The following is a 57,671-nucleotide window of genomic DNA, read 5'->3' as shown; positions in this document are numbered from 1 at the left end:
GGGCGGCGAGCACGGCCAACTGCTGATCCACAAGTGCAACGGCTGCACGCGGTTCTTCCACCCGCCCAGCCCGATCTGTCCGCGCTGCGCGAGCCTCGATGTGGCGCCGTGCGCGGTCTCCGGAAAGGGCAAAGTGCTGAGCTATACCCTCAACTACCAGCAGTGGAGCAGCGACCTGGAAGTGCCCTACGTGGTCGCCATCATCGAGCTGGCCGAGCAGGAGGGCCTGCGCTTCGTCAGCAACGTCGTCGGCATGGATCCACAGCGGGTGTATATCGACATGCCGGTGCGGGTCAGCTTCCTGAACGTCGAGGACGTCTGGCTGCCCTTATTCGAGAAGGATCAATGATGATTGAGCAGCGCTACGAGAAAGATGTCGCCATCACCGGCATCGGCCAGTCCGAGGTGGCCCGGCCATCCAGCAAATCAGCCATGCGCCTGACCCTCGATGCCTGCTTGGAGGCCATCGCCGACGCCGGCCTGGAGCGCCACGACATCGATGGCGTGGCCTGCTGGCCGGGGGACAACAACAACGGCGACCCCTTCTCCCCGGTCGGCCCCAGCGCCCTGAAAAGCGCCCTAGGCCTGAACCTCAACTGGTTCGGCGCCGGTTACGAGGGTCCCGGCCCACTGGCCGGCATGATCAATGGCGCAATGGCCATCGCCGCCGGCCTGTGCCGGCACGTCCTGGTTTTCCGCACCATTACCGAGGCTTCGGCGCGCCTGCACAACAAGCAGGCCGGCGCCCTGAGCAACAAGACCCAGGGTCGCGACAGCAGCTACGCCTGGCAGTGGTTCACACCCTTCAATGTGCTGTCCGGGATCAACCTGATGGCGCTGTACGCGCAACGCCATTTCCACGAATACGGCACCCGACCCGAGCAGCTTGCGCAGATTGCGCTGACCTGCCGGCAGAACGCCATGCGCAATCCCAAGGCAATCTACCGCACCCCCATGTCGCTGGACGACTACATGCAGTCGCGGATGATTTCCACGCCGCTGCGCATGCTCGACTGCGACGTGCATTGCGACGCCTCCACCGCTATCGTCCTGTCGCGCCGCGATGCCGCGCGCGATGGCCGCCACGCACCGATCCGCATAGAGGCGATAGGCGCCGCGTTGAACCAGCCGTGGTCCTGGGATCAGATATCCCTGACCGGGATGGCGGCCTTCGACGTTGGCCGGATGATGTGGCAGCGGACCGACTACACCCCGGACGACGTCGACTCGGCACAACTCTACGACGGCTTCTCCATCCTCACCATGATCTGGCTCGAGGCGCTGGGCCTTTGCCCGGTAGGCGAGAGCGGCGCCTTTGTCGAAGGTGGCCAGCGCATCGCCTTGGACGGCAAACTGCCGATCAACACCAACGGCGGCCAGTTGTCCGGTGGCCGCACCCACGGCCTGGGCTACGTCCACGAGGCGTGCTTGCAGCTATGGGGACGCGCGCAAGGGCGTCAGACCACGGAGAATCGTGTATCCGTGGTTGCCGCTGGCGGTGGACCGCTGGGCGGCAGCCTACTGCTGGTCCGCGAGTGACCCATACACGGCCGGTGTCAGAACAAGACGTCGGCCAACTCGGAGCAGAACTCGGTGATCGCGCCAGCCAGCTCCCTGATGCCTTCGTCATCGCGCTGGCCACGAAACATCACAGCTGAAACGGTGTAGTCGATCGCCCCCTCAGGGGAATAGACAGGTGCAGCAACGGCCAGGATGCCGACCGAGAAATAACCATCGTCAATCGCCCAGCCCCGCTCGGCGGCCAGTCGTACCTCCTCGCGGTAGGTTTCTATGGGGAGTGGGCGCGCCCAGCGAATCCGCTCGTAGATGGCTTCGAACTCCGGGGTATCCAGGTCCAGCTGCGTCGAAAACAAGCGCCCGCTGGCCCCCATCAGCATGGGAAAACGCTGCCCCTCGGCCATGTCGATGCGGACATCGGTAGGACTGGCCGCCGAACTGACGATGACGATGCGGTCCGCTCCCATGCGCCGCCACAGAGTGATGGTCACCCTCATACGCGCCGCGAACTCCTGCAGCAGGGGTTTGACCAGCTGCACACGCTGCCCCTGGGTGACCAACTGCCCCACCAAGCGGGCCAATCCCAGCCCCGCCGAATAGCGCTTCGACATCGGATTGAAATCGACGACATCCTCCATCACCAGGGTGCGCAGGATGTTGAAACAGGTGCTGGGGTTGATCGACAGCAGCCGGGCGATGTCCACCGAACGCTCCGGCGCCCCGGCCTGGCTCAAGTGACGAAGGATGCGGATCGCATTGACGACCGGTTTTACAGTGACCGCCCCCATTGCCTTGCGGTCGCCGTCGGCTTCCACGGTCTCTGGAGTATCCATGCGCTTTTTCTCGGTTGGCTTGACGCTGCAATTCTATACCGAGAACACATAGGGCCTGCAAATTTAATATAGAGATTAATTGACCTCAGATCTGCTCTATCGGTGCCTGGTAGATGTAACGCTTGACCTCCCGCCGCGCATCTCGGAATCGCATCAGGGCCAACTCCTGAATTTCGTCATTCTGAGTCAGCCGCCCGCACTGACGCAGGTAGTCCAGCCACGACTCGACAATAAAGCGCTCAACATAGTGGTCGGTCTCGGCCAGGTCGCGATACAACCGCCAGTTCTGCGCACCGTTGCGCCGCCGCGCCAGGCCTACGGCGTAGACGGTACGTAGAAAAACCTCACACTCGGCAACCTCCACCCGGTAACTGACTTCGATGCAGACGGGCCCGTCGTCGTGGGCGACCTCTCCGGCCAGCACCAGCTTGTCGGTCTGCTGCGCGTCGGCGAAATCCGCCTCCCGGCCCATGGCGATCTCACCGCGGCGCGTTAAGAACAACCCGAGCAGGATACTCGACGCCGACAGCAGCAGGCTGTTGCCCAGTCCCAGGTACTGCGCCAGAACGCCCCACAGCGCGCCACCCAGGGCCATCGAGCCCATCAGCACCAACAGGTATACCGAGGCGACGCGAGCGCGCACCCAGTTCGCGGCGTAGGTCTGCACCACCGTGGAGATGGTTGCGTTCACCGCCATCCAGCCCATGCCGGCCAGCATCAGCATGACGCAGACCACCGCCTGGCTGTGCGATAGCGCCGCCGCCAGGGTTGCCGCGGCGAAGGCAATGGCGCCGACGACAATCAGCCGGCGCAGAGGGAAACGGCTATAGACGCTGGTTAGGCCGAGCGCGGCCAGTACCGCGCCAGCCCCCAAGAAGGCCATCAGCAAGCCGTAGCCACCAGCGTCCATGCCGAGCTCTTCCTTGGCCACCAGCGGCAACAGCGCCCACAGCGCACTGGCGCAACTGGTGAAGACGAATACCTGCTTGAGCGCGCTGGACAGCACAGCAGAATGGCGGATGTAGCGCAGGCCGCTGCGCATGCCGCCAGCCAGGGTTTCCGGTGGAAGAGCGTCGGCGCGGGCACGGGCCGGCAGGCGGAAGATGAAGACCAGTACCGCAGCCATGCACAGGGCGATAGCCAGGAACACCGCGGCGCTGCTCCACCATACGATCAACGCCCCGGCCAGAGCCGGCCCCAAGGCACGAGTGGCGTTGATCGAAATGCCGCTGAGGGATATCGCCGCCGGCACTTGCTCACGCGGCAGGACACCGACCACCGTCACCATCCAGGCCGCCATCCCCAAGGCGCTACCGGTGCCCAGGACGAAGGTGCACAGCAGCAGTGACCAGGCTTCCAGTCCTCCACCCCAGTCCAGCAGGCACAGCACTGTGGCCGCCCCCAGGATGATCGACTGAGTAAACAGCAGCAGGCGGCGAGGGTCCATTCGGTCGGCGAGCACCCCGCCCGGTAGACCGAACAGGAAGACTGGCAGGGTGATCGCCGTCTGTACCAGGGAGACCATCAGCGGCGACGCCGACAGCAGTGTCATGATCCAGGCGGCCCCGACCGTCTGCATCCAGATTGCCAGGTTGGCGACGGCGCAGGCGAGCCACAGGCCGACGAACAGCCCATGACGCAGCGGCGCCCAGAACACAGAGTGCTCCGAATCTGCCAGCGGCCCACCCGGGGCGGAGGAGGTCTGCCTGTCCATGCTCATTCGCCGTCGGGCCGTCCCAACCGCCCGACGCTGCGCGCAGCATTCAGAGCGCGCCGGTGACCGATCCAGTTGCGCAGCGTGCCGAGCCCCTCGATGCAAGCCTCAACCAAGTCCCCCGGTGCCAGGAAGCGGCCGTCCTCCAGACCCACGCCATGAGTCGAGCCGGTGAACACCAGATCCCCTGGACGCAGGCTGATGCGTGCATCGAGATAATCGAGAAGTTCGTCTACCGGGAAGATCATCTGCCGAGTGTTGTCCTGCTGACGCCTCTCACCGTTGACGCTCAGGCTCATCTCCAGCTCCGGCTGCCCGGCGCCACCAAGCTCGTCGAGTGTAACGATCCAGGGCCCGACCGGCGTGGTACGGTCCATGGCCTTCTGGGTCAGCAAATCGAGGCGGCCTATGCGCCGCCCCGCGTCCCGCGCACTGATATCATTGCCGACCGTGTAGCCGAGCAGGCAAGCGCTGGCGCGGGGCTCGTCACATAGCGGTCGGGCGACCACGGCGACCAGTTCGACCTCGTAGTCGAGCTGCCCGGTAAGGGGCGGATAGGCGATCTCATCGTGCGCACCGACCAAGGCAGAATCCGGCTTCAGGTAAGCGAGCGGATGGGCTGGCGGTGAACTGCCCAGGCGCTCCAGGTGGCTGCGATAGTTCAGCCCCACGCCGAAGGCCCGCCCGCCCGGCTGCAGGGGCGGCAGCAGACGGCAGTCCGATAGCGCAAGGGGCGCCTTGTCGAGACCAAGGTCGGCAGCCAGCCCCAGCCCCACGGCCGGCGCCCAGGCCTCGAACGGCGCGCGAATACGACGCAATCGACAGAGGTCGGAATCGAGCAACGCCCAGAACGCCTCGCCGCCCGACTCGACCCTCGCCAGGCGCATTCTCAGCGCTTCTTGCCTGCCAGATATTCGGCGTCCAGCACCTCCACGGGCGTGCGCACACTCGGCCCGAGGATCGGCCCAACGATCTCGTGCCCCCACAGACTCAGAGTCTCAGGGTTGAGCTCATAGGGGTCGCCCTGCCACGGCTCGATCTCGGCGATGGTCTCGAAGGCGAAGCCGGAGGGATTGAAGTGGTAGAAGGACAGGTGCGGATCCTGGCTGTGCTGGCCGAGGGTCATCATCATCGGCAGCTCACGCTTGCGCACGATGTCATAGGTCTCGCCGACGTCGCGCACGCTGCGCACAAACAGGCCGACGTGCTGAACCCCCATGCGCCCCGGCCCATGCCCATAAGCGATGTCGTGGCTGGTATGGTTGTTCAGCTTGGCCCGAAAGAAGCCGGTGCGCCCCTTGCCCGCTCCCGCGCCATACCAATGGAACCCCATCACATTGAGGAGGAAATGTTCCAGTTCTGGAGTGTACTCCGGAGTGATCACCACCACATGCCCGGCCCCGCGCTCGTCGGCCAGGAAGCCAGTATGCGGACGACCAGGGATGAACGAGCGCGGCGTCCATTTCTGCGCGTAGAACAGCTCGTACTGGTAGCCCACTGGGTCGCGGAAGCGCACCACCTCACGTACCCCACGCAACTCGCAGAAGGCAGCATCGCCACGAGTGAACTCGACGCCTGCGGCTTCGAGCCGCCTCAGGCCATCCTCGAACGCCATGCGTCCGAGCGCCTCCCAGCCGATGTAGGCCAGGCGGTCGACCTTGCCGGGATGGAAGGCGAAACGGTGGCGGCGGTCGTCGATGCGGAAATACAGCGATTGCGGATCACTCTCCGGCGACTTGCCGATGCCGAAGCCCATGACCTGCGGGCCATATTCGCGCCAGGCGTCGAGGTTCGCAGTCTCGAACCCCATATAACCGATGCCGATGATATCCATGACTTCACCTTATTGTTCGAATGCCGTAGGAGTGGCGGCCACAGAGGCTAGATGGCCAGCAGACCGCCATCGATGACGAAATCGGAGCCGGTAACAAAAGAAGCCTCGCTGGACGCCAGGAACAGCGCCAGAGCGACCACTTCCTCGGGCTCCCCCGGGCGATCCATCAGTACGCCGTCGAGCAGAGCGGCCCGCGCCACCGGGTTTTCCAGGAACTCCGCGGTGCCAGGAGTAGCGATGAAACCAGGGCTGAGACTGACAGCACGGATACCGAGTGGAGCCCCTTCCACCGCTAGTTGGCGGGTGAAAGAAACCACCGCCCCCTTGGCAGCGGCATGCGCAGAGATGCCGGCCACCTTGGAACCGCCCCAGGCCGCCGTGGACGAGACGTTGATGATCACTCCGCGTCGCTCGGCCAGATGATCCCAGGCGTACTTGGTCGTGTAGAAGAGCAAATCGACTTCGTTACGAATGGTGTAATGCCAGTCCTCGATGGAAAACTCGCTGACTTTGCCAAAACGTGCAGCCGAAGCATTGTTGTAGAGGATGTCGATAGCGCCATGTTCGGTCACTGCCGCTTCAACCCAGGCCCTGGCCTGCTCGTGGTCGCCGAGATCGACGGGCGCCTGGCCGTACAAACGCAGTCCTTCTGCGTGCAACAGGGCAGAGGTTTCCCGATGCGCGACGGCATTCACGTCGCAGCCCACCACAATCGCCCCTTCACGGGCGAAGCGCAATGCTGCTGCCCTGCCCTGCCCACCGCCGGTCCCGGTAATCAGAGCAACCTTACCGTCAAGACGCCCAGTCATTGCACCCTCCACTTCTTGTTCTTATTCATCCAGGCCTCACGATTACGACCCTGCTATTCACCCTCTGACTTGATCTCCTCGAGCCAGATTGCCTCGGCCGGACAAGCCTCAGCCCCCTCGCGCGCTTCCTCTTCGAGCTCCGGGGGAACGGCCTTGCTATCCACATAAACCAAGCCATCGGCATCCAGCTTGTAGACGCTTGGGCAGATCGCGGCACAAAGCCCATAGCCGCAGCAGCGACTGCGATCGACCACAACTTCGAATCGAGCCTTGTCAGAATTCATCTTATTCTCCTCATCTAGGCAGGCAGAAAAATAATGAACACTTTTTGCGCGTTTGTAAATAAACCACTATGCATAGCTCAAATAAAATCAACAAAATGCTCACAAATCATATATTTAGACAACAAAATGACGCCCTTCACCCAATGCTACCGCTCGCACGAAAGGACAAACCTAGCTAGAAAAGCAAAAGGATATGGGCATTAGTTAATTTTTTGTATAAGTATTTCGAGACATGAGCAATGAGACCGACTGGATCTACGCTGAGGGGGGCAGATCAACCCCGGAAACGAAAGCGGCTCACCGCCAGATTCAATTCCTCGGATAACTCACGTAAAGAAATCACTGCGCTAGAGACCCGGTGAGCGATCGCATCCCCCTCCCCCGCCATTCGTGCAATACGCTCGATGTTTGAGGCGATATCTCGTCCACCTTCGCTCTGCACCCGCACCGCATCAGCGATCTGGTCCACTCCACGGGTTGAGTCTCCCACCAACTCTGCCGCCTGCTGCAGAGTACTCTCCAACTCGACCAGCAACCTGCCACTGTCTTCCAGCGCCACGGTTCCAGCTTGCAAGGCTTCGTCCACGATCTCTGATTGCCCCTCCAACTTTGCAGTCAACTCGTTGATGGAGTTGGCGGCCAGCGCCGAGCGCTGAGCCAGGTCGCGCACTTCGTCGGCAACCACGCTGAAGCCCCGCCCGCTCTCGCCAGCCCTCGCCGCCTCAATCGCGGCATTGAGTGCCAGCAGGTTAGTCTGCGCGGAGAGGTCCTTGACCTGAGTGATACTGGCTGTGATCGCCGTGGTGCTTTCGACGAAGTCGCCCACCGAGCCACGTATGGCAGAGAACGCGTAGCGCACACTGTCGATCTTTTCGAGCAGGCGCGACAGGGCCAGGTGGCCGTCCTCCGCCCCATGCAGGCTGGCCTCAGCGGAACTACGCAGGCTCTCGGCATGGCTGGAAATCGCAGCGATGCCGTCACTCATCTGATCGATAGTCATCGACACCGCTCCCACAGCGCCGGCCTGCGCCGTGGAACTCTCGGCGACCCGTGCCGAGGCCCCCACCAACTCCTCAGCCGAGGCGCCGACGGAAGCCGCCACACTTGCGACCTGGCGCATGGCCTGCTGAAAGCTGTCGATCAGTTCGTTGAAGGCCTGCGCCGTGTGAGCGATCTCGTCGCGACCGATAACCCGCACGCGCCGGGTAAGGTCGCCGTCGCGCAACCTGATCGACGCCTGCTCGATCTCCCGGATGGAGCGAACGATCTGGCCGCGTAGCAACAGACTGACAAGCAGCGCCAAGGTGCTGGCAGCCAGCAGCACACCAATCAGCATCTTCGACACTTGCCGCTGCATGGTGCCAGCCTTGGCGAAAGCGCCGGAGGTCAGCTCCGCCTGCAGGCCCAGCAGGCGGTTGAACTGGCCTTGCAGGCCGTTGTATTCGGCGCGTACCCGACCGAGCAGCGAGGCCGCCTGCAACTGGTCGTCCAACGCAGTGCGCTTGAAATCGGAAAGCCCCTCGCCGACCACGCCAGCCTGCTCCTCCACCGCGCGGTAGAGAGCCTTCTCCTCCTTGCCCAGGCCTGTTTCGCGGGCCAACCTGTCCAACCCGGCACGCATGTCGTCGACACTGGCCTGCGTGTCTTCGAGGTAAGACTCCAGTTCCTCGGAGGAGGCCGATCCATTCGATTCGAGGATGCGCGCAACCGTGGCGTAGGCGCCGACCATCGCAGCCTGAGAGGCGGCGGAGGTTTCAAGTACCTGACGGTACTGCTGGAAACGCAACTGGTCGATCTCCTCGATCACCGCCTGCTGCCTGGCTAATCCCCGGTAGGCCATACCCGAGACGATCAGCAGCGCGAGCACGAACAGCCCTGGCAGCACAAGGAGCTTGGCGCCAATGGAGAGTCTTTTCAGGAATAGCATGATGCTCACCTTTCTTGTTGTTATGGGACATGACTAGACAGGCCACCCGCCTAGCCATATTATTTATACATTATTCAATTTTATGTTCAGATCAACAATCGACAAAATCCGCGCCTCTACCCACAGCTTGGCCCCACAAAACCAATAAAGGACGCCAGACCATGCCTTCCTCCCAGAATGAAGCGGCAATCGACTTCAGTGAGTTCCGCCGCGGATGGCGAATCCTCTTGCTCTCCGTAGTCGGCGTTGCCATTAGTATCAATGCGGCCCTGCTCTACGGCTTTGGCACCCTGGTTGTGCCACTGGAACAGGCGTTCGGCTGGAACAAGAGCGAATTGCAGGCGGCAATCACATTCCTGTTCGGCGGCGCGGTGGTTTCTCTGCAACTGGTCGGATGGTTCAACCTGCGCTATGGCATGAAGCGCATGACAGTCATTTCGCTGGTCCTGCTCTCGCTGGGTTACCTGGGTACCACCCAGCTTAGTGGCTCCGTCTGGTCGCTCTACCTGGCCTTTGCCATCCTGCCATTGATCGGCATGGGCGCATTGGCGGTGACCTGGACCCAGTTGCTCAGCCTCTGGTACGACCGCAATCGCGGGCTAGCCCTTGCCATCGGCCTGTCCGGTACCGGCCTGACCGCCGCGATCATCCCGAGGCTGATGTCCTGGGGCATCGAGCAGTGGGACTGGCGCGCCACCTTCATCATCCTCGCCCTGCTCAACCTCCTGGTACTGCTACCGGTGACCCTGCTGTGGTTCAAGATCTCCGACGGCGCCGGCAAGCGTGGCCAGGACGACACCAGCGCGCTGCTGGAACTACCCGGTCTGAGCTTTCGCGAAGGGATGAGCTCGACCAAATTCTGGACATGCAACCTGGCCCTGGCGCTGGTGATTTCTTCGATAGTCGGCATGGTCACCAGTACCGTGCCCATGCTGCAGGCCAGGGGGCTTTCGGCCGCCGAGGCCAACCTGATCTTCAGCGGATTCGGCATCGCGCTGATCTTCGGTCGCATGCTCATCGGCTACCTACTCGACCGTCTCTGGCCACCAGCAGTGGCTGCCTTCAGCCTGGCCCTGCCGGCCATCGGCTGCCTTATCTATCTCGGCAGCACTATCGAGTTCGGCCCATTGCTGCTGGCAGCTGTTTTGGTCGGCTTCGGCGCCGGCGCCGAGTTCGACATCGCCGCCTTCCTGGTCGCCCGCTATTTCGGCCTGCGCGAGTACGGCCGTCTGTTCGGTGTGCACCAGGGTCTGAACACCGTGGCTTCAGCCCTCGCACCGCTGCTGTTCGCCCTCCTGCTCAGTCGTACCGGCACCTACTCGGCAATGCTGGTGTACTGCCTCGCCTGCAGTCTTGTCGGCCCCCTACTGTTGCTTACCCTGGGTCGCGTCCCTCGCTTCGCCTCCACACCGCTCGCTGCCCATTCCTGACCTGACTCCCTAGGAGAAGACCATGCCCACATTGACCTTCATTGAGCACAACGGTACCGAGCACAAGGTGTCCGCAGACATTGGCCAATCGGTGATGCAGGCCGCCACCTTCGCCTCCGTTCCCGGCATCCCTGCGGACTGCGGCGGAGCCTGTGCCTGCGCCACCTGCCACGCCTACGTCGACGAGGGGTGGCTGGCGCGCCTCCCGGCTCCGGACAGCACCGAAAACGACATGCTCGACTGCGCCTTCGAGCGCCGCGATACCAGCCGCCTGACCTGCCAGGTGTTCATTACCGAAGAACTCGACGGCCTGGTGCTGCACCTGCCCGCGTCGCAATTCTGAAGAAGAGGTTCCCATGTCACTCGCCTCAGTAGTCATCGTCGGTGCTGGCCAAGCCGGCTTCCAGGTTGCAGCCTCACTGCGTCTGGAGGGATACGACGGAAGCATCACCCTGATCGGCGACGAGCCTGGCCTTCCCTACCAGCGCCCACCGCTGTCCAAGGCCTACCTGCTCGGTAAGATCAACGAGAACGCCCTGCTGTTTCGTCCAACCGAGTTCTTCACCACCCAGCGCATCGAGTTGATCCACGACCAGGCGACGGCCATCGACCGGCAGAACCGCCGAGTTCTGCTCGCCTCCGGCGAGGCGGCCGCCTACGATCACCTGGTACTGGCCACCGGCGCGCACAACCGTCCGCTGCCAGTACCCGGTGCCGAGTTGCAAGGCGTATTCGGCGTCAAGACCAAGCAGGATGCCGATGCACTCGCCCCACTGGTGAAAGAGGTACGCAACGTGGTGGTGGTCGGCGCCGGCTTCATCGGCCTGGAATTCGCTGCGGTGGCCGCCGAACTGGGCGCCAGCGTGCACGTGCTGGAACTCGGCGATCGGCCGATGGCGCGTGCCGTGTCGACGGAGATGTCCCAACTGTTCCGCCAGGCGCACGAGGCCTGGGGGGTGAAGTTCGACTTCCGCCAGGGCCTGACCCGCATCGAAGGTGACAATGGCAAGGTAAGCGCGGTGGAAACCTCGGACGGTCGCAAACTACCGGCCGACCTGGTGGTCTTTGGCATCGGCGTGATCCCCAACACCCAACTGGCCAACGAAGCGGGCCTAGCCATCGAGAACGGCATCCGCGTGGACGCCAACCTGCTGAGCTCCGACCCGCACATCTCCGCTATCGGCGACGTCGCCTGCTTCCCCTGCCTGCAGAACGGCGAGCGTCCGACCCGCCTCGAATCCGTGCAGAACGCCGTCGACCAGGCCCGCAACGTGGCCGCCCGCCTGCTCGGCAAACCGGCCCCGTACAGTGCGCTGCCCTGGTTCTGGACCGACCAGGGCAACCTCAAGCTGCAGATCGCCGGGCTTTCCACCGGCTACGACAGCACCGTCACCCTCGGCTCACCGGAAACCCACCAGCTCTCTGTGCTGTGCTTCCGCAACGACCAGTTGATCGCGGTGGAATCCTGCAACCGCCCAGGGGACCACATGGCCGCGCGCAAGATCCTCTCTCGCCCACCCATGCTGACCGCTGCCGAGGCCGCCGCCGAGGGCTTCGAGCTCAAGGCTTGGGAAGCCGCCAACCGCGACTGACCACCCGGCGCCGCGCCCACTCCCGGGCGCGGCCTCGGCCCGGGCGCCGGGTGCCCAGCCCCACGTCGTTACCCGCCTCGCCAACCCCGGCCCCCTGGGCGCCGGGTCTTCGCCGACTCCGCGTCCGCACAAGGCGACATGCCATGAACGCCCGAAGCCAATCGCTCCCCACCGGCCTATCGATCATCTCGATCGTCTGCTTCAATTTCATCTCCTTCATCAGCAACGGACTGCCGCTGGCCGTGCTGCCTGGCCATGTGCTGAACACCCTGGGTTTCGGCAGCGCGGTGGCCGGCCTGGTGATCGGCACGCAATACCTGACGACCCTGCTGTCGCGTCCACTGGCTGGCCAGCTTGCCGACCGCTTTGGCGCCAAATGCACGGTGATAGCGGGGCTGGCCGTGCTGACGAGCAGCGGCCTGTTAACGGCGCTGGCGTTCGTCCTGCCGGCTTCCCCCTGGATCAGCCTGGCGCTGCTGATGGCCGGGCGCATCCCCCAGGGCCTCTCTTCGGCCCTGATCTCCACGCCCTGCTGTACCTGGGCCATCGGCCTGTACGGCACGGCACGCACCGCGCAGGTCATGTCCTGGAACGGCATCGCCGCCTATGGCGGCACCGCCATCGGCGCCCCGCTCGGCGTACTGATGCGGGATCACCTGGGGCTCGCCGGCATCGGTATGGGAATCACCCTGCTCGGCTTCCCGACCCTGCTGTTCGCCCAGACCCGTCGCCCCGCGCCCTTGCTGTCGGGCGTGCGGCTGCCGTTCCGCAGCGTTTTCCTCGCCGCGCTGCCCAACGGCCTGGCCGTCGCCTGCAGTTCGGTGGGCTTCGGCAGCCTGACCGCCTTCATCGCCCTGTACTTCGACAACCAGGGCTGGGCCAACGCGGCCTATTGCCTGAGCGCCTTCGGCGTCGCCTTCATCTTCGCCAGGCTGGCCTCGCCCAATGCGCTGTCACGCTTCGGCGGCTACCCAGTGGTCGCGGCCTGCATGGCGGTGCAGACACTCGGCCTGCTGCTCGTCTGGCTGGCGCCTTCGCCCCTGGTGGCCATCCTCGGCTCGGCACTGACCGGCCTGGGCGTTTCCTGGGTCTATCCGGGGCTGGCGGTGGAAACCCTGGCGCACACGCCGGAGGCCAACCGCAACTCGGCCCTGAGCACGCTTTCGCTGTTCTTCGACCTGGCGGTGGGGCTGGCTGGCCCGCTGATGGGGCTGGTGGCTGCCACCCTCGGCCTGCCGTGGATCTTCTTCTGCTCGGCCCTGCTGTCGTCCATCGGTTTCTCCCTCGTGCTACACCTCCGGCGGCGCCTTTCCCGCTAAACCGGCCACGGCGGCGGCCAGAGGGAAAATTGGACAATTTCACCGACATTGTCCACTACATCCGCACGCGTCCCTCCTAGGCACGCCGACAAGGGCTCCCGCCAACGTGCCGCGCCTCCCACTAAAAGCTCCATTCCAAAGGCCATAAAGCCCATCTATCGGCATTTTTAACGCATGCAATCAGCGGTCTCCGGACACCGAGTATTCGTTGATCTAGATCAATTCACAGCATCTTTCCTGGGCAGATAATCGGTCGCAAATGAACACAACTGCGCTTTTTGTTCATATAAAAGAAAACAAGAACGGAGATCGAGCATGACCAGTTACACGAATCCGGCATTAAGCGACGGCACGAGAATCTCGGACCTTATAGACTTGGAAAACCGTGAAGTGAAGATGCGGACGCTGTCCGACCCCGAACTCTACAACCTGGAAATGAAGAAGATCTTCGCCAGGACGTGGGTGTTCCTAGGCCACGAAACCGAAATCCCAAACAAGGGCGATTACGTCGTCCGCGACATGGGCTCGGACTCGGTGATCGTCGCCCGCTCCGGCGACAACCAGATCTATGTCTCCCTGAACGTCTGCCCGCACCGCGGCATGAAAATATCCACCCTCGACGGCGGAAACGCGTCCACCCACCTGTGCATCTACCATGGCTGGGCCTTCAAGCCCAATGGCGACTTCATCGGCGCGCCGGTGGAGAAGGAGTGCATGCACGGTAAGACCCGCACGAAAGAAGAGCTAGGCCTGAAGAAAGCGCGCGTGACGATCTACGGCGGCCTGATATTCGCCACCTGGAACATCGATGGCCCGTCCTTCGAGGACTTCCTCGGCGAGGCCAAGTGGTACTTCGACACTCTCTGGTGTCGCACCACCGCCGGCATGGAAGTGCTCGGCCCGCCCCAGCGCTTCGTCATCCGCGCCAATTGGAAGACCGCCTGCGAGCAGTCGGCCTCCGACGGCTTCCACACCCTGACCCTGCACCGCTGGCTGGGCGAGGTCGGCCCCTACGCCAAGAAGCCGGACGCCGAGGGCAAGGGTGGCGACCTGACCCCCGAGATGTACGGCGCCGAAGTGTGGACCGAGCACGGCCACACCATGCGCTGCATTGAACTGGACCGCAAGATCCGCCGCCTCACCGGCAAGGACCCAGCCACCCTGAGCGCTGCGGAGAAACTCACCCTGCTGCCGCCGTCCGGCATCACCAAGGAGATGGTGCCGGAATTGCTCAAGCGCTTCAGCGACGAGCAATTGCACCTGATGAGTTCCCACCCGCCACAGGTCGGCAACTTCTTCCCCAACGGCCTATTCGAATTCATCTACCTGCCCCAGCCAGACGGCACCGTGCTCGGCGCCATGGCGCTGCACGCCTATGTGCCCAAGGGCCCGGACAAGCTGGAGTTCATCAACTGGATCCTCGCCGAGAAGGACACCCCGCCGGAAATCAAGGCGCGCATGCTGCGCCAGTCGATCCAGCTGCTCGGCACCTCCGGGATGGTCGAGCAGGACGACTCCGACACCTGGCCGCATCAGACCATCGTCGCCAAAGGCGCGATGAGCCAGGACATCACCCTCAAGTACCAGGCGCTCTATGAGACCGGCAAGCCCGCCGGTTGGCCGGGACCGGGCAACGTTGGCGAAGGCTTCACCAAGGACGATACCCAGTGGCAATGGTGGCTGTACTGGCACGACCTGATGACCGCCGCCTGAACCGCCGACCGTCCCGTCGTCCGTGCATTTGTGCCGGACGCCATGCACAGCATTCTGGAGAAACGCCATGAACGAATTGCAGCGCCTGCTCGAACCCACCCCACTGCCGCCGACCGACCGCGCCAAGCGCGTTTCTAGCGGTAACCCGCTGCACCACGAGATCCTCGACTTCCTCCACGACGAGGCCGAGTTGCTCGACACCCTGCAGCTGCGCCAATGGGGCGAGTCCCTGGCCCAGGACATCGAGTACAACCTGCCGATCCGCCTAACCCGTCCGGTGCGCCAGCAGGCGCAGACCGTGGTGCGCACCGTGCAGCACATGCACGATAACTACGGCTCGCTGATGGTGAGGATAATGCGCATCACCGACACCAAGAGCGCCTGGGGCGAGGACCCGCCCTCGCGCACCAAGCGCCTAGTCAGCAACGTCCGTGTGTTCGGCACCGACAAAGCTGACGAATACAAGGTGCTGAGCTACATGCTGGTGACCCGCAGCCGCTTCGACTTCGACTACTTCGACCTGATCCCCTGCGAGCGCCACGACCTCCTACGCCGTGAGGGCGGGCAGCTGAAGCTGGCGCGCCGCGAGGTGATCGTCGACCAGACGGTGATCGGCACACCGAACCTCGGCATCTTCTTCTGACCACAGCGGTGTTCGAACTACATCAAGGGAGAACGACAATGAAACTCGAAGACATGATCCTCGTCAGCGTGGACGACCACGCCATCGAACCGGCCGGCGCCTTCGACCGCCACATGCCGGAACGCTTCAAGGGCCGACAGCCGCGCGTCGAGCAGCACAACGGACGCGACGTCTGGGTGTTCGAAGGCCAGGCCACCGGCTACATGGGCCTCAACTCGGTGGTCGGCCGACCCAAGGAGGAGTACGGCATGGAGCCGCTGGGCTACGAACACATGCGCCGCGGCACCTGGGACATCAAGGCGCGCGTCGACGACATGAGCGCCAACGGCGTGCTCGGCTCGATCTGCTTCCCGACCTTCCCCGGCTTCGCCGGCCAGCGCTTCCAGAACCACCCGAACCGCGACGTCTCCCTGGCCGCCATTCAGGCCTACAACGACTGGCACCTGCACGATTGGTGCAACGCCGCACCGGGGCGCTTCATCCCGCTGATGCTGGTGCCGTGGTGGGACATGCAGGCCGCCGCCGCGGAAGTCGCGCGCCTGGCGAAACTCGGCGTGCATGCCGTGTCGTTCTCCGACAACCCGGCGCTCCACGGCTTCCCGTCAATCCACAGCGACTACTGGGACCCACTGTGGAAGGCCTGCGCCGACAACAACGTGGTGATCTGCTGCCACATCGGTACCGGCATCAAGGCCAACCACGCCTCAGACCTGTCGCCGATCGATGCCTGGATCACCTCCATGCCGATTTCCATCGCCAACTCGGCGGCCGACTGGATCTGGGCGCCGATGTGGAAGAAATTCCCCAACCTGCGCATGGCCCTGTCCGAAGGCGGCATCGGGTGGATCCCCTACCTGCTGGAGCGTGCCGACTTCACCCACCGCCACCACCACGCCTGGACCAACGCCAACTTTGGCGGCAAGAAGCCCAGCGACATTTTCCGCAAGCACTTCATCACCTGCTTTATCGAGGATGATTTCGGCCTGCGCAACCTGCCGGACGTGGGCGAGGACATGGTCACCTGGGAATGCGACTACCCGCACTCCGACTGCACCTGGCCGCACTCGCCGGAAGTCGCCTGGGAAAGCCTCAAGCGCCTGCCCAAGGAGACCATCGACAAGGTCACCCACCTCAACGCCATGCGCGAGTTCTCCTACGATCCGTTCGCCCTCCTCGGCCGCGAGAACTGCACAGTCGGCGCCCTGCGCGCCCAAGCCGCGCACGTCAGCACCGAGCCGGCGCTGGGCATGGGCGGCGCCGTGCCCAGGCGCGAGAAAGGCAAGCCGGTGACCTCCGGTGACATCAATGCGATGTTCGCACAAGCGGACGCCCAGACCGCGTTGTAAGCAAGGCCATGACAACCCTTCCGGCGGACGGCCGGGAGGTCCGGCTCAAGACAACAACAAGAGGCCATCATGGATATCATCGGCATCGGCTACATGGGCTTCGAAAGCCCGAACTTGGAAGCCTGGCGCGAGTACGCGCCGCAGGTGCTCGGCCTGGGACAGGGCAACGCCCCGCTGGGCGACCCCGACTCCCTGTACCTGCGCAGCGACGACCGCCGCCACCGCATCACCTTCCACCCCGGCCCCGTCGACCGCATCGCCTACATCGGCTGGGAAGCGCGCGGGCGGCAAGCCTTCGACGCTGCGGTGGCGCGCTTCCGCGACGCAGGCGTCGTTCTGGAGGTTGGCGACGCCGCCCGCTGCGAGATACGCGGCGTGCGCGAACTGGTGAGCTTCCGCTGTCCGGCGGGCTACCGGCACGAACTGTTCTACGCGCAAAAATGGACGCCACGCTCGTTCGTCCCCGGCCGTCCGCACGGCGGCTTCGTCACCGACGAGCGCGGCGTCGGCCACATCGTCCTGATTACGCCGGATTACGGCCCAGAACTGGAAGCCTTCTTTATCGACCTGATGGGCTTCCACTGGTACGGCGCCGGCAAGGGCCGCACCGGCTTCTTCCGCGCCAAGCTCAACGACAAGACCAGCCACGACATTGCCTTCGGCCACGCTCCCGGCATGAAAGGCGTGCAGCACATCGGACTGTTCGTCAAGAGCCTGTGCGACCTCGGCGAAACATACGACATCGTACGCAAGCGCGAGCTGCCGATGCAGATGACCCTCGGCCAGCACAGCCAGGACCCGCACGTCTCCTTCTACCATTTCAGCCCGTCCGGCTTCGCTGTGGAGTGCATCCACGAACTGGAGCCCTGGCACCACGACGGCTTCGAGCTGAACCCCGAGCAACTGAGCATCTGGGGCCACGAGCGGGTCGGGCCGATTCTCGGGCCGAGCGTCATGCCCCTGGAGCAATACCCCAACAACTAAACCGCCGCGCCGCCATGGGCGGCGTGGCAACCCGACTAACATCGACAGAAAAAGGATAAGAAGATGAGCAAGACTTATGACATCGTCATCGCCGGCGGCGGCCACAACGGTCTGGTCGCCGCCTGCTACCTGGCCAAGGCCGGGTGGAGTGTGTGCGTGGTAGAGAAGAACGACAAGGTCGGCGGCGGCGTGATGACCCGCGAGCTGACCGTGCCCGGCTTCAAGCACGACGTCTGCTCGGTCGCGCACACCCTGCTGCAGGCCAACCCGCTGCTGCGCAACGACGAACTGGAGCTGAAAGCGAAGTTCGGCCTGAAGTACATCAACCCCGACAAGATGACCGCGATCTTCTACGACGACGGCAGCACCCTGGAGTTCTACACCGACCTGGAGCGCACCTGCGAGGCCATTGCCAAGTTCTCCGAGCGTGACGCCGACGCCTACCGCCGCTTCAACCATCAGGTGTTCCAGAACCTCGACATGCTGGTCATGGGCATGTTCAACACGCCGCCGAGCGCCTCGCACCAGGCGCTGATGATGGAGCAGAGCCAGGTCGGCCAGGAACTGATGCGCACCCAGGCGATGAGCGCCTGGGACTACATCAGCGAATGGTTCGAGAACGACAAGGTCAAGATCGCCCTGGCCCGCTACGCCTCCGAGGCGATGATGAACCCGTTCGACAACGGCACCGGCTTCGGCTTCTACATCATCCTGCCGCTCATGCACCGCTACGGCGTGGGCATCCCGGTCGGCGGCTCCGGCGCCTTCGCCGACGCCCTGCGCGCCTGCCTGGAACACCACGGTGGCGAGGTGCGCACCGAGGCGCCGGTCAAACAGTTCAAGATCGAAGGCGGCAAGGCGACCGGCGTGATCCTCGAAAGCGGCGAAGAGATACTGGCCCGCAAAGGCGTGATCTCCACCCTGCACGCCAAGCAGGTATTCCCCGCCATGGTCCCCGGCCGCGAACTGCCCGAGGGCTTCGAGCAGCGCATCCGCACCCTCAAGCACAGCAGCTTCCAGCCGTTCAACATGCACGTCGCGCTGCACGAGGCGCCGCGCTACAAGGTCGGCCCGGCGGTGGACGACTTCTTCTGGGTGGAGCGCTCGCACTCCGATCCAGAGGAGTTCGCCCGCGCCTTCCGCGACCTAGAGTACGGCATCCCACGCCGCGACTTCATCGCCTACGTGACCCAGGACACCTACGACAAGACCCGCGCGCCGGAAGGCAAGCGTGTGCTCAACATGTACGCCTTCTGCCCCTACAACCTCAAGGGTGGCGCCCAGCGCTGGGACGAGATCGGCGAAGAGGTGGCCCACGCCTTCCTCGACGACCTGCGCAAGCTCACCACCAACATGGACGACGGCAACATCATCGGCTTCTCGTGGATGACCCCGCTGGACATCGAGCGCCACAACAACGCCATGATCGGCGCCGACATCCTGCACTTCGGGTCCTACTCCTGGCAGATCGCCGGCAACCGTCCCGCCCCCGGCTACGCCCAGTACAAGTCGCCGGTGGAGGGCCTGTACCTGGCCGGCGCCAGCACCCACCCCGGCGGCGGCGTCACCGCAGCCTCCGGACGCAACGTGGCCCGCGTGCTGTTGGAGGAATCCGGCCTGGACTTCGACGAACTGGTCGGCGCTTGACCCCCCTTGCAGGAGCGATCGCAGCATGAAGATGTTCAGCAAGGAAGGCGTGGAGATGGTGGACGTCAAGTCCATCACGCGGGATGGCGAGCAACTGGTCATCAAGGGCAAGGTCATGGGCGCCATGAGCACCACCATCCTGGTCAACCCGGAAGACTGCTGGCAGGCCGCCCGGCTGCTCGGTATCAGCGTGATCCTGCGCCTGCCGCAGATTCTGCTCAAGGGATGGCTAGCCGCGCGCAGGAAGGCCCGGGGTAACGGCTGACCGCAGTGCAGGTGGGGCGCGACCACCGTCGCGCCCCACGTTGCCCCTCCCGGGGGCGTGTACGCGGCGCTCAACCCCGGAAAGCGCAGTGCACGGGCTGTACGTAAGCATTCCGAGGCTGATATCCATGTAGCGGCGACTTCAGCCGAGCTGCCGGGGGAGCGCTATGCACTCCTTTGCGGCTGAAGCCGCACCTACTCCCTCACGCCTTGATGAAGTAGCGCACCCACAACCTACCGCTCTGGAAACGGTACAGCTCGATGGTCTCGATACCGCCGCTGCCGTCGCGCAGCGCGTTGCGATGGTGGCAGGCGGCTTCCTCGCCGTTGATAATGGTTTCCTTGACCTCCACGCGGAAGCGCGGCTGCTGGTTTTCCCACATTCCTTCAAGGATCTGCCAGGGATCGGTCGGCAGCGGCCGGCCGACGTACTCGATACTCAGACCGGCAGGCGACACCCGACGGTAATGCTCGAAGAATCCCTCCTTGTCGCCGTTGTTCCAGCATTCGATCTGGCCATGCAGGAAATGCTCGATGGCTTCTTGCGCATTCATTGATTTCTCCTCGTTTTCCATGGGCGAGTCAGTCCCGCCGGATTTGTGCACACTCGCTCAGGTGAGCTGTTGCTGGACCGCGACTGCCGCAGCCGGCCGTAACCAGAGCAGAATCGACGGGCCGATGACGGAGCAGACCAGGCAACACAGCAGCACCGCCGAATAGCCGTCGTAGGCCTCGTAGAGGTAGCCGAAGAACACCGGCATCATCCCCGAGACGATGGTGATCAGCGCCAGGTGCAGGCCGAAGATCCGCGCGTATTCGCGCAGCCCGAAATAACGCGCCATGAGAAACGCCGCCAAGTCGAACTCAGCGCCGGCGCTGGCGCCGATGCATAGCGTGGCAAGCACCAGCAGCGCCGTACCCTGCATACCGCCGAACAGGAAGATCGCACAACCGATGGCCGGCAACGCCAGGCTGATCACCGTGACCAGGATCGGCGGGTAGCGGTCCAGCAGATAGCCCACCAGCAAGCGCCCGGCGATGATGGAAATGCCGAAACTACTGAAAATCTGGCTCGCGGCCTGGGCGGAAAGCCCCTTGCCCTGCAGCATCGGCACGATGTTGGTGACCATGCCGACGGTCAGGCACACCGAGAGGATCAGCGCGACGTTGAAACTCCAGTAGACCGGCGAGCGCAGCGCCTGATGGAAACTGAAACCGTCCCCTTGCGCCAGCGCCTCGCTCCCCGTCAGCGACGCCGGCCCGACCTCGGTCGGCAAGCGCATCCACAACAACGCCATTGGCAAGGTGAACAGCAGCGGCATCGTCGCCAGGGTGAAGAAGCCTGCCTGCCAGCCGAACAGAACGATCATCCTGGCCAGCAGTGGCGGCAACACCACCGCCATCATTCCGGTGCCGCAGAGAATGACCGCCAGGGCCAGGCCACGGTTGCGCTCGAACCACAGGTTGATCAGTTGCGTCCAGGTGATGGCGATGGTTCCGGCGCAAACCAGCGGCATGGCAAAGAACGCCAGGTATAACCAGCCGATGGAATGCTCAATCCGGGTGATCGCCGTATATCCGATCACCTGCAGCACGATCGAGACGATTGCCACCCGGCGCAAACCGAAGCGGCGATACAACGGACCGACCAGCTGAGTGGAGATCGCCACACCGGCGAACAGGAAGGTGATTGACGCCTGCAGTTCGCCCCGGCTCCAACCAAAGGCCTGCTCGAGGGGAATGACCAGGGTGCCGAAACCGTAGAGCAGGCCCGCGCTGATGCTAGTGCAGATGCCGACGAGGCCGAGTAGCAGGATGCGCCAGCCGCGCTTGAACTCGGCGAGGTCAATGGCGGCCCGCTCGCGCGAAGTGGATGTATCGGACATGCGAGGACTCCTATTTCGGCCCGCCGTGCCAGTCGGGCCGTACTTTTCGGGCTCAATGTCCCTTGAGGATTTCTTCGACCTTCGGCATGGCCACCATGGTGGCGCCCCCGTCAACCAGCAGCGAGGTGCCGGTAATGTAGGAGGCCTCGTTGGAGGTCAGGAACATCGCGGCGGCGGCGATATCGGCCGACTGCCCCAGACGTGGCACGGGGAAGTGTCCGGCCAGACGGTGCGGCACTTCCTCGCCCAGAGACTCGAACATATGGTCCGTGCCGATCAGCCCCGGCTCGATCACGTTGACCAGGATGCTCAACGCGCCGAACTCTACGGCCAGCCCACGGGCAAAGGCGTTCATGAACGCCTTGCTGGAACTGTAGGGGATCAGCGTTGGCGTGTACTTGCGATTGGCCTCACCGGAGGAGATGAATATGACCCGGCCCTTGTCGCTCGCTCTGGACAGGTAGGGGGCGCAATCCTTGGCGAGCCAGAACAGCGACTGGATGTTACTGCGCACCAGATGATCGAAAGTGTCGTCTGTCATCTCGCTAATCAACCCGCGCGCCGTATCGGCGGCGCAATGCACCAGGATGTCCAGCGCGCCAAAGCGTTCCATGCCACCCTCGACCATCGCCTTGACCGCCGCTCGGTCGGCGATGTCGCCGCCGACTAGATGGGCCTCGCCGCCCAGCGCCGTGATCTGCGCGACGGTTTCCTCGCCATAACGTGGCGTGCGTGCGGACACGACCACTCTGGCCCCCTCCTGCGCATAGGCCAGGGCAATGGCGCGCCCCATGCCACGCCCGGCGCCGGTGACCAGCACCACTTTATCTTTGAACCTCATCGCCTGCTTCCTCTGGTCTTGTTCTTGTTCTTGTTCGGAAAAACTCCCTCGGCAAACAAGCCGCGGGAAGCTCGTCAGGTTGGGTCAGAGATCCCGGCCCGGCACGTTACGCGCCGAACCGTTGCGCCGGTCGGACTCGCCCCAGCCCAGCCAATGCGACGGCTCGCGGGTATCACCGACCCGGCGCCAGCGCCCCTCCTGTTGCGCGGTGATCGGGAAGCCGCCGACGAAGTCGATCATTTCGCCCTTGGGGTCGGGGAGGAACTCCCACTCTTCCTTGCCGTCGAGCACGATCCGCGCCGACTCCAGGAAATAGCTGCCGTCCTTGTGCCGGGCCTGCCCCTCGATATCGGTGGTGACGCGCACCTCGCCCTTGTCGTTGCTGAAGATCGCGTAGCCCAGGTGGTCGTGACCAACCATGAAGGAGCCGGCATCCCAACTTCCGTCCTTGTACACGGTGCAGAACGACCACCACAGGACATGCTTGTTGTTGTTGACCACCAGGTCCTTCTTGAAGTGGATCGCGCCGCCCTCAGCCATGTAGAACTGGTCGAGCGCCATCGCCCCCTTCACTGGTCTGCCTTCGCAGACGCCGGCCAGCTCCCAGAGCTGCGACACATAGAAGGTGCCCCATTCCACCCCCGGCAGATACCACTGCAGGCCAGGGCCGAGCAGGCGACCCTCCAGCTGGAACAAGCCATCCTCCCGCCAGGTCAAGCGTTCGCTGTTGGCGGTGATCTCCCAGCCGTTGCCGGCCTCGCCGGGCTGGTTAGTCCAGCGCACGGTGTCGCCGTCTAGAGTCTGCACCGGCATCGGCGTCAACGCCTGGAGGGCCATCTTCTCGTGGTCCATGCGTAGGTTGACGCCGTCGACATGGTTATTCAGGTAGAAGAACTTGGTCGGGTTCGGCGTGCCGCCCGGGGCCAGCAGAGAACGCACGAACGAATAGATGTTGCCGTCCTCGTCACGCACTGAGCCGAACGGCGCGGACTTGCTCAGTTGCAGCCCAAAGAAGCCGCGGCTGCCGCCCATCGCAGCGCCGGTGACCTGGTGCGGGCCAACCAGCTGCTGGAAGCCGAAATCGCCGCGCTCTGGAATCGTTTTGAACGCTCTCATGAAAATCGCCTCTTGTCGTTATTGTCGAAATGCACGTAAGGCAAGGGGGATATCGATGCTCAGTCCCAGATCACCGGGAGCGACGCGGTGCCACGCAACTGCGCGCCCTCGATGACAGGAGCAGGTTGTGTTGGGTCGAGGCGGATATTGGGGAGCAGATCGAGGATGGCGTTGATCGAGCAATTAATCTCGACCTTGGCGATGAACTGGCCGATGCACATGTGCGGGCCGAAACCGAAGCCGAAGGAAGGCTTGAGCTTGCGGTCGATGTCGAACACATCGGGATTCTCGAAGGCGTCCTCGTCACGATTGGCGGACACCACCATGCACTGAACGAAGGAGCCCTTGGGAATCTTCACGCCATGGAACTCCACGTCCTTTGCCGTCTCACGCACCTTGAAGGTGGCCACCGGTTCGTAGCGCGCAGTTTCGTCCATCAACTTGGGAATCAGCGAGCGGTCTGCCTTCACTCGCTCCAGCAGACCCGGCGTGGTGAGCAGCAGAGCCATCACCGAACCGAACATCCGCGTGGTGGTTTCACCAGCAGCGGGTAGCAACGAACGGGTGAATGTGATCACCTCGTGATCGTCCAGGGTGCGACCTTCGAATTCGGCACGCAGCAGACGACCAACCACGTCGTCGCCTTGACTGCCCTCGGCGCGGCGGCGCACCACAACCTCCTGGATAGCGTCATACAGCCCCTTGACCGCGATACCGGCCTGTTTACGGGCCTCCTCCATCTTAGCCGGGTCGATCTGGTTGCCGCCGACCATGGCCAGAGCCCAGGCAGCGTACTGCTTATATTTCGAAGGGTCGTCCGAGGGGAATCCCATCAGGGCGTACATGATGCGGATCGGCAACTCCAGACCGAACTCCATCAGGTCGGCCTTCTTCTGCGGCACCAGAGGCTTGAGGAATTCCTCACGGATCAACTCGTCGATCTGCCCACGCCACTTGTTCACGCTCTCAGGCATGAAGGCCGGCTGCAGCAAGGCGCGGACCTTGCGGTGCGGCTCACCGTCCATGGCCAGGATCACGAGGCCGTCGAAGAAGGCCCCCAGGCCCTCGGCGATGAAACCACTGGTGAAGGTATTGCCGTCGCGCAGCACGGCCATTACGTCCTGGTACTTGAACAGAGCGAAAGTCGGTCGGGTACCCTGCTGAACACCGGCATTGGTCGGGACACCAAACTGGGCGATGAAGTCTCCTTCATAGATTGGTGACTTCAGCCGCTGTTCGCGACATACGGCATGAATGTCCAGATCGGTGCCGCGATATGTTTCGGAGACTGCGGAGTAGTTTTTCTTAAGATCTACGGCAGAAGCGCTATTGGTGCTCATGAGATTCAACACTCTGTGGAATTGTTGTTGTCGAAGTCGACCGACGCCGGCACGACGACAGGCCATCAGCATCGCGGGGCGAGGGTCTCGCTGCGATACTTCATTTGGAAACACGCCGGCTTGCTCGCCTGGCCGCAAGTAGCGGTATCCTTTCGGAATCACCGACTTGGGATACTAACGGGCTGCTTTTTTTCCGCGACTCGATTCGTTTTACCCAAGGTCAAACGAAGTACGTCGGCACATCGCTGCCATAAGGGGACCAGAGTGAAAACTCCTGCGCAGAACGAACCCGGAAAACGCAATACGATCCGACGCCTGATCGAGGCGGCTCGCCTAGAGTTCGCGGAGAAGGGACTTGCAGGCGTGCGTATGGAGGAGCTTGCCCGCGAGGCGGGGATCACCAAGCAGTTGATCTATCACTACTACGGCTCCAAGGAAGGGTTGTTCGTCGCTGTGCTGGACGAGTGCTCCGAGCGTGTCATGTCCGAGTTGGTGGAGCTGGATATCGATTCGTTACCTCCGACGCAAGCCATGCGCAGGATGCTCAACCACTTCTTCGACCAGTATCGTCATGACCCGCTTCTCGGCGCCCTGGCCTTGGAGGGCATCCACTACCACGACACCCATCAGACCCCACGCAATCGTTTCCTGGAGCTGACACCGACGCTTATCGACAAGCTCGACTGCATTCTCCGCCGCGGTGCCGAGGCTGGGGACTTTAAGGCTGGGATCAACCCCCGACTGTTTCTCGCCACCGCCGCGCTGGTCACCACCGGTTGGTTCACCAACCGCTATTCGATGTCGGCGCTGGCAGGGCTGGACACCGCCTCCGAGGAAGGCATGACTACCTGGCGCCAGCATTCCGCGGATTTCATACTCGCCAGCATTGCGCAGAGGTAAACGACCGCGCCGGCTGATGCCGGCACGCCCGCCGTCTATTTTCCTCCGGTTTTCGCCAGGTAGCGCTTCACTCGGCTGGCCGCGAGCCGCCCGGCCATACCGTTGACGCCGCCGCCCGGGTGGATGCCGGCGCTACCGAGGTACAGCCCCTCGACCGGCAACGTGTCGCCGCCGAGCCCATAGGCTGGACGCATGGCGCTGGAACGCATGGATGTGGTGTCGATATGCACCACACAGCCGTTCACCGTATTCAGGCGGGCAGTGAAGTCCGGCGCCGCCTCGATCCAGCGGCCAATCACATGCCCCTGGATACCCTCGACGTATTCGGACAGCTGCTCGACCACCAGGTCGGCCACCCGCTCCCTGAGCGCGTCCCAGCCCTCGCGCGGGGCGACCGGCATCACCGGCGGATAGATGTAGAGCACGTCCTGTCCCGGCGGCGCCTGCGAAGGGTCCACCGAATTGGGTGCAACCATGGTGATATACGGCAAGCGCGGCACTTCGCCACGGGCGCTGGCGGCGAAGTTCTCCAACACCGCCTCCTCCGTGCCGATCATCAGACAGGCCTTGCGCAGATCGACACCGTCGCCCCTGGCGGCCTCGAAACGGGGCACGGAAATCTGCCCGTCGAGCGCTAAGTCGACCTTCAACGGCCCCGAGCCCCTGGCGTTGGCCGGCGCCAGGGCGATGCGGGTCAGCAGGTTCCTCGGCATTTCCCCGGTGCTAACCATCTCTAGCGCCACCTTTGGGTGGCAGCCGGCGATGACCGCACGTGCTGTGAACTCACGCCCGTCGGCCAGCCTGACGCCCCGGACCTTGCCTTGGCTGGCGAGGATTTCGCCGACGCGGGCAGAGGTCATGACGTGGCCACCCAGCTCTTCCAGACGCGCGCGCATGGCATTGCTTAGCTGCTGCATGCCGCCAATCACTCGGCCAACACCGAAGCGGTGGAGGAAACCAAGCAGGGCGTAATAGATGCCGCCACCGTCAGCGCTGATGTCGCCGGCCAGGCCGGTCAGCGCGCACATAGCGGAAATGGTCACCGGGTGCTCAAAGCGCTCACGCGCGGCCTGGTGGGCGGAACCAGTCATAAGCGCCATCAGCTCAGGCTTCAGTTTGCGATGCTTGAGCGCGGTGCCCACCACCTTCAGCTTGGTCATAAGGTTGGTACGCGCCGGGTCGACTCGCATCATCGGTAGGGCAATGTCGAGGAACAGGTCGACGACCTTCATGAAGTCGAGGAACGCCTCGGCGTCCTTCGCGCTGTAGCGACGGATTTCCGCAGCCGTCCGTTGCCTATCGCGCCAAAACACCAGCGAGGTACCGTCGGGATGCAGGTAGACGTAGCCCGGCGACAGCTCGATCGACTTGAAGCCATGCCGCTCGAGCTCCAACTCACGGGGCACATGGGCATGCACACGCATGGACATCATATCCATGGCGCAGGGGTGCACTAGATGCTGGGGCGCGTCGGGAATCAGGTAGCCCGACGAAGCCATGCCGCCAACCTTGTCCAGCGCCTCGAGCACCAGCACCCTCTTGCCATCCATCCCCAGGTAGCAGCCGGCCGAAAGACCGTTGGTGCCGCCACCGACGATTATCACATCGAAATCTGTGTTGTAGTTGTTCATGGGTTGATTGTTCTTGTTCGTCGCTGTTTATGGTGAGTTTCAGACGGCCTCGGGAAACCTGTCGTCAGGCCGCTACGCCTTGCTCGCAATCGGACGGCGAACGGCCCAAGGCCATGCCAGCCGGTCTGGCAGCCCACCGGGAATGCCACGCTAGCAATAACCGCCTGCGAACAGTTGGGCAGTCGTTTTACCGTCGGTAAAAGAATTCACCACGCTCCGACCTTGCGCCGCATGGCGAAGCATGTCCGGAATTAATTTAGACACTTTCATTATTTTTGTCTAAAATATTCAAAACCCGCCACCTGGCACCTGCCACGGTCAACGACGGAAGGCTTCCCTTGATTTCCCCCGCCACGGCAAGACTCCTGCCCATCCTCCTTGCCGGCCTGGCGATGCTGGGTCCGTTCACCATCAACATCTACATGCCCTCCTTCGCGCAGATGGAGGCGGTGTTCGACGTGACGGACATCGAGCTGCAGATCACCCTATCCCTGTATTTTGCCGCGTTCGCCTTCATGTCGCTCTGGCATGGCGCCCTCTCCGACAGCCTGGGACGGCGGCCGGTGGTGATCGCCGGGCTGGCGGCCTTCGTCCTGGCATCCCTGGGCGCCGCCTTCGCCACGCGCATCGAGCAGATATATGTCTGCCGGGTGTTGCAGGGTCTTTCCGCCGGCGCCGGCATCGTCGTCGGCCGGGCCGTGATCCGCGACCTCTACACGGGCGCCGCCGCGCAGCGCCTCTATGCGCTAGTGGTCATGCTGTTCGCGCTGGCCCCCGCCGTAGGGCCGGCGTTGGGCGGCTGGCTACAGGTCTGGATGGGCTGGCGCGCGAACTTCGGTTTGCTGACGGCGATGGGCCTGACCTTGTTGGCCATGGTGATCTTCCACCTTCCGGAAACTCTGCCGCCCAGCGAGCGCCAGCCTTTCTCGGGCAGGGCCCTGCTGGCGGGCTACCGGCAGGTGCTGTCGAACGTCCCGTTCATGCTCTGGGCGGTCACCTTCGCCCTGATGTTCGCCGGCTTCTTCATCTACGTGCTGTCCGCCCCAGTGTTCCTGGCGCGTCACCTGAGGCTGGAGGAAACCGATTTCATCTGGCTGTTCGGTCCGGCTACTGCAGGCATGATGCTGGGCTCCCACCTGTCCGGTCACTTCGCGCAGCGCTGGTCGGCCAGGCGGTACCTGGCAACTGGGTTCGCCATTATGACGATGGCCAGCCTGTGGAATCTCGCCTTGTGCCGCTGGGCGCCCGCGACATCCGGCTGGTACCTACCCTATCTGTTCGTCTATACACTCGGCATGGCACTGGTCCAGCCCACCATCGTGCTGGCGGGGCTGGATTGCGTACCGCAATGGCGGGGGTTGGGATCGTCGCTGCAACTGTTCATCCAGACCGGGTTCAATGCCGTGCTGGCGGCGGTCATCGCACCGTTCTTCTGGCACACCCCGCTGCTGCTCGCGTCCGGCGCAGCGCTGGCCCTGGCCTTGTCGCTGGGCGGCGTCACCCTGGCCTGGATACTAGCCGGCCGGGCCAACGCTGCATCCCGGGCCCCGCACAGCGGCCACTGAAGCCTGCGGGGCGTGGGGCCACCCCGCCAATCACATGCTATTGCGGCCCATCTGCTCGAACAGCGTGCGCACCGCCACTAGCGAAGGGGTGTGGCTGCTAAAGCCACCGTCGGCCACAAGCGTTGTCCCGGTGACGAACGAAGACTCGTCGGAGGCCAGAAAGGCCACAACGTCAGCAATCTGCCGCGGGGTGCCGAGCTCCGGCGTACAGTGATTGTCGCGCATGATGTCCAGCAAGGCCTCAGGCAAAGGGTGCTGCGGCGCCAATCCGATCTGCACGGCGTTACCACGAATACCGCGTTTGCCGTACTGGGCTGCCACCAGCTTCGGCAGCATCATCAGCGCGGCCTTGGAAGTAGCATACGCCGATAACGACATATCACCCTGCATACCTAGACCGGACGTAGCAAAGATCACTGAGCCTTTGCTCTGCTCAAGCATCACCGGAATTACATGCTTGGTGCATAGCACCGCGCCGCGCAAGTTAACTGCCATTGCCCTATCCCATGCCACCATGTCGAGGTTGCAGAGATCGCGGTCGCGCTGACGCTGCTCGGCATCCAGCACCGCAGCGTTGTTGTGCAATACATCGATGCGACCGAATCGCTCCTTGACCCGCGCAACCATCGCATGCACGTCTTCCTCCGATGAAACATCGGTACGGATACTCAGTGCCTGACTGCCTATCGAGCGCAAAGATTCCGCCACTGACTCCGCAGCATCGCCGTTGATATCGACCACTGCAATGCTAGCCCCGTGTGAGGCTAGTACCCGAGCGCATTCGGCGCCCAGACCGCCGCCGGAGCCTGTGATGATGGCAACCCGCCCCGCAAGCTTTCCTGTACTCATGAAACTGCTCTCTTTCGTGACTTAGGAGGAGTAGATGCTATTCGCCGGTGAAACGCGGCTCACGGCGCTCGCTGAATGCTAACGCAGCTTCCTTCACGTCCTTGGTCGGCGCCAGCAGAGCGAACAGATCGAGCTCCAGGTTCAGACCGCTTTTCAGATCCATCTCCAAGGATGCGCGAGCCGCCTGCTTGACGAATGCAGAGGCCGCCGGAGGCTTGCTGGCAATTCGCAAAGCGAAGGCAGCCACTTCGGAGAGAAGGGATTCCGCAGAGCCGGCCAAGCGGCTCACCAAGCCAATCTGCCGCGCCTCCTCGGCATTCATCCGGTCACCAGTCAGCAGCATGTCCAGTGCCCGTCCAGGCGCGACGACTCGCGATAGGCGCTGAGTACCACCACCACCAGGAATCAGGCCAAGTCCGGTTTCTGGCAGTGCAAAGATCGCGTTCGGCGCGGCGAAACGAATATCGCAGGCCAATGCCAGCTCCAGACCGCCCCCCATACAGTACCCGTGGATCGCCGCGATGATGGGCTTGGCCACCGAATCCAACGACTCGATCCAGCGTGATCCTTCCATCCGCTGACGGACCTGCAGAGAAGATTCAACACCGCGACGCTCTTTGATATCAGCGCCGGCGCAAAACCCACGCTCTCCTTCCCCACGGATAACAATGACCCGTACCTGAGGATCTTTGTCGAGTTGTGCCAGCGCCTGAGGTACACCCTGCCGGACGCTATCGTTGATCGCGTTAATCTGCCCGGGTCGGGTTAACACAATCCATCCCACGGCAGCGTCACGTTCAATGCGCACCGCTTCGTTGATGATGTGAGGAAGAGAATCGATGGCACTCATGCGGTGCACTCCTCAAACTCAACGACCTGACCGTCCAATTCTTTCGGATCGATCTTGATCAAGGACTTACCTCCAACCGCCTCGGACGACTCGATCCATTCAAAGGCAGTACCGCGCGCGCGCAGGTCCTCGGCCTTGGCAGCCAGGTCGTTGACGCCGATGCGGATGTAGTACGGGCCCGGTCCCCAATTGTTCAGGTAGTGGCCAGCGTCAGTGTTCCAGTAAGTCGCTTCGATCACATCTAGCGTCGCGCTGTTGGCCACCGTGAAACCCATGCGCGCACGGCGATAGCCTTCTTCGCGCAGATGCTCTACCGGGCCGCTGGGTTCCCAGTCGAGGTTGGCGGAAACCTTGCGCAAGGTCTCATCCAGATCGCGTACCAGGAAGCCGCGGGCGGTAACCCGTACCATACCACCCGGCGCCAAGTCGCGCGGCTGGGCCGGTGGCAGGGCGTAGGTTTCCGGGGGCATCTGCAGTGGCTCAGTCTCCATGATCTCGATGCACAGGCCGCCATCAACCGAGGGCTGATAGTACGGCTTCTCCGGCGTAGCACCGAGCCACAGGCGATCGAAGGGCATCTCCGGAGTACGCTGAGCCATGCGGAACGGCAGACGGCGGCGCATCAACTTGTCCACCAGTACGGCAAACTTCTCACGGTGCAGGGCAAGGACAATGGAGTGAGTGATCATCGGCCGGTGATGTCCCTGGTAGTCCTTGAGGCTTTCCAGGAAGTCGTGGAAGAGCGGATCACCGGGATTCGGTTTATCGAGGTGCCACTGAGGTTCAATACGTGTCGGAGCTACCGCTAATGACTTATGCACACGCAGGAAGTGCGCGATGTAGGGATGGTTATCGAACGCCTGACGCCAGCGCTCGTGCTTGTAGACACCGAGCTTGTCTACCAGCTTCTCCGTCATCCCATCAGGATCCGGAACCATCATGTCGGCACTCATCAATAATTCGAACATCTGACTTCCCTCCAATTGCTAGCCACGGCACAAGCCCGACCAACGAGATCGGCTGATGCCTTCGTCTGTACGTTGGTTTACTAATGTGCGGTGACGGCCTGGGTATTCACTCGCTTGCCCTGCTCCAAGGAGCCTGCGACCTTCTCGCCTTGCGTAGCTTCGGGCGATGCGGCACTGGTCTTGGGATTGAGCAGGAAGTGGGACAATGCGGGAATCAATACCAGCGCCCCGAGCATGTTCCAGAGGAACATGAAGGTCAGCAGTATCCCCATGTCGGCCTGGAACTTGATGGGCGACCAGGCCCAAGTGACGACGCCCGCGGCCATAGTCAGACCAATGAGCGCCACAACCCTGCCCGTAAAATCGAGCGAGCGCCGGTAAGCCACGGCCAGGCTGCCGCCACGCTCCTGGACAGCCAACTGCACGCTGAGCAAATAGAGCGCGTAGTCGACGCCGACTCCAACGCCTACTGCAATAACTGGCAATGTGGCCACCTTCAAGCCAATACCTAGCCAGACCATCAGCGCCTTGCAGATAATTGTGGTCATAAGGAGCGGAATCAGTGCGACAACAGTGGCGCGCCAACTGCGGAAGGTCAGCAGGCAAAGCAGCGCCGTGGCACCGTATACCGCGAGATACATGGTGACGATGCCCTTCTCAACCTCAATGTTGGTCGCAGCCTCGATGCCGGCGTTACCGGCAGCCAGAAGGAACTCCAGCGGCTGCTCAGATCCCGCGGCGGTATTGTGTTGCGTGGCGAAATCTTCGGTGACCTTGAGCACCCGGTTAAGCGTGTCGGCCTTATGATCCGCCAGATACGCAATAAGCGGAGTCACTGAGCACTTCTGATTAGTGATACCTGGTGCCGAAATCATTGCGGCATCCACCGACGAGTTGGTGATCGCCTGATCACGACTGATGGCCAGCCACTTACCACTACCCTCAGCCATCCCCGCAGTGATGAAGCGCACGGTTTCGGCAAGTGAGTTAGTGGTCTGTACACCCTCGGTCTGACGCAACTGCCAAGCCAGTTTGTCCATTGTTTGCAATGACTGGTAAAGACGGCAGCTGTCTTCGTTGGTTTTCATAATCACTACGAACTGATCGCTGGAAAGCCCGTAGTGGGTGGTGATGTAAGCGTTGTCACGGTTATAGCGTGACTCTGGGCGTAGCTCCGGAGCACCCGGATCGAGGTCACCAACCTTGAGATCCAGCATGACCACGCTGCCAACCGCAGTAACGATTAGAGATAGTCCGATCACTACTGTCGCCCAACGGCGCTCAGTAAATCGATCGAGACCATGCCAGACATGCCCCAGGAAACCGCGATTCTCCTCATCAGCGCGATCCTTCTCGATAGCGATGCGCGCAGCCTTTTTGCTTACTCCGATATAGGAGAGTGCCACGGGAATAAGCAGCAGCTTGGTGAAGATCAACACGGCCACACCAATGCTGGTTGTCAGCGCGAGATCACGAATCACTGGAATATCGATGATCACCAGAACCGCGAATCCAACGATATTGCACAGCAGGGCCGTCAGCCCTGTGAGGAACAGGCGGCGAAAGGTATAGCGCGCGGCGACATACTTGTGTGTACCGCGACCGATGTCCTGCAGGATCCCATTCATCTTCTGGGTGCCATGGGATACGCCTATGGCGAAGATCAGGAACGGCACCAAAATCGAGTAAGGGTCCAGTTCATAGCCGAGCAACTGCATCAGGCCGAGCAGCCAGACCACGCCTGCTACGGCAATGCCGACTAGCAGCAGAGTACTTCTCAGGCAGCGGGTATAGAGATAAACGAACACTGCGGCGATGATCACAGAAGCGCCAAAGAACAGCATGACGGCGTAGAGACCGTCGATCAGATCACCAACCAGCTTACTGAAGCCGACGATGTGGATACCAATCTTGTCGCTCTCCATTGAGCGCAACTGCTCTTCAAGCTGCCTGGAGAACTCACCATAGTTGAGCGGCTCCCCAGTTTGAGGATTGGTATCTAGCAGTGGCGCGACTATCATGCTGGAGCGGCCGTCATTGGCCACTAGGCCTCCGATGATGCCGGCGCGAGCAATATTACGGCGCAAGGCACTGATCGAGGCTTCGCTCCCGTCGTAGTCGGCTGGCATCACAGCACCACCCTCGACGCCCTCCTCCGTCACCTCTTTCCAGCGAACGATGGGCATCCACAGCGACTTCATCCACGACCGGTCGACGCCGGGAATTAGATAGAGCGTGTCGTTGACTTTCTGTAAGGCAAGCAGGTAGTCCGGGTTGTAGATATCACCTTGCTTGTTCTCGACCACCACGCGAATGCTATTGCCCAATCCCGGCAGCTCGCTCTTGTAGGCCAGATAATTCTTGATGTAGGGGCTGGAGCTCGGAATCATCTTCTCGAAGCTGGCATTGACCTGCAGTCGGGTCGCGAAGAAACCGAGCACCACCGTAGCGAGCAAACAGGCAACGATCACCAGAATACGGTTGTTAAAGATCACCCGTTCAAAGAGCCCGCCGGACGACATGTCAAAGTCCTTGAGGTCCGGAACCACCGGCATTCCGCTGTTGTATTTCTGCTCTACCATTTCTTCATTCTCTTTGGAGGTCCGCGACGGCAGGCTCACTCTGCGCTGGCGATGTCGACAAGCTTGGCGCCGGAGAACTGAGTCACAACCAACATGCCGGCCTCGCCGGAATAGCTCGCCGCGTAAATTTCACCGATCTCTGGCGACTGCAGCGAGGTGATGCCGAGGTTGCGCTGATTGAGCAACACCATCTGTCCACTCTGGCTGACGACAAGCAACTCACCGCCCAGCTCCACAACATCGACGACGCTGGATTTCAGCCCGGTCTCGATCTTTTGCCAGTGCAGGGCGTTGTCTCGACTGACGAATAAATTGCCGCGCAGGCCATACACCAGCAGCAAGCCTTCGAAGGACCTGACGCCGAAATAGGTTCCTGTGTAGGGGGTTTCCACAGTCACAAATCGCTGTGTCTGGGAATCAAGACGCATCAACAAGCCCTGTTCGCCGCTGACATAGAAGACGCCTTCTCGCTCAGCCAATCCGTACAGGTGCATGCGTCGTTCGTTGGAGGTGCGGTCAACCCAAGGCTCCCAGGTCGCGCCAGCGTCCCGGCTGTGCAAGATCATGCCGAATGCACCGACCACGAAGCCGTTGCCGTTACCATCGAACAGCACATCGAGGAAAGGAGCGGCCAACACATCGGGCGTTGCGGAGGTACTCATCGCGAGATTGATTTCGCGAAGCAGGCCGTCAGCTGCTTGATCGCCTGCATTGGCGCGACGGCCGTACTGGTCTTGCAGCAACGCAAGCACACTGCGTCCATCAAGTTGTACTTTCCAGTTGGTGCCGCCGTCGGTGGTATGTAGCAATACTGAATCGTGACCAACAACCCATCCATTCAGCGCATCGCTGAAACGCACCTGGACCAAATCGCTGGATACCGGACTGGGCATCTGCCGCCAGGACTTGCCACCATCCTCAGAGCGTTGGATAAGACCGCGTGGCCCAACGCTGACCAAGGCTTTGCCAGCTCGGGCAATACCTATCACCGGCGCAGGCAGGCGCGAATCAAAGATCTGCGCAGGCTCCCGTAACGAATCAGCGCCCGAGACTTGCTCAGCAAAGACGGAAACTGGCAGGAGTAGCGAGAACAACAACGCTGCGTTGAACGACCGACGGGGCAATCCCACGATCGCACGACTGAACAGCGAATGAATTACGTCAAGGCCCGGGCTAATCATTGTTTTTATCCTCAACCGCAGGGTGGGACACAGCGGGCGCTCAACAATGCGCCCTTGCAGCCCATTTCAGCTTACCTGCCCACACGGACCTCCCAGTCAGCGCGGGCAAGCAGCAGATATCAGCGCTGGGTTACCCGCGAGACAATCGCTTCCGGGTTCATCTCACGCTCGCTGTATGCCTTGCTGGAGAACCAGTAGCCACCCTTCAAAGCATCGTTAAGCAACGCCCACATCCCCTTGTTGAAGTCATACACAACGTTCTTCACGTTGTAGGGAATATTCTTGTCGTACAGCTGCACACCACTCAGGAAGATCGAACGATACAGCGCACCGCTCTTGTCCCAGGCGTCATACAGGCCGATGCCAAAAGTGTCTTCGTCCAGGTAGTAGGTGCGTTTGCTGTAGACGTGACGTTGACCCGGTTTGAGTGTGGCCTCGACCACCCAGACACGGTGCAGCTCCCAACGCTCGCAAGCTGGATTGGCGTGACTCTTTTGGAACTGCTCGTCCTGCTTGCAATCGAAGTAAAACTTGTAGGCGTTGTAGGGGATGTACATTTCCTTACGGCCAACCAGCTTGTAGTCGAAGCGGGATTGGCTACCGGAGAACATCTGGAGTTCGTCGAACAGAGTCACGCCACCCTGGCTGGCAACCGGGGTATCGAACGCGAACTCTGGAGCCAACTTGACCCGGCGTTGACCCGGGGTGTAGCTGAAGGAGCGTCGCGGCTTGGACATCGGGTCGAGGTAGTCATTCAAAACGATGACTTCTCCGGAGCGCCGCGCAGGAAAGTTGTTCAGAGAGAACACGCGGGCATACATCAGCGGATCGCGATCAGACAGACTGACCTGGTAGTACGGGGTTTCCTCGAAGGTCGCCTGCTCCGCAGTCTTGGTTACCTGACCATTGCTGTCGATCACCCAACTGTTGGACGACTTGGTGGTGGAGTAACCGGGCCCGATTTTGTACCGCAGCTGCTGATTCCAGATCACCTCGTTACCATTCTTGGGGATCGGGAACGGCAAGCCGCCACGACAGGCTGGATCAACCGCCAGGCCGTCCTTCTGAATCTGGCAACCGGTAGCGTTGCGCAGAGTAGCCTCCACCACTTCCTGTGGATAGGCAGTGGTGCGGTGGCTCGGATAGACATCCATGTACCAGGTATCCGGGTTCTTCTTCAGCAACGCTTTCTGACCTTCACTTAGCTTGTCAGCGTACTGATCGGCATTCTTCGCATCGATCCGGAACAGGGGCTTCTCGTCCTTGAACGGATCAACCCAGAATCCGCTGTCCGGCTTGAAACCGGGCGGAGCCTGGCGGAGGCCGCCTTCGTAGGCAGGAATCGTCCCGTCTGCATTGCCGGCCTGGATAGCTCCCCAAGGCGTCAGCGATTTACCCAGTTCGGCAGCTTCTTCCGGACTGACCGCAGCAAAAGCACATACAGACAGTCCACTTAAGGCAAGGCTCAAAGCGAGTTGGAGTTTCATAGCCAGTCTCCGCTCTTGGAATTATTAAAAGGAGGTTTTGTAAGTGAAGGTCAGCCAGCCACGGTCTGTCCCTCCGACGTTGCCATTGCCGTTGACCATCCTGTCCCCGTTGGCATTGAGCACATTTTTCTCCTGTGCAGAAGTATCGGCGTAGCGCACGGTGAACTCATGCTCCTGCCGATAGGTCATCTTGGCTCCGACAGACCAAGAGAGAGCACCCTCGGCACCTCCACCAGCGCTCGCCGCGTTGCCATCCAGGCCGTAGTTCACGGTGAAGGGCACATCCAGAGTCCATGACGGCAGAATTTCCACGTACTGCGGCGTGTAATTCACGGCAATGGCGTAGTAATCACGAGTCGAGCATCCATCGGACTTGTTGCCGGATCCAGGAATTCTGGGGGTTCGGAGATCGGTACAGCCGGCAAAGCCCTCGCCCTTGTACAGTTCTTCGTGGGAGGTCACTTTGTCCAAGTGGCTGTACGCGAACTCAGCCACCAGAGTGGCGTTGTCCGAAATGAAGTTGCGCGGTACGCCATATACAGCGTTCGCCACAAAATGAATGGTGTCACCACGCGGGCCTTCGTTATCCAGAAGGCTCACACCCGTGGCATTGAGCGCACCGTCCTTTCGATACGAAAGCTCTGCCCCAACTGCGACAGTGGCAATGGCCCTGGAGAAGCTCAGGCCATACAGCTTCACGTCACGGGGATAGACCAGCCGGTACTCACGCGAAGCCAAGTTGATCTGAGGGGAAAGCCAAGGTTGATAATCGTCGAACTGGCGATAGTAAGCCCCGAATGTTGTCTCAATGGACTCCACGTTCAGCTTGGCCATAAGGCCCCAGTTCTCGCCATCCCGGCCGCGTTTCGACGATACGTGATTGAGATTGAAGCCCGGAGCGGCCGGCAGTCGGTCAGGCCCCTCGAAGAAAGGGTCAGCAGCGCCGAAAAAGGTCCCCCCGTAAGGAAAACGAGTGTTATCCCACTCATAAAAATACTGGGCAGCAACAGACAACGAATCGGTCACCTGGGCTTTGGCGGAAACCTGACCGATCGGCAGGAAGACTTCCTTGGTCTCGATACCAGGACTGGTAACGGCCTTAACCCCATCCGTCGGCGCCTGCGAATAGGAAACTGCGTGGGCCCCAAACAGCAGGCCTTCACCCCAGAACACTGCGTGGCGACCCGCCTTCAGGTTAACGGGAGTCGCCCCGAGGCTGAAGTTGGTCCAGAGAAACGCATCGAGGATCTCGCCAGAAGGGCCGTTGGTGTAGCGTTCCACCTCAGAGCTGTAACGATCCTGGTTGTAGCTAGTTGAGAAGCCGCGAACGTTACTTTCCACAGAAGGGCTGTGATAGGCGTCGTCATACCAGCCGGCGGCGCTGACACGTCCGCCGAAATCCTGGCGATAGGACAAGTCGAGCTCGGTCAACACATCGAGGCGATTGGTAACAATGTCGCCCTTGTCGAACTTCCCGTCGGACTCATCGAAGTTCGGGTTGTTCATGATCTTCTTGTCCTGATCCTCCATTCGGAAGCCCAGGTTGTAGCGCACCGTATTGTCCCACCGCAGGCGCAGATCCGGATTTCCGACATCGAATTCCATCGCTGCGATACCGCTACTGCAGGCCATGACCACGAGAGCCAGACTGCTGCGTACAAACGGCCCATCGCCCAGCTGTTTCATCACATTCATTTGAGGTCCTTTTATTTTTATTTTCAGTTACTTAAAAGGGAAACCCACTCCATTCCGGACCAGGCACGCCCAAGGAATAGATCGACCATCTGCACAGGAACCGAGAAACCGTTCGGTTTTGCGTGAAGCCTAGACTATCCGATAAACCCCACCAATTCCAGATACAGATTGCCATTCCATATACAGAATCGTTACTACCCTCCCCGTCCTTGTGCGCTTCTGCTTGGGTAGGCATGCACCCAAGCTGATGCGCGGCTCGACAAATTAAACACATTGCTGTTTTATGTTCAACACAAGCTTTGCCATGGCGATCGGGGGCGGCCAGCTTAGTGCCCGTGCCAAACCCGCATCAGCACTGCCGTTGGGGTGGCGACCCCGTCTACTAGCAAGGAGAACGTATGAACATTGACCTCAGTGGAAAGCGAGTAATCGTAACTGGCGCTTCACGAGGCATCGGTCGAGCAATCGCTCAGGCTTTTGCTGCAGAAGGTGCGAGAGTGGCCATTTGCGCCCGGAGCGAAGACGCAATATCAGCGGTGGGAAAGTCCCTCAAAGACTTCGCATTGGACGTCATCGCGCGCGCCGTTGACGTAACGGACACCGCCAGGGTGAAAAGCTTCGTCGACGAAGTGGTAGAAGCCTGGGGTGGCGTCGATGTGCTCGTGAACAATGCAGGCCAAGGCAAGGGTGGCAACCTTGATACATTGACGCCTGAGGACATTCTTGCTCACGCCAATATCCTGCAGATGGGCCACTTCCGCTTCGTCCAGGCGGTGGTCCCACACATGCGCACGCAGCGCTGGGGCAGGATCATCGAAATCAACGCCCTCGCCGGCAGCATCCCCACCCCGGACGGAATTCCTTCGGTAATCAACCGCGCTTCCTGCATCGCCCTCTCACGCTCGCTGGGCATGTCCCTGGCCAGGGACAACATCCTGGTCAATAGCCTGAACATGGGTTGGATCGACACCGGACAGTGGGACCGCCACTACAAGGAGATGCCCCCAGGCGTGAGCCGCGAGGAGTTCAACGAGATGGTGCTCAAGGTGGTGCCGCTCGGCCGCTTCGGCAAGCCCGAAGACATCGCCGGCATGGCCCTGTTCCTGGCCAGTGAGTACGCCAGCTTCATCAGCGCCGCTTCCATTGACATCAGCGGCGGAATGGGCGGGCAGATTGCCTATTTCCCGACCCTCAAGCGCGATTTCGCGGAAGCCGCTCGCAAGCGCATCGAAAACGCTTGAGAGGGCCCCTCCCTTTTTCCCTAACCGCAAGGAGCAGAACGGCATGACCCAGACGATCTACGATATCCCGCTCAAGACCATCGAAGGCGCGTCCCTGACGCTCGACCGCTTCAAGGGCAAGGTGCTCCTGGTGGTGAACGTCGCCTCCAAGTGCGGGCTCACCCCGCAGTACGAGGGCTTGGAGAAGCTCTACGAGGACAAGCGTGAAGCCGGGCTTGAGGTACTAGGCTTCCCGGCCAACGACTTCAGGGAGCAGGAGCCGGGCAGCGACGAGGAGATCAAGGCGTTCTGCAGCCTGAACTACGCCGTCCAGTTTCCCCTGTTCTCCAAGATCACGGTGACTGGCGACGACCGCCACCCGCTTTATCGGCTGCTGACCGAGGCGCAACCCCACACCATCGGCGAAGGCCCGATGCGCGAGCGCCTCAAGAGTTACGGCATAGTGTCCACGTCAGCACTGGCGGTGCTGTGGAACTTCGAGAAGTTCCTGGTCAGCCGTAACGGGCAGGTGATCGGTCGCTTCGCCCCGGACGTGGCGGCGGACGATCCCCGCCTGCTCCAGGCCATCGAAGCCGAACTGGAGAAGCACTAGGGGCATCCCGGGGAGCGCGCTACGCGCTCCTATTCGGCTAAGGCTTCACCTACTGATAGGCCCTGCCGACATCGTGGCCAAGATTGAAACGCCGACGGCCCCTAGGAAGCGCAGGCCATGATCAGGAATTGCCGGAACGCTTGGGCGGGCTCCGACAGGCTTGCGCCGGGGCGCCAGATCAGTCCGAGCTCCATGGGCGGTATGGCGTCGGCCAGTGGACGCGCCTCGATCTTCTTGCCTTCCAGAGACCAGGCACGGTAGAGCATGTCGGAGAGAATGGTGACGCCGAAACCGTGGGCCACCAGGCCGCGCAGGGCCTCCATCGAGGAAGTGCGGAACGCCACGTCCGGCACCAGTCCGCGCGCATCCCAGTATCGGCCGGTGGATACGTCGCCCTCGTCGACCGTCGCCAGGATGTAGGCATGCCTGGCAACATCCTCCAGGGTGACCGAGGTCGCCGTCATCAACGGATGCTGGCTGGCCAGCCAGAGCTGGCGCCGCGATCGGATCAGCACATGGTGCTCGAAACGGGACAGGTCCGGGCTGTTGGAAATAATCGCCAGTCCCAGGTCGAGTCGGCCATCCGCCACCGCCGCCTCGATGGTCTCGCGATCCATATCGATCAGGTCGATCTCCACCTGCGGGTAGCTGCGCTTGAAGCGCGCCAGCAGAGAAGGCAGGAAGTAGCCGAGCACTGTATACGAGGCGCCGACCCGCACCTCGCCCTGCATTACATGCCTTAGGAACAGCGGTTCACTCAAGGCATCCTGCAGAGTGTCGAGGATGTGCCGTGCGTGCTGGGCGAACTTGTGCCCCTCGGCGGTCAGCGCCACACCATAGGGCAGGCGCTCGAACAGGCTGACACCCAGGCTCTCCTCCAGTTGCAGGACCGCCGCGGTGATCGCCGACTGTGAAACATGCACCTTGAGCGCAGCCTGGGAGAACTGGCCGGCATCCGCCGCCGCCACGAAGTAGCGAAGCTGACGCATGGAAATGTCTTTGCCTTTCGCCATCTGCTTTCCTAATACCTGCCTCTTGTTTTTATGAATCGCCTTCGCGATCGTGCTGGGTAAACTCAGGTGTTCGTGGCGATTCCTGTCAACGGCGTATCGGCAATCGGGATGCCCAGCGGTTTCGCGACCGTTCGAATTTCAGCACCAAGAACAAGAATTGCTGAAGGTTGAAAATGAACGCGATCAATTATTGCGAGTACGAGTCTGAACACTCGGGCGACTTTCTAACCGAAGCCTCGCTCAGCAAGAAAGGTTTCGACGTCCGGCTGGAACACGCCCAGTGGTCCAGTGCGGGAACAGCACTGATCGAGACCCGGAAAAGCTGTCTGGTACGCATGCTGCTCACGCCGTCCGGCCTCGAGTGCAACGACGTATCGCATAATCTCGGCAGCTTCCGCGGACACGCCACACATCGATTTAAGCCACTTGGCCAACTTCTGTTCATTCCTCATGGTACTGAATTCCACCTCAAACATGGCGCCTGCCAGCAAAAGGCGCTGATCTGCCTGTTCGATCCGACGGACCTCGGCCCCCTGGCGGCCTATCACTGGGACTGGGATGGCCACACCGACGAGAACATGCTGAACCTGCAGAGCCTGTACCTGCAGAGCACCCTGCAACGCCTGGCGGAAGAAGTCGCCGCACCGGGATTCGCCAGCGAGTTGCATACCGAATGCCTACTGACCAGCATCGCCCTGGAGCTGCGCCGGGAATTCCTCGGCAACCGGAACGACGACGAGGACACCAATAAACTCGGCCCCCGCCAACTCAATCTGCTGCGGGAGATATTGGAGGCCGACCCGAACGAGGACACTTCCCTGCACCGGCTGGCCGATGCCTGCGCCCTGTCGGCGAGAAAGCTGTCGACCCGTTTTCGGAACACCACCGGCAAGACCCTGCGCCGCTACGCGGCGGAAATCCGGATCAGGAAAGCTATCGCGCTGCTCGCCGACCAGCATCTGCTGATCAAGCAGGTCGCCTATGCCGCCGGCTTCCAGAACGCCGCAGCCTTCACGGCGGCCTTTCGTAAGGAGGTCGGGCTGACGCCGGAGGAGTTCCGTCGTCAGCGCAGCAGTTGACGTCCCTCCTGACACGTCAAGTAATCGTTCGGCTTCGGCCTCAGTGTACAAAAGTCTTCGCCGCCGAAGCCGGGGTAAGCGGCGGTAAGTCCCCCATCAATCCGGTTCAGCTTCTGATGCCTGCCGTGATCTTCGCGTGCGGGCCGGACACCTGGGCGGCCCAGGCTTCAGCGGCCTGGGCCAGGGTGTAATCCAGATAGTCGACCTGGATGTCCTGCTCCTTGGCGATCTTCAGCAGGCGCCGCCAGATCTGCTCGCGCTCTGCCGGTGGGCGCTGGCCGGTACCGATGCAGGACAACGAGCGGAAGAGCAGGTCGGCGATGTCCAGGTTGACCTGCCGTCCCGCCCCGGTGCCGATGGTCATGATCCGCGCGCCCCAGTTGGTGGCCTTCAGCGCGGTGAGCATCGGCTGGCCGCAGACCAGATCGAGGACCACGTCGAAGCCGCCACCAGCGGCGTCCTTCAGTGCGGCTACGTCGTCGGCGCCGCCCAGGGTCACCACCTCGTCGACGATGCCGCGCGACTTCAAGCTTATCAGCGCTTCAGCTGAGCGCGCCGCGCCCACCACCTTGCCAGCGCCCATATTGCGCGCCAGTTGCAGGGCGATTTGGCCGAGGGTGCCGGTGGCGCCGAGGATCAACACCTTCTCGCCCTTCTGGATTGCAGCCTTCTCCAGCGGCACGATGGCCCCGGTGGCGGCGATGCCCATGCTGATAGCGGTCTTGTCGTCCACCTCGTCCGGCACCTCCCACACCTCGGCGGCGGGCACCAGAGTACGCTCGGCCCAGGCTCCGAACGGCGCGACCGAGCGCTCGCCAAAATATACGCGGCGGCCGTCGGGCGCGCGGCCCACGCCTTCGCCACGGATCACGCAGGGATACTCCACGCCCAGACGATAGGCGCCCAGCACATCCCAGCCGCCGAGGCCGGCGGTGTCCACGTCGATCAGTACCGCGCCGTCCTGCGGCTCGGGTTCACGGAAATCGCCCACCACCGGCGGGGCATTGCGTTCGGAAATCACAGCAGCGCGCATACGGCCTCCATCTTGTTGTTCTATGCATGAATTCGGAAGTCATTTAATTGAACACATTTTTATTATTTGTCCAGTATTTTATCCATGCGCCACTGCCTCCCCCTGCCTGAACAGCGGGTAGCCGCCCAGCGTTAGCAGCAGCAGCGGGCCGGCCAGGAAGCAGACGAAGCAGAAGCCGAGCATGCCGGCATAGCCGCCGCTGATCTCGAACAACTGGCCGAACAGCAATGGCGCGGCGGCGGCACCGGCGGTGACCAGTCCCAAGTGCACGCCGAACAGACGACCGTAATCACGCATGCCGAAATAGCGCGCGATGAGGAACGCGGCAATATCGAACTCGGCACCGGCGCCGATGCCCACCAGTAGCGTGGCGACGGTGAACCACAGCAGCCCGGGTTCGGCGTAGGCGAAGATCAGGCAGGCGAACGCCGGCATCAGCAGCGCCAAGGCAGAGACCCCTGGAGCCCACAGCCGGTCGATCAGATAGCCCACTACCAGGCGGCCAAGGATCAATGAAATGCCGAAGCTGCTGAACACATGGCCGGCCTGGGTGGCGCTCAGGCCACGGTCCTGCAGCAGCGGCACGATGTTGGTGACCATGCCGACCACGCAGGCCACTACCAGGGTCATGGACAGGTTGCAGACCCAGAAGCGCCAGGAGCGCAGCGCATCCCTCAGCATAATGCCCGGCAACCTCCGCACGGTCTCGCTCACCGGTGCCGCAACCCGGCGCGTCGCCGCCACGGGCTCCAGCCAGCGCAGCGCCAGCGGCAGGGCGAAGAGCACCGGCAGTAGGCCGAGCGCGATAAAGCCGGCCTGCCAGCCCCAGCGTGTGACCGCCCAGGTGGTGATCAGCGGCAGGGCTATAGCCGCGAGGCCCGAGCCGCTGAGGATGATGGCCAGAGCCAGCCCACGATTCTCCTCGAACCACAGGTTGACCAGGTGCGACCAGGTGATCTGCAGTGTGCCCACGCCAGCCAACGGCACCAGGAAGAATCCCAGGTAGAGCGTCCAGATCGAGCCGCCGATGCGAGTCAGCATAAAGACACTCAGGGCCAGTGCGACCAGCGACACCAACGTGACGGCGCGCAGGCCATAGCGCAGGTTGAGCCAGCCGGCCAGTTGCGCACCAACGATAGTGCCCAGCGACAGGGCGGTAATGGCCGCCTGAAGGTCGCTGCGCGCCCAGCCCATGGCCCTCTCCAGCGGAATGGCCATGGAGCCGAAGCTATACAGCAGCAACGAGCTGGAACTGGTGGCTACTCCGACGATGGCCAGGATTAGCACGTGCCAGCCTCGCTTGAATTCCGCGTTTTTGAAACCCTTCCTATTCAAGTCTTATTGCTCCCGTAATGAGTGCGTCAGTCGTTTCCGATGAAAACGCCCGCCTCGGCGCTCCGGGCGATCACGTGGTCGCGCCGCGCGGTGCCAGGTGGCTGTCCGAAATCGGTTATGTCGGCGTCTTGCGGGTGGATAAGGGTCGGCCCGTTGGGCAGTTCCTGTATGGCCAAGGCGACGATTTCCGCAGCCTGGGGCAAAGTCATGCTTAGGGCATCGGGGATGTTCAGCCTGACCATCGTTTCACGCATCGTTGGGGTGTCCACTGTACCGATGAGCAGATTTAGCACGTCGATGCCGCGATCCTTCCACTCGGCCCACAGTGACTCGCCGAGATTCATCGCGAATCCTTTGGTGGCGCTGTATATGGCCAGCTTACGTATGCCACCCAAGGCCGCCTGCGACCCCACCAGGATCATGCCGCCGCGACCACGTGCAAGCATCCTTTCGCCGAAGGCGTGGCAGCACGCCATTGGTGTGAAAGCATTGAGATGCAGCAACGAGCTCCAACGCTCCACCGGGGTATCGAGGAAACGGGTAAGGAAGGAGTCGCCGCCGGCGTTGTAGACGAACAGGCCGATCTCGCGATCCGCCACAGCGGCAAGCAGCCTGTCCGCCGCATCGGCATGGGACAGGTCCTGGCTGACCGCCAGTACCTCGACGCCGTGGCGTGCGACCAGTTCCAGGCGCAGGGTGTCCAGGGCGTCCTGACGCCGCGCCACCAGCACGCAATTCAGGCCGAGCGCCGCCAACTGGTGGGCGAACGCCGCCCCCACCCCGTGCGATGCCCCGGCGATTAGCGCCCAGGGGCCGTACTTCCGTTTGAACGCCAGCGCGTCGCCGGCCTGTTGCAGTCGTTCCGACATGAGTCTTCCTCGTCTGGTCGAAGGGGCCGTCAGTGCGGCTCGATGGGTGGCAGGTCGATATGGCTGGCCGACACGCCGATGGCAGTACTGCCAAATACCTGGACACGGCGTTCGATCTGCGCCATGAACAGACGCAGCAAACGCTCGTCGTACTCAGGCCCGGCATCCCGGGCGAAGACCTCCAGAGCGGCGTCAATCTGCCCGTGATCCTCGAAGCGCTGCCCCAGTAGCTCCTCGGCGTCCTCTCGCTCCAGGCGCCGCAGCTCAACCTCCATGGCATCGGCGCGACAAAGGTACTCGACCAGCTTGAGCGCGGCGGCGCGCCTGGACTTCTGGAAGTCGTCGCTCACCTCGATCTGCCCGACCGCGTCCTCGAGCATCGTCAGCAACCGTGTGTTCGGCCCCGCTTCGATGAGCACCAGCGGCGGCGCCTCGATCGCAACACCCATCGCTTCGGCAAGCGCATGTGCGACGACGCGGCGCAGGGCGAGGTCGAACTCGATGTAAGTGTCGTGCGGATCGCCCGGCCGCGGAGTGGCAACGGTGGCGGAAAATTGCATGGTGCTGACGGTGGAGAACAGCACCGTGTGGTAACGCACGACATCAGGATCGGCTGGCTCGCCGGTGACCTCTTGGTAATAGCGGTACAGCTCGCTGAAGGTCTCTCCCAGCGGTTCGTAGTTGTCGCGCATTCGGGCCGAGGCGAGATCCGCCAGCGGGTCGCCGATCATGGCGAACTCGAAGTCGTAGAGCGCGTTTACCTGGCCGTTCTCGAAGAGGTACTGGCCGGAGTCGTACTGCACGAAACCTGCTCTAGTGCGATGCCGAGGTACGTTGCGGCGCAGCCAGCCGAGGGCGAACTCGGCCAGCGGCTGCGGCCGGGTCTTGTTGCGCAGGTACAGCGGGTAATAGGCCTCCAGCCCGGCTAGGGTGATTTCGTCGGCGCCCTGCGGCAAGCGGATGCCCTGTGCCACGAAAGGCTCCAAGGGCAACCGGTGCATGGCAGCCATAGCGCGCACGTACTGGCGAGCCAGTGAACGTCGCTCCTCGTCATTGGCCGCGGCGGAGAGGTCCCGCGTCCCGAGCACCCGTTCCATGACGATGGCCGACGGGTCCTCGCAGAAGCCATGGATATGCGGTACCGGAATGCCGTGCTCGCCGAGCAACCTGAGAATGTCAGCCTCGCGGCGCAGTTCCGGGAACGGACTGACATCGCCACCGCGTTCGCCGCGGATGTGCAGCCGGAGGACCTCCTCTCCACGGCGCACGTCCAGGTTCCAGGCCGGCCGCCAGCGCGGCAGCCGCTCCATGACCGTCACGTGCCCGCCAGTGAGCTGCTCGACAAAGGTTCGCAGCTTCTGTTCGATGAGCGCTCCAGCGCTTTCTTGCGTGTCTAGCGATTGCATCGACTTCTCCAGATTTTATCCATCACTCAGCGTGTCGGTTCATCAAGTGCCGGGCCACCGACCTGGTCGACCTCCACCCCCTTTTTCTTCGCCAGGTCAGCGGTATCCAGGTACTCGCGCCAGGCCTTGATCAGGCCCTGCTCGTCAAGCTCGTAGACCGCTACCATCGAATGCGGCATCGGCTTGCCACTTGACACCGCGTAGTCGTCGCGCTCGGTCATCACCAGCATGTCAGAGGAAACGATGTGTCTAATGGTGCAGAGGTTGTGGCTGGTGTAGGCCATCTGCCGTTCGATCTCCCGGCGCAGCGCGGCGCGTCCACGGATGACCGGACCGCCCGGCACCCAGAGCTGCCAGACGGCATCCTCGGCCAGCATGGAGACGATCTTGTCGACCTGCGGTCGCGACTGTTCGCTGCCGTCACCCCAAGCAGCACAGAATTTGCGGATGAAATCTTCTTGTCGTAAGCCCATTGGAAAGTTCCAGGTTCGTTCGGCGCGAGCACCGGGCCCGCGCCGGGGTTCAGAGATAGGCGCGCACCACTGGCACCATCGGCGTGGTACAGCTCATGCCGCCATCGACGCGCAACAGCGCGCCGTTTACGTAGCGGGATTCGTCCGAGGCGAGGTACAGCGCCATACCGGCGATGTCCTCCGGTTCGCCGAGGCGTGGGACGTTCTGGATGTCGAGGAAAGCCGCCTGCATAGCCGAGTTGGCCCAGCTCTCCATCGCCGGGGTGCGGATCACACCTGGGAGAATCGCGTTGCAGCGCACACCGCGTTTGCCGAAGGTCGCGGCGATGCTCTGCACGTACCAGTTCAGCGCCGCCTTCGAAGCACCGTAGCTGAACTGGGCGACCTCGCCGGCAATCGAGCTGGTTGACGAGGTAAAGATGATCGACCCGCCTCCTTGCTCCAGCATTTGCGGCAGGGCGTGCTTGCAGGCCAGCACGCCGCCGAGCACGTTGACCCGCATGTTGGCGTGGAACAGCTCCTCGTTGAAGTCGAGGAAGTCCACGTCGCGCACGGTTGCCGGGTTCTTGTTGACGGCGTTGTTGAACAGCACGTCAATGCGCCCAAAAGCCTTCAGCGTGCTGACGATCATTTGTCGCAACTCATCCTCCACGCCGACATTGACCCTCAGCGCAATGGCGCGACCACCAGCCTCGACGATACTTTGGGCGACCGTCTCCGCCGCACTTTCATGGAGGTCGGTCACTACCACCCGAGCGCCCTGCTCGGCGAACATCCAGGCCGTGGCCCGGCCGATGCCGCTGCCGGCCCCGGTGAGCACGGCCACTTTCCCTTCCAAACGTTGCATGAGTCAGTTCTCCTCAGGGGGATCAGCGGGTCTGCCCGCCTGCGATGGTCTGCGGATTGGCTTCGCGCTCAACGACCGGTACCGCGCGGTAACGGGTCGGGCCGTTGCCGAACATGCCGTACTGGTCGCGTGTGAAGTCGTACAGCGAGTAGGAGTCCTGCTGCGGGTTATTCGGCGTGCCGTACGCCTGAATGTTGTACTGCGCGCCGGCGCGGAACATCGCACCACTGTCGTCCCAGGCGTCGTACAACGCGGCGCCGAAAGTGTCCTCGTCGATGTAATAGCGACGCTTCTTCTGCGCGTGGCGAACGCCCTCCTTGCGCGTGGCCTCGACCATCCAGACGCGGTGCAGCTCCCAGCGCTCGCAGGCCGGATTGATGTGCTTCTCCATCAGCTTGGTGTCCATGTCGCATTTCCACTTCAGGTCGTAACTGCTGTAGGGGATGAACATCTCCTTCTTGCCCAGCAGCTTCCAGTCGAAACGGTCCATCTTCCCGGAGAAGAGAAAAATCTCATCGTAAAACGACACCCCGCCGAACGCCGAGTTAGGCGTGTCGTAAGCGAACTCCGGAGCCTTGCGCACGCGGCGCTGCCCGGTCGAGTAGCTCCAGGCGTAACGCGCGTTATCCACCGGGTCGAGGTAGTCCCAGTAGCCGGAGGCCTGCCCGGCCGTGCGTGCCGGGGCGACGATGCGCGACCAGATGCGCTGGGCGATCTTAGGATCTCGCCCGGACACTTCGAGCTGGTAGAAAGGTTTTTCGCCGGTGGAGCGGTTGGTGTTAGTCAGGGTCGCATGCCCCTGGTTAACCACGTAGGCGCTGTGGTTCCAGTCCCAGCCGTTCACCCCCTGGTAGTTGAGGATGTAATTCCACATCACTTGCCGGCCATCCTTGGGTATTGGGAACGGCAAACCGCCGCGACAAGCCTCGCTAATGGACAACCCGTCGTTCGTGGCCTTGCAATCGGGGTTGTTGGCGTTGCGCTGGGTCGCCGCAAGGAAATTCTCCGGAAATGCGGCGGTACGGTGAGTCGGGTAGATATCCATGAAATAGGTATCCGGATACTGCTTGAGCAGCTTCATCTGTCCCGCGGATAGCTGTTCGGCATACTGATCAGCATTGGCCGCAGTGATCCGCAGTCGAGGCCGCTCACCCTCGAACGGGTTGGGCCAACTGCCGTCACCGGGTTGCAATCCTGCCGGCACCTTGAGGCCCCCGTCATAGGGTGGGATGGTGCCCTCCGCGTTTCCGGCGGCAATGGCACCAAAACGCGTCAGCTTGCCACCGAGATCGCTTGGCAAATCTCCGCCTTCGGCCAGAGCCGGGCCGGCCAGAACGATGGCAAGCAGCCCCGTCGTGTAGATGTTCGGTTGCATGGAAATCTCCAGTCATGGTCTTGGGAAACACTTGGCGGGCGCGCCGCGCGTCTTCGTCGCAAGCGCAGTGCCGTGGTGTCGCACCGGCCGCGAAGCCGGCAACGGATCAGAACGCGGTGCTCAGGGTTAACGAGATCCAGTTGCGATCGGACAGCCCGATGTCGCCGGCACCGCCGACCACCGTCTTGCCCACGCTGGGGATGTCGGCGTATTTGCGAGGGCTGCCGTAGCCGATGTAGGCCAGGGTCACGTCATAACGCTCATCCAGCGTGCCCTTGATGCCGATCTTGTAGCTGTACTTACCCTCGCTGCCGCCGCCGGTGGCGGCATTGCCCGACACGCCGTAGTCAAAGCTCATGGGCGCGGAGATGTTCCAGCCCGGAAACACTCCCAGCCACTGCGGAGCGAAGCTGAAGGCGGCACCGACATAGTTGCGTGTGGCACAGCCCCACTCTTTGTCCTGGCCCACCGGGCAGCCGGCGTAGCCTTCACCCTTGAACAACTCCTCGCGGTCGGTCACGCGTTGCACGTGGCTGTAGGCCATCTCGGCGATGAAGCTACCGGTGTCGAAGAAGTCGGTGCGTGGAAGCAGCCAGAGGCCGTTGACAACCAGGTGCCAGGTATCGCCACGCGCCCCTTGGTTGTCCACCGAACTGAAATTACTCGAGACCAGCGATGTGTTCTGCCGATAGGACAGGTCCACCCCTATCGAGCCGCCCCCCAGCACCGGCCCGGCCGACCAGCTCAGGCCATAGAGCCTGACGTTGTCGGCATACACGTAGCGGGCGAAGTTGCGACCCACCTGCAGACCCCATGGGTTGTAGTCGTCGAACTCGCGGTAGTACAGGCCGATATCGGAGTGCAGGAAATCGAGGCTGTAGGTGCCCATCACCCCCCAATTGCCGCCGTCGCCCGGAGTCAGCGGATCGATCAGAGGCCGCACGATGCCTGGTGCGACCGGCAACTGGTTCGGTCCTTCCAGGGCAATGTCGGCCGAGGCCAGGTAGGTGCCGCCTTCCGGCGCGCGAGTGGTGTCCCATTCGAAGAAGTACTGGGCGGCGACCGACAGCTTATCGGTCACCTGCGCCTGGGCTGAGAGCTGGGTCAGCGGCAGGAATATCTCGCGCGTCTCAGTGCCGGGGTTACTCACCGCCTTGCGACCATCGAGCGGAGCCTGCGAGTAGGAAATGGCGTGGCCGGCGATTAGCAACCCGCTGCCCCAGTAGACCGTGTGCCGACCGGCGCGCAGGCTGACTGGTACGTCACCGAGGTTGAAACGGGTGAAGGCGAAGGCATCCAGCAGTTCGCCGCTGACGCCCCGGTGATAACGCTTGGTGAAACCGGAGTACTCGCCACCCCGGTAGCTCGGCGTGCTCGGCCCCGGAAAGGCGCCGGGGTAGAAGACGTTGCCCTCGGCGGTCTCCACGTCGCCATCCGCATAGGCTTGGTCGTACCAGGCCGCGGCACTGACACGGAGGCCGTGGTACTGCTGGTAGGCCAGTTCGAACTCACTCATCAGGTCGAGGCGGTTAGTCACAACGTCGCCACGGTCGAACCTGGAGTCGGACTCGTCATAGGTGGCGTTGTTGGCCAGCGCACGCTCCCGCTCCTCGGCCCGTACCCCCAGGTTGTAGCGCAGCGTGTTGTCCCAGCGCAGGCTCAGGTCTGGATTATCGGTCCCGAACTCCTTCGCCTGGAGCAGACCACCACAGGCCAAAGCCGCCGCCACGCCAATCGCCAGATTGCTTCCGATCCGGTTGGCACTCGACATCAGAAATCTCCGTCTTGCTCGTTGTTGTTGTTTTCAGCCGGCCCTCTCGGTGGGGCCGCAGTACGAGTAGACGGAAGGACGGAGGCGGAAACAACGAATCGGGCTATCGCCGAAATGCAGAAGGCTATCGCCGAAATGCACGGGGCGGATTAACCAGGTATCTGATTAACAGATACCTAAGACTACTTTTTATCACTTAACGATATCTGAACATTAACCGACAATATGTTCAAAACCAGAATGCGACGCCCACAGGCTGACCGCATCAATTAGAACAATTGGAGGTTAGCCATGAACCCATCGCCCTCGCTGGAAGACAAGTACATCCAGCAGACCGGGAAAGCCCTGATGACCGGCATCCAGGCGCTGGTGCGCCTGCCCCTGGTACAGCGCCAGCGCGACCTCGCCAACGGTCTCAACACGGCCGGCTTCATCTCCGGCTACCGCGGTTCGCCGCTGGGCGGCTTCGACCAGGCGCTGTGGAAGGCCCGCGACCACCTCAAGCAGCAACACGTCATGTTTCAACCGGGGGTCAACGAGGACCTCGCGGCCACCTCGCTGTGGGGGACCCAGCAGGTCAACCTGTTCCCCGGTGCCAAGTACGACGGCGTGTTCGGCATGTGGTACGGCAAGGGCCCCGGCGTGGACCGCTGCGGCGACGTTTTCCGCCACGCCAACGCCGCCGGCACCTCCAGGTTTGGCGGTGTGCTGGCCATCGCCGGCGACGACCACGGCGCCCGCTCCTCCTCGCTACCGCACCAGACTGAGCACATCTTCAAGGCCGTGATGATGCCCGTACTGGCGCCGTCCGGCGTGCAGGAATACCTCGACTATGGCCTGCACGGCTTCGCCATGTCGCGCTACTCCGGTTGCTGGGTAGCGCTCAAGGCGGTGGCCGACACCGTGGAAAGCGCGGCCATTGTCGATCTCGACATCAATCGCGTGCAGCCGGTCATTCCCGATTTCGAACTACCGGAAGGCGGCCTCAGCATCCGGTGGCCTGACCCACCGCTAGCGCAGGAGCAGCGCCTGCTGGAGCACAAGCTGTACGCCGCCGCCGCCTATGCCCGCGCCAACGGTCTGAACCGCGTGACTCTCGACTCGCGCAATGCGCGCATCGGCATCATCACCTCCGGCAAGTCCTACCTAGATGTCTGCCAGGCGCTGGACATGCTCGGCATCGACCAGGAGATGGCCGAACGAATCGGCATGCGGGTGTACAAGGTCGGCATGGTCTGGCCGCTGGAAGCTGAGGGCGTGCGCCAGTTCGCTGAAGGGCTGGAGGAGATCGTGGTGGTAGAGGAAAAGCGCCACATGATCGAGTATCAGCTCAAGGAGGAACTCTACAACTGGCGCGAAGACGTGCGCCCGCGCATCGTCGGCAAGTTCGATGACAAGGGGGAGTGGAGCCTGCCGCACACCGACTGGCTACTGCCCGCAATCAACGACCTGACCCCGACGCAGATCGCCCGCGCCCTGGCCAAGCGCATCCTGCACCTGCATCCGCACGAGCAGCTGCAGGTACGACTGGGGATGCTGGAGGCCCAGCTCGGCTGCAAGCAGCAGTTCAGCAACCTGATGGACCGCGTGCCGCACTACTGCTCCGGCTGCCCGCACAATACCTCCACCAAGGTGCCGGAAGGCAGCCGCGCGCTAGCCGGCATCGGCTGCCACTACATGGCCGCCTGGATCTACCCGCGGACCGAAACCTTCAGCCAGATGGGTGGCGAAGGTGTGGCCTGGGTCGGCCAGGCGCCATTCACCGAAACCCGCCACGTGTTCGCCAATCTCGGCGACGGCACCTACTTCCACTCCGGCCTGCTGGCCATCCGCGCGGCCGTAGCGGCCAAGGTGCCGATCACCTACAAGATCCTCTACAACGATGCGGTGGCGATGACCGGCGGTCAGCCGGTGGACGGCAGCCTGACCGTGTCGCAGATTTCCCGCCAGCTCGCCGCCGAAGGCGTGCAGCGCATCGTGGTGGTCAGCGACGACCCGGACAGGTACCGGGATGTGCACGACCTGGCGCCCGGCGTGCCCGTCCTGCGCCGCGACCAGATTGAGGAGGTGCAGAAGGAGCTGCGCGAGTTTCCCGGCGTGTCGGCAATCATCTACGACCAGACCTGCGCCGCCGAGAAGCGCCGCCGCCGCAAGCGCGGCAAGTTTCCCGACCCGGCACGCCGAGTCGTAATCAACGAAGCCGTCTGCGAAGGCTGCGGCGACTGCAGCAGCAAATCCAACTGCATGTCCGTGGTCGCGGTAGAAACAGAGTTCGGCCGCAAACGCGAGATAGACCAGTCATCCTGCAACAAGGATTTCACTTGTCTGTCCGGCTTTTGCCCGAGTTTCGTCACAGTCGAAGGCGGTAACCTGCGCAAACCCACGGCTATGGCAGAACACACAGAGGACCGATGGGATCTTCCAGCCCCTCGTCCTATGAGTCTGGATGAGCCTTACAGCATCCTGGTTACCGGCGTAGGCGGCACCGGGGTGGTCACCATCGGCGCCCTCCTCGGTATGGCGGCTTTTATCGAGGGCAAAGGTGCGCTGAACCTTGATATGGCCGGCATGGCGCAAAAAGGCGGCGCGGTCTGGTCACATATCCGCATCGCCGCGCACCAGGATCAACTGTTCGCTCCACGCATCGCAGAAGGTGAGGCCAGTTTGTTGCTGGGCTGCGATCTGGTAGTCAGCGCCAATACCGAGACTCTCGCCAAAGTCCGCCAGGGTGCCACCTATGCGCTGATCAATAGCGAGGAAAGCATTACCAGTGCATTTATCCGAACCTTCGCGCAGCAAGCCGAAAGCGGTGACCTAACGGCCCATCCTGACCCACAATTTCGTAGCCAAGGCATGGCCTCACAGATCCGGGAGGCTGTCGGTGACAGCCACGCCACCTTTATCGATGCCAGCGATATTGCGACAGCGCTAATGGGCGATTCGATTGCGACCAACACCTTTATGCTCGGCTATGCCTATCAAAAGGGTTGGCTGCCGGTGGGTGAAGCTGCATTGCTTGAAGCCATCAAACTTAATGGTACCGCCGTGGCGTTCAACCGCAGTGCCTTCACCTGGGGGCGTCGCGCCGCGGTGGACCTGCAACGCGTACGAAGCAATCTTGAAGCAGGGAAGGTGGTCAGCCCTGACAGGCAAATATCCCAGAGTCTGGATGAAGCCGTTGCGCGGCGCGTCGAGTATCTCACGGCGTACCAAAACGCAGAGTACGGCAATCGCTACCTGAGTCGTGTCGAACAGTTCAGCGCTGCGGAACGCACTTTGTCGGGCAAGCCCGGCGAGCTGACCGAAGCGGTGGCCCGATACTATTTCAAGGTCTTGGCGATCAAAGACGAATATGAAGTCGCTCGTCTGTTCACTCACGGCGAGTTCCTCAAGAAGATCGAGGCAACCTTCGAGGGCGATTACAACCTGCGCTTTCATCTTGCCCCGCCGCTGCTCAACAAAGCGGGCCCCGGTGTCGAGCCGGCCAAGCGCAGTTACGGTCCCTGGATGCTCAAAGGCTTCAAGCTGCTTGCCAAGCTGAAGGGCATACGCAACACGTGGCTCGACCCGTTCGCCTACACCCATGAGCGCAAGGTCGAACGCGAGTGGCTACGTAACTACGAGCAAATCCTTGAGGAACTGCTGTCCGGGCTCACGCCTGACAAGCTCGACACTGCCGTGCAGTTGGCCAAGCTACCAGATGCCGTACGTGGCTATGGCGCAGTCAAGGAGCGCTATCTGGCGCACGCCCAACAACAGCAAACGCGCTTGTTGGAGCAGTGGCATGGCACTCCCCCGCAATTCCATGATGCAGGCCAGGCCGACAAGGTGGTGCGCATACATGCGGCCCAGCTTTGATTAGGCCCCATCCTAGTGAGTTTTCTGCCCCCCGTTTGGCAGACCGTGGCTCCGACTCAAAAGGTTATAGAGCCACGTCTTTTATTCAGAGGTGATCATGCAAGAGGTCGTAATAGTAGCCGCCACCCGCACTTCTGCCCTGATTCACTTATTACTCAAGCACGACGCCAGGAAAGGACTCGCGACATTGTGCATCGGCGGCGGTCAAGGTGTTGCACTAGCGCTGGAAAGGAGCTGAACAAATGCTTCCGGCCTCAGCTTACTCGATCACTCGGTCGCCAGGGCATTGCATGGAAAGTCCTTCGTCGAGCCAGCTCCTCCGTCAAGTCGCGTTGGAAATGTTCGTCGAACGCAGTTTCGACGCGGTAAGCCTGCGCCAGTTGGCCACCGCAATAGGTATGCAAGTCGGCTCGCTGTACAACCATATGGACAGCAAGCGTTCACTGCTTTTCGAACTAATTGAAGAGTATGAGGCGGACCTGCTCGACACAGTGCTCGATGAAAGCCTGACTATCCAGCATCCAATCCAGCGCCTCGAAGCCTTCGTGCGCGCGCACATCGAGTTCAACCTGCAGCATCGACAACATCACGATCTGGCACGTCGGGAGCTTCGCAGTCTGACAGGTGAACAACAGCTGAGCATTCATTCGCTGCGGCGACAGCAAAAACAGTGTTTACAGAACATTTTGCAGCAAGGTATCGCAGAGCAACTGTTTCAGCCATTCCCCCCGGAAATAGCCGCACAAGCGATCTTTTCCATGCTTGAAGGGGCAACTACCAGCAGCCAGCCCGATGTAGTCTCACTGTTCAGCTGCATGGTTGCCAATGCAATGGGAATGAAAACTCAACCTGCACGCCAAGGAACAACACAATCTAGTGCTCCCCCGAGCCAGGGGGGGCGCTGCAATAGGAATAACCATGAAAGATAAGATGGCGGAACATTTCCGAGAGATCATTATTGACCTGGGTGAAGACCCCAACCGCGAAGGTCTGCTGGATACGCCCAAACGCGCCGCAAAAGCCATGAGCTATTTATGCCAAGGCTATGCGCTTTCGCTAGAGGACGTAGTCTCGGGCGCCCTTTTTGCGTCGGATACCGATGAAATGGTAATCGTGCGCGACATCGAATTGTATTCGCTATGCGAGCACCACCTGCTGCCCTTTATCGGTAAGGCGCATGTAGCTTACATGCCTACAGGGAAGGTCCTTGGCCTCTCGAAAGTCGCACGAATCGTAGATCTGTTCGCCCGTCGTCTGCAAATTCAAGAGGACCTCACCAAGCAAATCGCCAACGCAGTACACAGCATCACTCAAGCCGCAGGCGTCGCAGTAGTAATCGAAGCAAAACACATGTGCATGATGATGCGCGGAGTTGAAAAGCAGAACTCGGTGATGACCACGTCGGTGATGCTCGGAGCATTCCGCGAGTCCGCCAACTCTCGCCAGGAGTTTCTTCAGCTCATAAGGCGCAAATAAACTCCTACCTGGCGTCTCGCCTCAACGACGAGTTTGCACCCTCCCCTCCGCGTACATAAATATGCTCGGCATCATCTTAGTAGTTCATGAGGTACTTGCTAGAGCGATTCCCCTCAGGTATTGCCTGAGCGAAGCGTGAATCGCCCCGGGTTCTGTGGAGGCCGTTTCGTTTAAGTCAGGCCACCATGGCCTGACCTGCTTGTTGCTGGTGGAAGTTTGCCTCAGCCTCCGCGGGCGGGATATATCCGATTGAGCTCAGCAAGCGTTGGTGGTTGTACCAGTGCACCCATTTCAAAGTCGCCATCTCAACAGCTTCGCGGCTCTTCCATGATTGACGGTAAATCAGCTCGGCCTTGTACAGCCCGTTGATGGTTTCGGCCAAGGCGTTGTCGTAGCTATCGCCCTTGCTGCCAACTGAGGGCTCAATGCCGGCCTCTGCCAGCCGCTCGGTGTAGCGAATAGAGACGTACTGGCTGCCACGGTCGCTGTGATGAATCAGTCCACCGGCACGGTGTGGCTGGCGGGCATACAGGGCTTGCTCCAGGGCATCCAGTA

At 61.9% G+C, this 57,671-nt stretch carries 50 protein-coding genes and 1 pseudogene (1 of these 51 running past the window's edge); 21 read left to right on the top strand and 30 right to left on the bottom strand.

Going from position 1 to position 57,671, the window contains the following annotated elements:
- Positions 1 to 349 carry the 3' portion of a Zn-ribbon domain-containing OB-fold protein gene (locus tag G559_RS0114545; protein ID WP_028628925.1) on the top strand. Its footprint begins 50 nt before the window's first position, so only the last 349 of its 399 coding nucleotides appear in the window; the start codon falls outside the window, past its left edge; the stop codon is at positions 347 to 349.
- Positions 349 to 1,539, top strand: coding sequence for a thiolase family protein (locus tag G559_RS0114540; RefSeq protein ID WP_028628924.1), 1,191 nt, complete (start codon positions 349 to 351; stop codon positions 1,537 to 1,539). The genes G559_RS0114545 and G559_RS0114540 overlap by 1 nt, the downstream gene beginning before the upstream one ends.
- Before the next feature lie 17 nt (positions 1,540 to 1,556).
- On the opposite strand, the gene G559_RS0114535 is transcribed toward G559_RS0114540, so the two are convergent.
- The 7 genes from G559_RS0114535 to G559_RS0114505 all read right to left on the bottom strand — a co-directional run bounded on the left by G559_RS0114535 (position 1,557) and on the right by G559_RS0114505 (position 8,919).
- Positions 1,557 to 2,351 carry an IclR family transcriptional regulator gene (locus tag G559_RS0114535; RefSeq protein ID WP_028628923.1) on the bottom strand — a complete coding sequence of 265 codons (795 nt, stop codon included), beginning with the start codon at positions 2,349 to 2,351 and terminating at the stop codon, positions 1,557 to 1,559.
- 85 nt (positions 2,352 to 2,436) lie between these two features.
- Positions 2,437 to 4,071, bottom strand: coding sequence for an MFS transporter (locus G559_RS0114530; protein ID WP_028628922.1), 1,635 nt, complete (start codon positions 4,069 to 4,071; stop codon positions 2,437 to 2,439).
- Complete coding sequence (locus G559_RS0114525) at positions 4,068 to 4,952, bottom strand: fumarylacetoacetate hydrolase family protein (RefSeq protein WP_028628921.1); 885 nt, start codon at positions 4,950 to 4,952, stop codon at positions 4,068 to 4,070. The genes G559_RS0114530 and G559_RS0114525 overlap by 4 nt, the downstream gene beginning before the upstream one ends.
- A gap of 2 nt (positions 4,953 to 4,954) precedes the next feature.
- Positions 4,955 to 5,899, bottom strand: a complete 945-nt coding sequence (locus G559_RS0114520) for a VOC family protein (protein ID WP_028628920.1) — start codon at positions 5,897 to 5,899, stop codon at positions 4,955 to 4,957.
- Positions 5,900 to 5,946: 47 nt separating this feature from the next.
- Positions 5,947 to 6,708 carry an SDR family NAD(P)-dependent oxidoreductase gene (locus G559_RS0114515; protein WP_036997432.1) on the bottom strand — a complete coding sequence of 254 codons (762 nt, stop codon included), beginning with the start codon at positions 6,706 to 6,708 and terminating at the stop codon, positions 5,947 to 5,949.
- Between the two features lie 53 nt (positions 6,709 to 6,761).
- A complete protein-coding gene (locus tag G559_RS0114510) occupies positions 6,762 to 6,992 on the bottom strand; it encodes a ferredoxin (protein ID WP_028628918.1) in 231 nt (76 codons plus the stop codon).
- Between the two features lie 274 nt (positions 6,993 to 7,266).
- Positions 7,267 to 8,919, bottom strand: a complete 1,653-nt coding sequence (locus tag G559_RS0114505) for a methyl-accepting chemotaxis protein (RefSeq protein WP_028628917.1) — start codon at positions 8,917 to 8,919, stop codon at positions 7,267 to 7,269.
- A gap of 161 nt (positions 8,920 to 9,080) precedes the next feature.
- Between G559_RS0114505 and G559_RS0114500 the strand changes: the two genes are divergently transcribed.
- From G559_RS0114500 to G559_RS0114455, 10 genes are all read left to right on the top strand, one after another.
- Complete coding sequence (locus G559_RS0114500) at positions 9,081 to 10,349, top strand: MFS transporter (RefSeq protein ID WP_028628916.1); 1,269 nt, start codon at positions 9,081 to 9,083, stop codon at positions 10,347 to 10,349.
- A 22-nt stretch (positions 10,350 to 10,371) separates the two neighbouring features.
- On the top strand, positions 10,372 to 10,692 hold the full coding sequence (locus tag G559_RS0114495) for a 2Fe-2S iron-sulfur cluster-binding protein (protein ID WP_028628915.1): 321 nt from the start codon (positions 10,372 to 10,374) through the stop codon (positions 10,690 to 10,692).
- A 13-nt stretch (positions 10,693 to 10,705) separates the two neighbouring features.
- The gene (locus G559_RS0114490) at positions 10,706 to 11,941 is read left to right on the top strand and encodes an NAD(P)/FAD-dependent oxidoreductase (RefSeq protein WP_028628914.1); all 1,236 of its coding nucleotides are present in this window, start codon (positions 10,706 to 10,708) and stop codon (positions 11,939 to 11,941) included.
- A gap of 143 nt (positions 11,942 to 12,084) precedes the next feature.
- Positions 12,085 to 13,260: an MFS transporter gene (locus G559_RS0114485; protein ID WP_028628913.1), complete on the top strand. Its 1,176-nt coding sequence runs from the start codon at positions 12,085 to 12,087 to the stop codon at positions 13,258 to 13,260.
- A 315-nt stretch (positions 13,261 to 13,575) separates the two neighbouring features.
- Entirely contained in the window at positions 13,576 to 14,973 is a 1,398-nt protein-coding gene (locus G559_RS0114480) for an aromatic ring-hydroxylating dioxygenase subunit alpha (protein WP_028628912.1), read from the top strand.
- A gap of 67 nt (positions 14,974 to 15,040) precedes the next feature.
- A complete protein-coding gene (locus tag G559_RS0114475; RefSeq protein WP_028628911.1) occupies positions 15,041 to 15,616 on the top strand; it encodes a 3-phenylpropionate/cinnamic acid dioxygenase subunit beta in 576 nt (191 codons plus the stop codon).
- Between the two features lie 38 nt (positions 15,617 to 15,654).
- Complete coding sequence (locus G559_RS0114470) at positions 15,655 to 16,962, top strand: amidohydrolase family protein (RefSeq protein WP_028628910.1); 1,308 nt, start codon at positions 15,655 to 15,657, stop codon at positions 16,960 to 16,962.
- A gap of 69 nt (positions 16,963 to 17,031) precedes the next feature.
- Entirely contained in the window at positions 17,032 to 17,946 is a 915-nt protein-coding gene (locus tag G559_RS0114465) for a VOC family protein (protein WP_028628909.1), read from the top strand.
- Between the two features lie 63 nt (positions 17,947 to 18,009).
- Positions 18,010 to 19,593, top strand: a complete 1,584-nt coding sequence (locus tag G559_RS0114460; protein WP_028628908.1) for a phytoene desaturase family protein — start codon at positions 18,010 to 18,012, stop codon at positions 19,591 to 19,593.
- A gap of 25 nt (positions 19,594 to 19,618) precedes the next feature.
- Positions 19,619 to 19,858: a hypothetical protein gene (locus G559_RS0114455; RefSeq protein WP_028628907.1), complete on the top strand. Its 240-nt coding sequence runs from the start codon at positions 19,619 to 19,621 to the stop codon at positions 19,856 to 19,858.
- 202 nt (positions 19,859 to 20,060) lie between these two features.
- Here the strand turns inward: G559_RS0114455 and G559_RS0114450 are convergent, their stop codons facing one another.
- The 5 genes from G559_RS0114450 to G559_RS0114430 all read right to left on the bottom strand — a co-directional run bounded on the left by G559_RS0114450 (position 20,061) and on the right by G559_RS0114430 (position 25,040).
- The gene (locus G559_RS0114450; protein WP_028628906.1) at positions 20,061 to 20,411 is read right to left on the bottom strand and encodes a hypothetical protein; all 351 of its coding nucleotides are present in this window, start codon (positions 20,409 to 20,411) and stop codon (positions 20,061 to 20,063) included.
- Positions 20,412 to 20,468: 57 nt separating this feature from the next.
- A complete protein-coding gene (locus tag G559_RS0114445; RefSeq protein WP_028628905.1) occupies positions 20,469 to 21,743 on the bottom strand; it encodes an MFS transporter in 1,275 nt (424 codons plus the stop codon).
- A gap of 52 nt (positions 21,744 to 21,795) precedes the next feature.
- A complete protein-coding gene (locus tag G559_RS0114440) occupies positions 21,796 to 22,584 on the bottom strand; it encodes an SDR family NAD(P)-dependent oxidoreductase (RefSeq protein WP_028628904.1) in 789 nt (262 codons plus the stop codon).
- An 84-nt stretch (positions 22,585 to 22,668) separates the two neighbouring features.
- Positions 22,669 to 23,700 carry a hypothetical protein gene (locus G559_RS0114435; protein WP_028628903.1) on the bottom strand — a complete coding sequence of 344 codons (1,032 nt, stop codon included), beginning with the start codon at positions 23,698 to 23,700 and terminating at the stop codon, positions 22,669 to 22,671.
- A 59-nt stretch (positions 23,701 to 23,759) separates the two neighbouring features.
- Entirely contained in the window at positions 23,760 to 25,040 is a 1,281-nt protein-coding gene (locus G559_RS0114430) for a cytochrome P450 (protein WP_028628902.1), read from the bottom strand.
- 264 nt (positions 25,041 to 25,304) lie between these two features.
- Here G559_RS0114430 and G559_RS0114425 point away from each other — a divergent pair, with 264 nt between their 5' ends.
- Positions 25,305 to 25,940: a TetR/AcrR family transcriptional regulator gene (locus G559_RS0114425; RefSeq protein ID WP_028628901.1), complete on the top strand. Its 636-nt coding sequence runs from the start codon at positions 25,305 to 25,307 to the stop codon at positions 25,938 to 25,940.
- A gap of 35 nt (positions 25,941 to 25,975) precedes the next feature.
- On the opposite strand, the gene G559_RS0114420 is transcribed toward G559_RS0114425, so the two are convergent.
- Positions 25,976 to 27,571, bottom strand: coding sequence for a phytoene desaturase family protein (locus tag G559_RS0114420; RefSeq protein ID WP_028628900.1), 1,596 nt, complete (start codon positions 27,569 to 27,571; stop codon positions 25,976 to 25,978).
- A gap of 338 nt (positions 27,572 to 27,909) precedes the next feature.
- Here G559_RS0114420 and G559_RS0114415 point away from each other — a divergent pair, with 338 nt between their 5' ends.
- Complete coding sequence (locus G559_RS0114415; protein ID WP_028628899.1) at positions 27,910 to 29,136, top strand: multidrug effflux MFS transporter; 1,227 nt, start codon at positions 27,910 to 27,912, stop codon at positions 29,134 to 29,136.
- A 30-nt stretch (positions 29,137 to 29,166) separates the two neighbouring features.
- Here the strand turns inward: G559_RS0114415 and G559_RS0114410 are convergent, their stop codons facing one another.
- The 7 genes from G559_RS0114410 to G559_RS0114380 all read right to left on the bottom strand — a co-directional run bounded on the left by G559_RS0114410 (position 29,167) and on the right by G559_RS0114380 (position 38,748).
- Positions 29,167 to 29,985, bottom strand: coding sequence for an SDR family NAD(P)-dependent oxidoreductase (locus G559_RS0114410; protein ID WP_028628898.1), 819 nt, complete (start codon positions 29,983 to 29,985; stop codon positions 29,167 to 29,169).
- Between the two features lie 37 nt (positions 29,986 to 30,022).
- The gene (locus G559_RS0114405; RefSeq protein WP_028628897.1) at positions 30,023 to 30,835 is read right to left on the bottom strand and encodes an enoyl-CoA hydratase/isomerase family protein; all 813 of its coding nucleotides are present in this window, start codon (positions 30,833 to 30,835) and stop codon (positions 30,023 to 30,025) included.
- A complete protein-coding gene (locus G559_RS0114400) occupies positions 30,832 to 31,803 on the bottom strand; it encodes a VOC family protein (RefSeq protein ID WP_028628896.1) in 972 nt (323 codons plus the stop codon). Before G559_RS0114400 ends, G559_RS0114405 begins: the two co-directional genes overlap by 4 nt.
- 80 nt (positions 31,804 to 31,883) lie before the next feature.
- Positions 31,884 to 34,385 carry an efflux RND transporter permease subunit gene (locus tag G559_RS29000; RefSeq protein WP_036997430.1) on the bottom strand — a complete coding sequence of 834 codons (2,502 nt, stop codon included), beginning with the start codon at positions 34,383 to 34,385 and terminating at the stop codon, positions 31,884 to 31,886.
- Positions 34,386 to 34,420: 35 nt separating this feature from the next.
- The gene (locus tag G559_RS0114390) at positions 34,421 to 35,566 is read right to left on the bottom strand and encodes a WD40/YVTN/BNR-like repeat-containing protein (RefSeq protein ID WP_028628895.1); all 1,146 of its coding nucleotides are present in this window, start codon (positions 35,564 to 35,566) and stop codon (positions 34,421 to 34,423) included.
- Positions 35,567 to 35,685: 119 nt separating this feature from the next.
- Positions 35,686 to 37,053, bottom strand: a complete 1,368-nt coding sequence (locus tag G559_RS0114385) for a DUF1329 domain-containing protein (RefSeq protein WP_028628894.1) — start codon at positions 37,051 to 37,053, stop codon at positions 35,686 to 35,688.
- 24 nt (positions 37,054 to 37,077) lie between these two features.
- Positions 37,078 to 38,748 (bottom strand): DUF1302 domain-containing protein, encoded by a 1,671-nt coding sequence (locus G559_RS0114380; RefSeq protein ID WP_051246675.1) that lies wholly within the window; start codon positions 38,746 to 38,748, stop codon positions 37,078 to 37,080.
- A gap of 398 nt (positions 38,749 to 39,146) precedes the next feature.
- On the opposite strand from G559_RS0114380, the gene G559_RS0114375 reads away from it, so the two are divergent.
- Both G559_RS0114375 and G559_RS0114370 read left to right on the top strand, forming a co-directional pair.
- The gene (locus G559_RS0114375) at positions 39,147 to 39,989 is read left to right on the top strand and encodes an SDR family oxidoreductase (RefSeq protein ID WP_028628892.1); all 843 of its coding nucleotides are present in this window, start codon (positions 39,147 to 39,149) and stop codon (positions 39,987 to 39,989) included.
- Positions 39,990 to 40,032: 43 nt separating this feature from the next.
- Complete coding sequence (locus G559_RS0114370) at positions 40,033 to 40,581, top strand: glutathione peroxidase (protein ID WP_028628891.1); 549 nt, start codon at positions 40,033 to 40,035, stop codon at positions 40,579 to 40,581.
- A gap of 101 nt (positions 40,582 to 40,682) precedes the next feature.
- Here the strand turns inward: G559_RS0114370 and G559_RS0114365 are convergent, their stop codons facing one another.
- Complete coding sequence (locus tag G559_RS0114365; protein ID WP_028628890.1) at positions 40,683 to 41,594, bottom strand: LysR substrate-binding domain-containing protein; 912 nt, start codon at positions 41,592 to 41,594, stop codon at positions 40,683 to 40,685.
- A 173-nt stretch (positions 41,595 to 41,767) separates the two neighbouring features.
- Between G559_RS0114365 and G559_RS0114360 the strand changes: the two genes are divergently transcribed.
- A complete protein-coding gene (locus tag G559_RS0114360) occupies positions 41,768 to 42,673 on the top strand; it encodes a helix-turn-helix domain-containing protein (protein ID WP_028628889.1) in 906 nt (301 codons plus the stop codon).
- 106 nt (positions 42,674 to 42,779) lie between these two features.
- Here the strand turns inward: G559_RS0114360 and G559_RS0114355 are convergent, their stop codons facing one another.
- From G559_RS0114355 to G559_RS0114320, 8 genes are all read right to left on the bottom strand, one after another.
- Positions 42,780 to 43,706 carry a quinone oxidoreductase family protein gene (locus tag G559_RS0114355; RefSeq protein ID WP_028628888.1) on the bottom strand — a complete coding sequence of 309 codons (927 nt, stop codon included), beginning with the start codon at positions 43,704 to 43,706 and terminating at the stop codon, positions 42,780 to 42,782.
- Between the two features lie 78 nt (positions 43,707 to 43,784).
- On the bottom strand, positions 43,785 to 44,993 hold the full coding sequence (locus G559_RS0114350) for an MFS transporter (RefSeq protein ID WP_245586506.1): 1,209 nt from the start codon (positions 44,991 to 44,993) through the stop codon (positions 43,785 to 43,787).
- A 74-nt stretch (positions 44,994 to 45,067) separates the two neighbouring features.
- A complete protein-coding gene (locus G559_RS0114345) occupies positions 45,068 to 45,910 on the bottom strand; it encodes an SDR family NAD(P)-dependent oxidoreductase (RefSeq protein ID WP_028628886.1) in 843 nt (280 codons plus the stop codon).
- Between the two features lie 29 nt (positions 45,911 to 45,939).
- Positions 45,940 to 47,316 (bottom strand): phosphotransferase family protein, encoded by a 1,377-nt coding sequence (locus G559_RS0114340; protein WP_028628885.1) that lies wholly within the window; start codon positions 47,314 to 47,316, stop codon positions 45,940 to 45,942.
- Between the two features lie 26 nt (positions 47,317 to 47,342).
- Entirely contained in the window at positions 47,343 to 47,789 is a 447-nt protein-coding gene (locus G559_RS0114335; RefSeq protein WP_028628884.1) for a nuclear transport factor 2 family protein, read from the bottom strand.
- Between the two features lie 49 nt (positions 47,790 to 47,838).
- Positions 47,839 to 48,636 (bottom strand): SDR family NAD(P)-dependent oxidoreductase, encoded by a 798-nt coding sequence (locus tag G559_RS0114330; RefSeq protein ID WP_028628883.1) that lies wholly within the window; start codon positions 48,634 to 48,636, stop codon positions 47,839 to 47,841.
- A gap of 22 nt (positions 48,637 to 48,658) precedes the next feature.
- Positions 48,659 to 50,011 (bottom strand): DUF1329 domain-containing protein, encoded by a 1,353-nt coding sequence (locus tag G559_RS0114325; RefSeq protein WP_028628882.1) that lies wholly within the window; start codon positions 50,009 to 50,011, stop codon positions 48,659 to 48,661.
- A 106-nt stretch (positions 50,012 to 50,117) separates the two neighbouring features.
- Positions 50,118 to 51,782 carry a DUF1302 domain-containing protein gene (locus G559_RS0114320; RefSeq protein WP_028628881.1) on the bottom strand — a complete coding sequence of 555 codons (1,665 nt, stop codon included), beginning with the start codon at positions 51,780 to 51,782 and terminating at the stop codon, positions 50,118 to 50,120.
- 291 nt (positions 51,783 to 52,073) lie between these two features.
- Between G559_RS0114320 and G559_RS0114315 the strand changes: the two genes are divergently transcribed.
- The 4 genes and pseudogenes from G559_RS0114315 to folE all read left to right on the top strand — a co-directional run bounded on the left by G559_RS0114315 (position 52,074) and on the right by folE (position 57,116).
- Positions 52,074 to 55,640: an indolepyruvate ferredoxin oxidoreductase family protein gene (locus tag G559_RS0114315; protein ID WP_028628880.1), complete on the top strand. Its 3,567-nt coding sequence runs from the start codon at positions 52,074 to 52,076 to the stop codon at positions 55,638 to 55,640.
- A gap of 139 nt (positions 55,641 to 55,779) precedes the next feature.
- A pseudogene (locus tag G559_RS29910) lies at positions 55,780 to 55,878 on the top strand (acetyl-CoA C-acyltransferase); the annotation flags it as partial.
- Between the two features lie 4 nt (positions 55,879 to 55,882).
- Positions 55,883 to 56,569, top strand: a complete 687-nt coding sequence (locus G559_RS29905; RefSeq protein WP_081668080.1) for a TetR family transcriptional regulator — start codon at positions 55,883 to 55,885, stop codon at positions 56,567 to 56,569.
- Positions 56,559 to 57,116 (top strand): GTP cyclohydrolase I FolE, encoded by a 558-nt coding sequence (gene folE, locus G559_RS0114305; protein WP_028628878.1) that lies wholly within the window; start codon positions 56,559 to 56,561, stop codon positions 57,114 to 57,116. Before G559_RS29905 ends, folE begins: the two co-directional genes overlap by 11 nt.
- Positions 57,117 to 57,291: 175 nt before the next feature.
- On the opposite strand, the gene G559_RS0114300 is transcribed toward folE, so the two are convergent.
- The coding region (locus G559_RS0114300) for an integrase core domain-containing protein (protein WP_028628877.1) at positions 57,292 to 57,671 on the bottom strand (380 nt) is incomplete at its 5' end.

It is taken from the genome of Metapseudomonas resinovorans DSM 21078 (genome assembly GCF_000423545.1).
GTDB lineage: Bacteria > Pseudomonadota > Gammaproteobacteria > Pseudomonadales > Pseudomonadaceae > Metapseudomonas > Metapseudomonas resinovorans.
This window is presented reverse-complemented; position numbering and strand designations above follow the sequence as displayed.

Coding starts and splice junctions, on each gene's coding strand:
- G559_RS0114445 (WP_028628905.1), bottom strand. CDS start 21,743: ATGTCCGATACATCCACTTCGCGCGAGCGGGCCGCCATTGACCTCGCC.
- G559_RS0114365 (WP_028628890.1), bottom strand. CDS start 41,594: ATGGCGAAAGGCAAAGACATTTCCATGCGTCAGCTTCGCTACTTCGTG.
- G559_RS0114500 (WP_028628916.1), top strand. CDS start 9,081: ATGCCTTCCTCCCAGAATGAAGCGGCAATCGACTTCAGTGAGTTCCGC.
- G559_RS0114320 (WP_028628881.1), bottom strand. CDS start 51,782: ATGTCGAGTGCCAACCGGATCGGAAGCAATCTGGCGATTGGCGTGGCG.
- G559_RS0114360 (WP_028628889.1), top strand. CDS start 41,768: ATGAACGCGATCAATTATTGCGAGTACGAGTCTGAACACTCGGGCGAC.
- G559_RS0114380 (WP_051246675.1), bottom strand. CDS start 38,748: ATGAATGTGATGAAACAGCTGGGCGATGGGCCGTTTGTACGCAGCAGT.
- G559_RS0114495 (WP_028628915.1), top strand. CDS start 10,372: ATGCCCACATTGACCTTCATTGAGCACAACGGTACCGAGCACAAGGTG.
- G559_RS0114335 (WP_028628884.1), bottom strand. CDS start 47,789: ATGGGCTTACGACAAGAAGATTTCATCCGCAAATTCTGTGCTGCTTGG.
- G559_RS0114420 (WP_028628900.1), bottom strand. CDS start 27,571: ATGAACAACTACAACACAGATTTCGATGTGATAATCGTCGGTGGCGGC.
- G559_RS0114375 (WP_028628892.1), top strand. CDS start 39,147: ATGAACATTGACCTCAGTGGAAAGCGAGTAATCGTAACTGGCGCTTCA.
- G559_RS0114370 (WP_028628891.1), top strand. CDS start 40,033: ATGACCCAGACGATCTACGATATCCCGCTCAAGACCATCGAAGGCGCG.
- G559_RS0114410 (WP_028628898.1), bottom strand. CDS start 29,985: ATGAGTACAGGAAAGCTTGCGGGGCGGGTTGCCATCATCACAGGCTCC.
- G559_RS0114450 (WP_028628906.1), bottom strand. CDS start 20,411: ATGAATGCGCAAGAAGCCATCGAGCATTTCCTGCATGGCCAGATCGAA.
- G559_RS0114515 (WP_036997432.1), bottom strand. CDS start 6,708: ATGACTGGGCGTCTTGACGGTAAGGTTGCTCTGATTACCGGGACCGGC.
- G559_RS29905 (WP_081668080.1), top strand. CDS start 55,883: ATGCTTCCGGCCTCAGCTTACTCGATCACTCGGTCGCCAGGGCATTGC.
- G559_RS0114505 (WP_028628917.1), bottom strand. CDS start 8,919: ATGCTATTCCTGAAAAGACTCTCCATTGGCGCCAAGCTCCTTGTGCTG.
- G559_RS0114520 (WP_028628920.1), bottom strand. CDS start 5,899: ATGGATATCATCGGCATCGGTTATATGGGGTTCGAGACTGCGAACCTC.
- G559_RS0114525 (WP_028628921.1), bottom strand. CDS start 4,952: ATGCGCCTGGCGAGGGTCGAGTCGGGCGGCGAGGCGTTCTGGGCGTTG.
- G559_RS0114435 (WP_028628903.1), bottom strand. CDS start 23,700: ATGAGAGCGTTCAAAACGATTCCAGAGCGCGGCGATTTCGGCTTCCAG.
- G559_RS0114430 (WP_028628902.1), bottom strand. CDS start 25,040: ATGAGCACCAATAGCGCTTCTGCCGTAGATCTTAAGAAAAACTACTCC.
- G559_RS0114490 (WP_028628914.1), top strand. CDS start 10,706: ATGTCACTCGCCTCAGTAGTCATCGTCGGTGCTGGCCAAGCCGGCTTC.
- G559_RS0114390 (WP_028628895.1), bottom strand. CDS start 35,566: ATGATTAGCCCGGGCCTTGACGTAATTCATTCGCTGTTCAGTCGTGCG.
- G559_RS0114400 (WP_028628896.1), bottom strand. CDS start 31,803: ATGTTCGAATTATTGATGAGTGCCGACATGATGGTTCCGGATCCTGAT.
- G559_RS0114510 (WP_028628918.1), bottom strand. CDS start 6,992: ATGAATTCTGACAAGGCTCGATTCGAAGTTGTGGTCGATCGCAGTCGC.
- G559_RS0114355 (WP_028628888.1), bottom strand. CDS start 43,706: ATGCGCGCTGCTGTGATTTCCGAACGCAATGCCCCGCCGGTGGTGGGC.
- G559_RS0114530 (WP_028628922.1), bottom strand. CDS start 4,071: ATGAGCATGGACAGGCAGACCTCCTCCGCCCCGGGTGGGCCGCTGGCA.
- G559_RS0114540 (WP_028628924.1), top strand. CDS start 349: ATGATTGAGCAGCGCTACGAGAAAGATGTCGCCATCACCGGCATCGGC.
- G559_RS0114465 (WP_028628909.1), top strand. CDS start 17,032: ATGGATATCATCGGCATCGGCTACATGGGCTTCGAAAGCCCGAACTTG.
- G559_RS0114470 (WP_028628910.1), top strand. CDS start 15,655: ATGAAACTCGAAGACATGATCCTCGTCAGCGTGGACGACCACGCCATC.
- G559_RS0114330 (WP_028628883.1), bottom strand. CDS start 48,636: ATGCAACGTTTGGAAGGGAAAGTGGCCGTGCTCACCGGGGCCGGCAGC.
- G559_RS0114455 (WP_028628907.1), top strand. CDS start 19,619: ATGAAGATGTTCAGCAAGGAAGGCGTGGAGATGGTGGACGTCAAGTCC.
- folE (WP_028628878.1), top strand. CDS start 56,559: ATGAAAGATAAGATGGCGGAACATTTCCGAGAGATCATTATTGACCTG.
- G559_RS0114485 (WP_028628913.1), top strand. CDS start 12,085: ATGAACGCCCGAAGCCAATCGCTCCCCACCGGCCTATCGATCATCTCG.
- G559_RS0114340 (WP_028628885.1), bottom strand. CDS start 47,316: ATGCAATCGCTAGACACGCAAGAAAGCGCTGGAGCGCTCATCGAACAG.
- G559_RS0114315 (WP_028628880.1), top strand. CDS start 52,074: ATGAACCCATCGCCCTCGCTGGAAGACAAGTACATCCAGCAGACCGGG.
- G559_RS0114385 (WP_028628894.1), bottom strand. CDS start 37,053: ATGAAACTCCAACTCGCTTTGAGCCTTGCCTTAAGTGGACTGTCTGTA.
- G559_RS0114325 (WP_028628882.1), bottom strand. CDS start 50,011: ATGCAACCGAACATCTACACGACGGGGCTGCTTGCCATCGTTCTGGCC.
- G559_RS0114475 (WP_028628911.1), top strand. CDS start 15,041: ATGAACGAATTGCAGCGCCTGCTCGAACCCACCCCACTGCCGCCGACC.
- G559_RS0114460 (WP_028628908.1), top strand. CDS start 18,010: ATGAGCAAGACTTATGACATCGTCATCGCCGGCGGCGGCCACAACGGT.
- G559_RS29000 (WP_036997430.1), bottom strand. CDS start 34,385: ATGGTAGAGCAGAAATACAACAGCGGAATGCCGGTGGTTCCGGACCTC.
- G559_RS0114405 (WP_028628897.1), bottom strand. CDS start 30,835: ATGAGTGCCATCGATTCTCTTCCTCACATCATCAACGAAGCGGTGCGC.
- G559_RS0114480 (WP_028628912.1), top strand. CDS start 13,576: ATGACCAGTTACACGAATCCGGCATTAAGCGACGGCACGAGAATCTCG.
- G559_RS0114440 (WP_028628904.1), bottom strand. CDS start 22,584: ATGAGGTTCAAAGATAAAGTGGTGCTGGTCACCGGCGCCGGGCGTGGC.
- G559_RS0114345 (WP_028628886.1), bottom strand. CDS start 45,910: ATGTCGGAACGACTGCAACAGGCCGGCGACGCGCTGGCGTTCAAACGG.
- G559_RS0114535 (WP_028628923.1), bottom strand. CDS start 2,351: ATGGATACTCCAGAGACCGTGGAAGCCGACGGCGACCGCAAGGCAATG.